The following is a 46942-nucleotide window of genomic DNA, read 5'->3' as shown; positions in this document are numbered from 1 at the left end:
GTTCCTCGATCCCGGTTGTCTTCCATGCACCACTGGCTTCATCAATCTGATTCCCATTACATCTGATGGGAATCAGATTGCCGGTGCCGCGCCCTCATGAACAGACGGTACGTGTCGAGCGCTTACGATTGTTCCACTGTCCTGCGCGTCTCTTCGCGCAAAACTTTTCCGGCTGCGGATGAAGACGTCACGCGACTGCGGCGTTCCAGCAAGTACATACCCAACAGCAAGTCGATATGTCGGATCGACGCCGTCGGTGGCGGCCGAGCCATGTTGAGTTGCTCTGCAGCACGACGGAAATTCGTCGTCTCCGCGAGGACGAGAAACTGTTCGAGCTGCCGAAAAATGAGGGTTGCCGTACGACAAGATTATCAGAACAGCTGTTCAATCGTATGAGACGTATCGTATTTCCAGTTTTAATCTGCATCCAATGCAAACGAGTGGAGCCAGAAATTGACGGAGAAAGGCGTGCAGTTGTAACCGGGGGGGCGAGCGGCATCGGCTTGGGCATCGCGCGCGCACGCATCAACGCGGGCTATCGCGTGACAATTGTCGGTCGAAACGATCAGCGGTTACGAGAAGCCGTTGCGAAGCTGGGGTCTGCAGCCACTTGCCAACTCGCCGACGCAGGCCAGCGCACGGATGTCGAGTCCACACTCACGAACGTCTGGCGCGGGGATCTGCTGGTCAATGCCGCGGGGTTCGTACGTTCAGTGAGCCTTGGTACTGCACTCGACCAGGCCGAGCTAGATTGGAACGCGGTCATCGAAATCAACCTCAAAGGCAGCTTTTTTTGATGGTGCCCTGCGTCGCTCCACTGTTGCCCCGTCCTAGGGGGCGAGTTATCAATATCAGTTTGAGTGGCGCACAAACTGGCGGCAGCAGATCGGCGGGCTGGCCTATGCCGCAGCGAAGGCAGGCTTTCACGGCCTTACCTTTGCGCTCGCGTGAGAACTAGCGCCACACGGCTGCACTGCTAACGCGATCGCACCGAGCTTCATCGCCGGGACAGGATTCACCGGCGGGCGGTCCGAGGAGCGCGTTGCCTCCATCGTTGCAGAAACGCCTTTAGGTCGCCCCGGCACTCCGGACGGCGTGGCCACTGCGGTACTCTGGCTTGCCTCGGAGACCGCGAGCTTCGTGACCGGCACCGTTATTGCAGTTAATGCGGGATGGCGAATCGGCTGAGTGGTTCTGGCTAGCTACGGCTAGCGGTTCAAAGTACTTTAGCGCACACGCCCATTTCCCACTTTTTCCGGAACGAGTCAATGATGTTTAGGCACGACGGCGCGTCACACCCCGTCGTCACGCCGCTGTCATTCCGGTGCCCATCATCTCCGAATGTCCGATCGCTCGCGCCCGCAACCTTTTGCCCATGGCGCCTCCCTAGCCGCCTTACTCGTCTGGGCCAAGGGCGTCCGCTCGCGCGAGGCAGTCGAAAGCTATTCCCCGGACCAGACCGGCAAAGGACAATCGGCCCGCGGCGTGATTGGTCGCATTCGGCGTCGACTCGTCGATTTCACCATCCGCCGTCACCGCGGAGATCTGGCGAAACTGTTTTAGTGCCCGACAGGCGTACGGGCGTTCGCTAGACGTTTCCATGAGATTTCGTCGAACTTCAAAATGAAGGCGTCAAAGCACGACATAGACGTACACCACGGCTCAATATCGAAAGCCTCCTCCACCTTGGAGTACGAGTAACATAAGTACCTCTCAGAAAACTATCAGTTGACGTTGGAAACCGAGAACAGCGCAGGCGTAGTCGATTCGGATTAAGCGCTGCGATGCACTGCCCAAGTCCGAACGTGATGCTCGAACGCGATGCTGATCGTCTCGTCCGATCGACCGTCTGGACCGTTCCGCCCGAAATCGGGCGGGGTCGCGGAACGCAATATCAGAAATTGAATTGATCGATATTGGACGCATCGAACGTCGTGGGCGGCCCGAGGATCACCTCTCCGCTCTTGCCGATCGTGCGCTTGCCGAGCTTGCCGGCCTCGAAACTCTCGCCTTCCTTGCCCGAGATCGCACCCGATGCGAGATTGGCGGCCGCATAGGCGGCGAGGTAGCCGAGTTGGCCCGGATCCCAGAGCTGGAATGCCTTGACCGTGCCGTTCTTCACGAAGGCGCGCATCTGGTTCGGCGTGCCGAGCCCCGTCACCGCCACCTTGCCCTTGCTCGACGACGTCGAGATATAGCGCGCGGCGGCGGCGATACCGACGGAGGTCGGCGACACGATCGCCTTTAGGTTCGGATAGGCCTGCAGCAGACCCTGGGTTTCGACAAACGATTTCTGGTCGTCGTCATTGCCGTATGCGATCTTGACGAGCTTCATCTTCGCGTATTCCGGCTTCTTCAGTTCCTCCTGCATCCACTTGATCCAGGTGTTCTGGTTGGTGGCATTCGGCGTTGCCGACAGAATCGCGAACTCACCCTCCCCGCCCATCAGCTTCGCGACGAGCTGGATCTGTCCGCGGCCGATGCTCTCGGCATTGGCCTGGTTCACGAAAACATTGCGGCCGTCCGCCGCCGTGTCGGAATCGAACGTGACGACCTTGATGCCCTGCGACATCGCGCGCTTCAGATACGGCACGACCGCGTTGGGATCGTTTGCCGCGATCACGATCGCATTCTGTCGCTGCGTAATCAGCGTATTGACATACTGCACCTGCGACGACGCGCCGGCGTCCGACGGGCCGACCACCTTTCCGTCGCCCTTGAACTCCTTGATGGCCGCCATCCCGCCTTCGTCGGCAATGACCTCGTACGGGTTGTTGATCTGCTTCGGCACGAACGCGATCTTCAGGCCGTCCTTCACACCGGTTGCACCGGCAGCACTCCCGATTCCGAACAACAGGCTGCAAACCGCGACGGTCGTCGCCATGCGCAGTGTCTTGATCATGCTACGTCTCCTATGAATCGCCGGGCCGCTCGGCCGGCGTTGTTGATATGCGTTGGGTTCACACTCGGTACACGGTGCCGTTCAATGCGCGATCGCGCGTCGCGCTCTGCGCGCCCGCCAGCCCGCGACAAGATTCGGGATCAGCACGGAAGACAGCAGCAACACGCCGGTGACGATCGTCAGGGTCTCGCTCGACACGTCGACGAGCGTGAGCGCGTTCTTCAGGACGCCGACGATCAGCAGCGACAGCAGCACGCCGTACAACGAACCGCGTCCGCCGAAGATGCTCACGCCGCCGAACAACACCGCGGCGATGACAGCCAACTCGAAACCCTCGCCGTTGTCGCCGCGCGCACTCGTGAAGCGAAGCGTGTAGACGATGCCCGCGATCGCGCTCATCACGCCCGACAACACGAACAGCTTCAGCTTCGTCTTCTTGACATCGATGCCCGAAAAAGCGGCCGCCTGGTTGTTGGACCCAATCGCATAGAGGCTGCGACCAAACGCCGTCGCCTGTAGCAAAACGGTAAACAGCACGGCAGCGACGATGACGATGACGAACGGCTCGGGAATGAACGTCGCACCTACCGTATTCATCCCGAACGACGTGTAAGCCGCCGGAAAATCCGCAATCGCCTGGTCGCCGAGCAGCACGTACGCGAGGCCGCGAAACAGCGCGAGCGTCCCGATGGTCACCGCCAGTGACGGCAGTTCGAAGCGAACGATCACCCAGCCATTGAAGAACCCGGCAAGCGCGCCGCCAGCGAGCACCAGAACGATGACGACCGGCATCGGTAGGCCGAGATGCCAGAGCACGCCCATCAGCGCGCTCGATGCACCGAGGATCGACGCCACCGACAGGTCGATCTCGCCCGTCACGACGATCAGCGTCATCGTCATCGCCATCAACGAGATCTCGGCGATGTCGAGCAGGATGTTGGTCAAGTTGGCCGCGTCGAGAAAGACCGGCGACAGCACGCGCGCCATCACCAGCGACGCTGCAAGGATGACGGCCAGGAGTACTTCCCAGGTCAGCGCAGCGGCGGACCGGCGGACCGGAACCGGGTTGGATCGATTAACCATGGTCGCGTTTCCTCATCATGCGTTTTGCGATGGAGCGGGCGAGCAGCGTATCGGTGGCGACGGCCGCCACGATCAGCGCGCCCTGGATTGCCTGCTCCCAGAAGGGCGAGACGTGAAGCACCGCGAGCGCGATGCTGATGACACCGAGCACGACCGCGCCAAGCGTCGCGCCCAGGATCGTGCCGACGCCGCCGTTGATGGCCACGCTGCCGACCACGGCCGCCGCGACCACCTGGAGTTCGATACCCTTGCCCGTACTCGCATCGACCGTGCCGAAGCGTGCCAGCCAAAGTGCGCCGGCGAAGCCCGCGATCGCGCCGGAGATCATGAAGCCGGTCATGACGCGCCGATCGACCCGGATGCCGGCCAGCCGCGCCGCCTCCGGATTGGAACCGATCGCGTAATGTTCGCGCCCCGCACGAAACTGCTTCAGATAGACCGACAGCCCGGCGAGAACGACAGCGGCGACCAGCGCCAGGACCGGAATGCCCAGGACCGAACCGGTCGCAAGCCGCGAGAACGCATCGGGCAGGCTCGTGGCGTTGATCTGGCCGCCGTGGACCCACGCATAGTCGGCGCCACGAAAGATGTAGAGCGTCGACAGCGTCGCGACCAACGACGGGACCCGGCCGATGGCGACCAGACTGGCATTGATCGCGCCGGCCGCCAGCCCGATGGCGAGCCCCGCCGCCAGGGCGACGGGCACCGGCATGGCCGGATACGCGACATAAAGGGCGCCGACGCCATACGCGCTGATGCCGACCACCGAGCCGATCGACAGATCGATGTGCCGCATCAGCATCACGACCGTCATGCCTGCGGTCAGCAAGCCGACGATCGACACGTTGAGCAGCACATCCCGCAGATTCTGCATGCTGAGAAACTGCGGACGGGCAAGCGCCGTGCATGCGATCAGCGCCACCAGGACGACGAACAATGTCGCCTCGCGTCGCTTCACGACGGCAGACAATCCGCCAGCCAGTGTTCCACGCGTCGGGATGCGCTCGGTTCGATTCATCGTGTTTGTTCCGCTCGTCATGCCGCCCGTCCCAGTTCGATATCGTCTTGCCCGAGCGCGGCCCGCATGATTCGCTCCTCAGTCGCGAGCGCCCGCGGAATCTCCGCGCGGATGCGGCCTTCGTGCATCACGAGCACGCGATCGGCCATGCCGAGCACTTCCGGCAGTTCGCTCGAAATCATCAGTACCGCCATGCCGTCCCTGACCAGCTCGGACAGCGCCCCATACACTTCCGCCTTCGCGCCGACATCGATGCCGCGCGTCGGCTCGTCGATGATCAGCACCTTCGGACCGGTCGCCAGCCACTTGCCGAGCACCACCTTCTGCTGATTGCCGCCAGACAATGTGCCGACCGGCAACGTCAGGTCGCTCGCTTTCAGGCGCAAGCGGGCGCCCCACTCGTGCGCAAGCACCGCTTCACGCGCTGCGGAAATCAAACCGAACCGTGTCAGGCGACCGAGCACCGTCATCGAGGCGTTGCGCGCGATGCTGAGTTCCAGTGCGAGCCCCTGCTGGCGCCGGTCTTCCGGCACCATCGCGAGCCCGGCCTTGATCGCCCGCCCGGGCTGCCCGGCCGAGAGCACCTTGCCCGCCACGCGGATCTCGCCCGAATCGAGCGGGTCGATGCCGAAGATCGCCCGCGCCACCTCGCTGCGACCGGCACCCACCAGGCCAGCCAGCGCGACGATTTCACCGGCGCGGACATCGAACGTCACGTCCTTGAATACACCGATGCGCGTGAGCCCTCGAACCGCGAGCTTCACGTCGCCCGGCTCGACCTGCGCTTTCGGATAAAACGTCTCCAGGTCACGTCCCACCATCTTCGCGACGATGTCGGCCGTGGTCATGTCCGACGTGCGCGCGTCGAAAACCTTCGCGCCGTCCCGCATGATCGTCAGGTGCTGCGTCAACGCGAACACTTCCTCCAGACGGTGCGTGATGAATAGAATCGCCGCGCCCCGCTCGCGCAGCGTCCGCACGATCGCGAACAACCGTTCGACTTCGGGCAGCGACAGCGCGGCAGTGGGCTCGTCCATGATCAGCACGTTCGCGTCGACCGACAGCGCTTTCGCGATCTCGATGACCTGCTGGTCCGCAATCGACAGGCCGCGCACCAACTGCTGCGGTTTCAGGTTCACGCCCAGCGATACGAGCAGCTCGGCCACTTCCCGATGCATCGTGTCGTAATCGATGCGCCCGAACCGGTCGACGGGCTGCCGTCCCATGTAGATGTTTTCCGCGATCGACAGATCGAAGAAAAGCGTCGGCTCCTGATAAATCACCGCGATGCCGGCATCGCGCGCATCGGCCGGCGACGAAAACCGCCGCTCGGTCCCGTCGATGGACAGCGTGCCCGTGTCGGGCGCATGGACGCCCGCGAGAATCTTCACGAGCGTCGATTTACCTGCGCCGTTTTCGCCGAGCAGCGCGTGCACTTCGCCCGGCATCATCGTGAGGTTGCCGTCGATCAGCGCGCGCACCGCGCCGAACGACTTGCTGGCGCCGCTGAGCGCCAACCGCGGCACGGTCGTGCCGCTTGAGGATGTCTGCACTGTTGTCTCCGTCGATATTGTCGTTGTGCGGCCGCCAGCCATTGCCGCGGCCGCTGGCACCGCTAGATGCGGTAGATGCGCTCGGCGTTGGCGACGAACAGCTGCCGCCGCTCGTCATCGCTCGCGCCTGCGACGATGCGCGCATACGCTTGCCACAACGCGTCGTACGAGCCGAACAGCCTGTCGACCGGAAAGTTCGACGCGAACATCGCGCGCTCGACGCCGAAGGTATCCAGCGTCTCGAGCACATACGGACGCAGGCTTTCCACGGTCCAGTGATGATCGAACATCGCCAGCCCGCTGATCTTGACCGCCACGTTCGGGCACGCGGCCAGCGTTTTCAGGCCCTCGCGCCACGCGCGATAACCGGCAGGGCTGTCGCGATCGACGAACATTCCGGCGTGGTTCAGCACGATCTGGATGTCGGGATGCACCCGCGCCAGATGCGCCGCCTCGTCCATCTGCGACGGATAGAGCTGCAAGTCGAACGACAGGCCGTATCGCGCAAGCAGTCCGAAGTTTTTCCGCCAGACCGGGTCGCGCAGGTAATGCCGCTGAACATAGCCGTACAGCGGGTTGTCATGCACGTTGAGGATCTGGCGAATGCCGCGTGCGTTTGCGAACGCAGCATGTCCGGCCAGCGTTGCCTCGACATCCGGTACGCTCAGATCCGCCGCGGCGACGATGCCGTTCGGCCATCCGGCAGCCCGTCCGTCGCCAGCATCGGCGAGCGTCTGCAGCCAGCGCGTCTCCTCGACCGGGTCGGCCGGATCGTGATTGGCTTCGACGTGCACGATCTTCACGATCTCGATCTCGCCGGCATCGCTCAACAGATCACCGGGCAGGTAGTCGTGCTTCAACAGCAGCGCATCGCCGACGAACGACGTTTTCGGATGCTCGAGCCACGGGTAGTGGTGCGTACCCAGCGACCAGAAGTGCACATGGGGATCGATGACTTGCATGCGGTGTCTCCGTGTGCGGGTCAGGGAAGATAGAACATCGGGACCAGCGGCTTCTGTGCCGGCGCGCCGTCCGAACCGGTGGCCATGATGTCGGCCATGAAGCCCCACCATTTGCGCATGACGTCGTCGGTCACGAGCTGGTCCATCCGGTGATCGCGTTCGCGCTTCAGCACGGCAAACAGATGGTTGGTCGCGTCGTCGAGAAAAATCCAGTAATCGCGAATGCCGGCCTCGTGAAGCGTCTCGACCAGCTCGGGCCAGATCTCCCGGTGCCGGCGCCTGTACTCCTCGCTCTGCCCGGGATTCAGCACCATCCGGAAGGCGATCGTCTCCATGTTTGAATCTCCGTCGTGTCATGCCGTTTTTTGTGCGCCAGTGGCGTATGGCAGCGACTATAATTCCGCCACCGATAACAAACCAATCCGTATTCGTGATTGGGCGATCCACAAACCGAATCGCATTCCTCACATGAGTCCGCACGACGTCACCGTCTCGCTCGTCAACCGCCTGAAGTTCAAGCACCTCGGGCTCCTCGTGGCGCTCGACGATACGCGCAACCTCCATCAGGCCGCGGACGAAATCAACGTCGCGCAACCGAGCGCGAGCCGCATGCTGGGCGATATCGAGGACGCGTTCGGTTTCCGGCTGTTCGAGCGCAACGCCCGCGGCATGTCTCCTACCGCGCTGGGAGAGGTCGTGCTCACCTACGCTCGCCGCGCACTGTCCGACCTGACCCGCTTCGCCGAGGATCTCGATGCGAAGCGCCGCGGCGGGCACGGCCAGCTCACGGTCGGCGCGATCATGGGCGCCGCACCCGACGTACTGGCACTCGCCGTCGCCGCACTGAAAACCGAGCGCCCACTCCTCAGCATGCGGATCCTCGGCGAGACCAGCGATCAGATCGTTCAGCTCCTCTACCGACGCGACGTCGACCTTGCACTGGGCCGACTGACCGCATCGCTCCAGCACAACGACTTCAGCTTCGAACCGCTCGCACGCGAGACGCTCGTGCTCGTCGTACGTGCCCGACACCCGCTCGCCGGCGTGTCCCGCGTGTCGCTCGACGAACTCGTCGCATGGCCCTGGATCGCGCAACCGGTCACGAGCCCCGCGCGCGCGATCCTGGAAGAGGAGTTTGCCCGCGCAAACCTGTCGACGCCCGCCAACGTCACGGAATGCGGCTCGATCTTCGCGACGCTGCAACTGGTCGGAACGTACGACGCGGTCGCGATGCTTCCCGAATCGGTCGTGCGCGACCACGTGCGTGCGAAGCTGCTCGTCGCACTTCCGATCGAAATCGGCAAGAGCCTGCCCGGCTACGGGATCCTCACGCGCAAGGAGGAACCGCTGGCCGAGCCCGCGGTTCACTTCATCGCGCTGCTTCGCCGCTTCTCGCAACCGGTCGCGAACTGATCACGCGGGCCGCGAAGGCGGCCCCTCGCTCACTGCAGGTTCACGAACATCCCGCCATCGACCAGTAGCGCGGCCCCCGTCACGTAGCGCGCCCGGTCGGACGCGAGGAACACCACGCAATCGGCCACGTCCTCGGGCTGGCCCAGCCGGCCGAGCGGGATGCGCTTCTCGAAATAGCGCCGCTTGTCTTCGTCCTCGAGATCCGCTGCGTTCAGATCGGTCGCGATCGTCCCCGGCATCACGGAATTGCAGCGAATGCCGTACGGGCCGAGCGCGATCGCGCACGACTGCATCAACGAATGCACACCGGCCTTCGTCGGCGTGTAATGCGTCTGCATGCCGCCCCCCACGAGCGCGCTGATCGAACTGGTTGCGACGATCGCGCCCCCCGTTCCCTGTTCCTTCATCTGGCGTGCGACCGCCTGCGTCACATAGAACGCACCGTTCAGGTTGACGCCGATCGTGCGCTCCAGGACCGACGGAGGCATGTCGAGAAATGCGTGAAACGGACAGATGCCGGCGTTGCTGGCCAGCACGTCGACCTTGCCGAACGCGTCTACCGCATGGCGAACCAGGTCGATGCCGGTTTGCGGCAGCGCGACATTGCCCTCGATTGCAATCGCGCGACGACCCGCGCGCTCGACTTCGGCGACGACCTCGGCAATGGCGGAGCGCCGCCCATACGACGCGTCGTTGTCGCCCCAGTAATTGACGACCACGTCCGCGCCTTCACGCGCGCTGGCGACGGCGATAGCCCGGCCGATGCCGCGCGAGCCCCCAGTGACGATGACGACCTTGTCTTCGAGCAGCACCTTGTTTCTCCTCGTTGCGTTCAATGCGTGTACGGACGAACCAGCGCGCATTCGGGATTGAGCCGCACGCCGAATCCCGGCCGGTCCGGCACCTTCATCCGCCCGTTGACCGGGACCGGCTCATCGAGCAACAGCGGCGTGAACATCGGTACGACTTCGTCCGCCTTCGGTGCCATCATCAGGAATTCCGCGAACGGCGAATTGTGGCGCGTCACGACGAAATGGTAGCTGTACACCGATGAACCGTGCGGCACCACCATCACGTTGTGCGCGTCCGCCAGCGCCGAGATCTTGATGAGCTCGGTGATCCCGCCGCACCAGCCGACGTCAGGCTGGATCAGGTCGCAACATCCCATTTCGAGCAGCATGCGGAAGCCCCAACGGGTCGCCTCGTGCTCGCCCGTCGACACCATCATGCCGCGCGGTACGTTGCGCCGCAGTTCCGCATAGCCCCAGTAGTCGTCGGGCGGCAGGCATTCTTCGATCCACTTCAGGCCGTATTCGTGGGCGGCGTTGGCGAGACGCGTCGCATAGCGCACGTCGAGGCTCATCCAGCAGTCGAACATCAGCCAGAAGTCGTCGCCGACGCGGTTGCGCATGTCGGCGAGTTTCTCCAGGTTCTTACGGAGCCCTTCCTCGTTCTCGGCCGGACCGTGCTGCAACGGCATCTTGCCGCCGATGAAGCCCATCTGCTTGGCGAGATCCGGACGCGCGCCGGTCGCGTAGAACACCAGCTCGTCGCGAACCGGGCCGCCAAGCAGCTGATAGACCGGTTCGCCACGCACCTTGCCGAGCAGATCCCACAACGCGAGATCGACGCCGGAGATCGTATTGAGCACGACGCCCTTGCGTCCGTAGTAGAGCGTCGCGTAATACATCTGGTCCCACATCGTCTCGATGTCGGTCACGCTCCGGCCTTCGAGGAAACGCGCGAGATGCTTTTCGACGATGAACGCACCGATTTCGCCGCCCGTCGTGACCGCGAAGCCCACGCTGCCGTCGCTCGCTTCGATCTCGACCACGAGCGTGCCGAGGACGTTGATGCCGAACGACCGTCGGCTCTCACGGTATTCCGGGTAACGCGACATCGGCGTGGCGATGTGGTCGTCGATCCAGTGTCCGTCGTCCTGATCGTGATAATCCGCGCCGCCGCCGCGAACGGTGAACGCACGCACATGCTTGATGGTGGGCATGGCCATGAAGAATAAGCTCCGAATGTTTTGGCTGGGTTACCGCATGCGCTGGACAGGCGGTTTGAATGGTTCGGCGGCAAGGCCGACGGATCGACGCGGCACGATGACCGCAATCAGCAACGCTGCCAGCAAGCTGGCAAGCGCGAGCACCTGCAGCCCGGCCGCGCCTGCACCGAACCAGCGGTCGGCCCATGCGCGCAGTGTCGGTGCGATGAATCCGCCCAGGCTGCCGAGTGAATTGATGAGCGCGATGCCGCCCGCGGCGGCCGCCCCGGTCAGGTCGCGCGCGGGAAACGTCCAGAACAGCGGCTGGGCGGCAATGAAACCGCTCGCGGCCGCGCACAGCCCGGCGAGCGCGACGAGCGGCGCAGGTGCAATGCCCGACAGCGCAATGCCGGCGGCGGCACACACGAGCATGACGATCGCCCACTTCCGATGTCCGCTCGAGCGTTCCGCCAGGCGCGGTATCCACCACGCGGCGCCGAGCGCGCACAGCCACGGCACTGCGGTGACCAGCCCGACTTCGAAGCCGACATGTCGGCCGAGCAATGCGCCGACTTGTTGCGGCAGGAAGAAGATCACGCCATACACGCTTATCTGGATCAACGCATAGATCGCCGCATAGGCCAGCACACGCGCATTCGTCACCGCAGCCATCACGCTGCGCGGGCCATGTTGCATCGCGACCTTCGCATCCTGTTCGATCGCGTCGACCAGCACGCGGCGAGCCGGCATACCGAGCCATTGCGCGTCGCCCGGCGCATCGTCGAGATAGCGAAGCGCCCATACGCCGACCAGCGACGCCAGCCCGCCCTCGACGATGAACATCCAGCGCCAACCGGCCAGGCCGAATGCGCCGTGCAGATCCAGCAACCACCCCGACAAGGGCGCGCCGAAGATGAACGCGAACGGCGCACCGAAATAGAACACGCCGATCGCGCGGGCCCGTGCCGATTGCGGAAACCAGTTCGTCAGGTAATAAATGATCCCCGGGAAGAACCCTGCTTCGGCAACGCCTAGCAGGAACCGCAATACGTAAAACGTGGTTGCGCTGTTCGTGAATGCCATTCCCGCCGACACGAGCCCCCACGTGACCATGATCCGGCACATCCAGATTCGTGCCCCGACCCGATGCATGATGAGGTTGCTCGGCACCTCGAGCAGCGCGTAGCCGACGAAGAACACGCCTGCGCCAAAAGCGAATGCCGCATCGGACAGGCCGGCGTCGCGTTGCAGCGCGTGCTGGGCAAAGCCGACATTCGTCCGGTCGAGAAATGCGAGGACGTACATCAGCAACAGGAACGGCAGCAACCTCCGCATGACCCTGCCGACCGCCTGCTCGACAGCGGGTTGCGTCGCGTTCATCGTGGTGTCTCCTTGTCCGGGCGGTCGATCCGCCCTGTATCGTGCGACCCGCTTGGCGCGGGTCGGCTACCGTCGATCAATAGGTGGCGCGACCGCCCGACAGGTCGAACACGGCCCCGGTGCTGAACGCGCAATCCTCGGACGCGAGCCACAGGATCAGCGACGCGGCCTCGTCCGGCATCAGGAAGCGGTTCATCGGGATCTTCGACAGCATGTAGTCGATATGCTGCTGCGACATCGAGTCGAAGATCTCGGTCTTCGCTGCCGCGGGCGTGACCGCGTTCACGAGGATCCCGCGGGTCGCCAGTTCCTTGCCGAGGGATTTCGTGAGGCCGATCAGGCCGGCCTTCGAAGCACTGTAGTGCGATGCGTTCGGATTGCCTTCCTTGCCGGCCACCGATGCGATGTTGACGATGCGGCCGTAGCCCTTCTCGAGCATGTGCGGCACCACGGCGCGGCACGTCAGATACGAGCCGATCAGGTTCACGTCGATCACGCGGCGCCAGACCTCGGGCGGCAGTTCCCACGTCAGGCCGTTGCCCCCCGTGATACCGGCACTGTTGATCAGCACGTCGATCGCACCGTGGCGCTCGAACGTGGCCGCGGCCGCGGCGTCGACGGACGCTTCGTCGGTTAGTTCAACGACGACGGTCGATACGGTGCCGAGTTCCGACAGTTCATGCTGGCTGCGCGCGAGCCGCTCCGCGTCGACGTCCCACAACGACACCGCCGCGCCCGAGCGCAGTGCCCGCTGCGCGACCGCATAGCCGATGCCGCGCGCGCCGCCCGTGATCACGACCACCCGGCCGCTCAGTTCGATCTGGTTCATCGTGCCTCCGGCATACGTGCGGCAACCGTGCGTTGCTGCTGCTCGCCAAGTCCGTCGATACCGAGCCGCATGGTCTGGCCCGCGCGCAGAAAGACCGGCTCCGGCTTCTGTCCCAACCCGACGCCGGGCGGCGTACCGGTGGAAATCACGTCCCCCGGCTGCAGGCTCATGAACTGGCTGATATAGGACACGAGCGTGGCGACGTCGAAGATCATCGTCCGCGTGCTGCCATCCTGGTAGCGCTTGCCATCGACCTCGAGCCACAGGCGCAGCGACTGGGGATCGGGGATCTCGTCGCGCGTGACGAGCCACGGGCCGAGCGGGCCGAACGTGTCGCATCCCTTGCCCTTGTCCCACTGCCCGCCACGCTCCAGCTGGTACGCACGCTCCGATACATCGTTGACGACGCAGTAGCCGGCGACGTAGTCCAGCGCACGTTCGCGCGACACATAGCGCGCCTCGCGACCGATGACGACGCCCAGTTCGACTTCCCAGTCGACCTTCTCAGCGCCCGGCGGAATCTCGACGTCGTCGTGCGCGCCGACGATCGCGCTCGTCGCCTTCATGAACAGTACCGGCTCCGTCGGGACGGCCATGTTCGATTCCGCGGCGTGATCCGAATAGTTCAGGCCGACGCAAATCATCTTGCCGACCCGGCCGACACACGGGCCGATCCGGGCGCTGTCCGGTGCGAGCGGAAGCGACGCCGCATCGAGCGCCGCGAGGCGGCGCAGGTTGTCGTCGGAGAGCGCGTCCGACGCGATGTCTTCCACGTGACCCGACAGATCGCGAATGCGACCGTCCCCGTCAATGACGCCGGGTCGCTCCTCGCCCGGCACACCAAAGCGCACCAACTTCATGCAATGTCTCCTTGTGTGGATTGAATGTCCTCTGCAGCGCCTATGTTGGAGCGCCAGCAATAGCGGAACAATCCGAAATTTGCATGAAGTGATAGCCAGATCGAATCAAGCAGGAACGACCCAGCCGCTGGCGGTGAGCCCACGAGCTTGCCCGACGTCAGGCCTTTCGAAAGAAAAGGAACGTAGTGATTGTTCCCTAAGTCCCACACTTCCTCTAGATCGCCGGGGATAGGACGCATGCGTGACTCTCGCTGGGTCTGTATCGACTGCGACGCGGAACATTTTCGGAAGATCACGGGCTAACGGCAGCGTACGGGACGCACATCCAAGTATCCTGCGATGCGCCGCTGTGAAGCGGGCGATCACCGCCTTGCGGGATCTCGCAATTTACTATCGGATACCGATTTGGGGCGCGCTCAAACAATCAATGGACGACGCGCGGCAGTACTTTCGCGGCGGGCTTTGGCAAAACGCTAATCCGAGTGTCGTGCATGGGTGCCCGAGGGCGATGCCTGCCGGTCTATACGACGACCTGCTAACCAATTGGAGATTGTTGGTACAGCCAGGAAAAGATATCAAATGGCTGCACTGGCGGCGACTCTGGACGAAACTGTGGTCCAGGTTCGCCCTACCATACGCCGCCCGATCTTGCCATTTCTCGCGCAGCCAATGGTTGAACTCGCCCTCGGAGCTAGTTTGGAAGACTTGTTCACGGGCTGTCACAACCGCCTAATCGTCCGACAAGCTGCCTTCGATTCGTCGAATTTGCCAAATCTATGGCGGACCGACAAAGGCGAGACAACACACTCAGCCTTACAAAGTCTTTACGTGCACTATGACCACATACGAGAAGTTTGTCTGGACGGATTTTGTGTAGCGGAACGAATGGTGCGCCGCGATGGTCTAGAGAAGCTACTTAAACGAGCCGCCGATGGGTTTCCTGTCGGCCTTGCCGAAATCACGCGCATCTACGCGACCGAAGCGTTTGTCCGGGGAATGTTTAGTCGGCAGAAGGTGTGCCACACTGCACACAGAGACATAGCGCGTACCGCTCCCCACCGCAATATCTAAGATCGTGGCTGTGGCACCGCAGAACCCGTTAATTGTCAGTGGTAAGCTCACCAAGCTGTCCGGCGACCCAGCAATCACCGATTCGGTCTGCGCTAGCATCCCGATAGCGCAATCCGCGCGGCCCACTCCATCAGTGACAGGCCAATCGCTATCGGGGTTGGACATTCAGAAGACCGTGCGTACACCTGCCCGCAACACTGATTGCCGCGCGCCCGACGATGCCGTGAACGTGCCGCAGATAGACGCAATGACGTCCTGGCCGCCGCTCGCCTGCTGATATACGGCGCTCATGTAGATGTCGGTCTTCTTCGACAACAGGTAATCGACCGTGATGCCAGCCTGATTCGAATGATTGCCGGTCAGTTGCCGGCTGCCCTTCGCGTACAGGTAGTTCGCATACGCGAAGAAATCCGGCGCGAACCGGTACAGCCCGCCGATCTCGTAGGTGTCGACGTGCGCGCCCGTCAGCGTGTTGCGCGTATTCACGTACAGCGCGTCGAGCGCGAAGTCGCCGAATGTATAGCGTCCGCCCGCGCCGGCATTGCGGATGCCGAGGTGCCCGTTGTCGATTCCCTCTTCTTTCGAATACGTGTACGCCGCATCCAGCCGCAACGGCCCGTTGTCGTAGGACACGCCGAAGCTCGACAGGCTGTTGCTGCCGGTCTGCCCGGCGATGTTGCTGAAGCCATACAACGCGCCGAACCGGAACCCGCCGTAATACGCGGACGTGAACTTGATCGCGTTCGGTGTTGCGCCCCCGCCCGCCGTACGCGTGTAGTCGAAGGTGCCGAGCGCCGCGCCCAGTTTCGAGAACGGGCCGCCCGGCAGCTGGTACAGGCTGACATACGAAATCTCGTGCCCCCAGCGATGCAGCGACAGGTTGTCGAACATGTAGTCGAACTGCCTGCCAAGCGTCACGGTGCCGTACGGCGTGACGATGCCGACATAGGACTCGCGTCCGGACAGTGCGCCGCCGCGCACCGTGCCGCTGTTGATATCGGGCTGCGACGCCATGAAGACGAGCGCCTGGAACCCGCCGCCGAGATCCTCGACCGTGCGGATCCCGATCAGGTTGGGCGCCTGGATGCCGGACATCGCCTGAACCAGCGCCTTGCCGCCCGAATTGCTCACGTACGAAATGCCGTTGTCGACCAGACCGAACAGCGTGACAGAACTCTGCGCGTGCACGTGGCACGACACCATCGCCAGCGCGACGGCCAATGTCTTCATTCTCACGGATGCTGTCTCCAAACCGTCAGTGTCCGACGCGCCGTTCGCATACGAGCGAACCGCACGCCGGCCTGTCATTTTTATTAGTAAAACTATCTAATCGGCGCGTGCGGGATATGTGTTCCCCGCTCGATGCGCCGCCGTGGGCCGGGTTACCCGGCGTCGACTGATGGATCGCGAGCGCCGTCGCCGGCCGAACCCGTCGATGACGGGAACGACCGGCGGCGAGTCGCGCCTGCTACAGCATCACGTTGATGACCTTCTTCTCGACGTAGCTATACATCTCCTCGATCCCCTCTTCCCGGTCGACGCCGCTGTTCTTGAAGCCGCCCCATGGCACGCCGAGGAAGTGCGTGTTGCTGCCGTTGACGAACACGCTGCCCGCACGGATGCGACGCGCGGTGTTGAGCGCCTGCCGGATGTCGTTGGTCCAGATCGCGGCCGAGAGCCCGTATTCCGTGTCGTTGGCCATCGCGACCACTTCGTCGACATCACGCCATCGTGCGACCGACAGAATCGGGCCGAAGACTTCCTCGCGCCACAGCCGCATCTCGGGCGTGACATCGGCATAGACGGTCGGCTCGACCCAGAAGCCTTTTTCGAAAGCGTGCCCGGGCGGGCGGCGGCCGCCCGTCATCAGCCGCGCGCCATGCGTCTGCGCCGGGTCGAGAAAGCTCATCACGTGTTCGTAGCTCTTGCGCGAATTGATCGGGCCCATGCCCGTGTCGGGCAACATCGGATCGCCGACGCGAATCGCGGCCACGCGCTCGACGACACGCGCGAGCACGTCGTCGTAAATGTCGTCGTGCACCAGCAGCCGCGAATTGGAGCCGCACGACTGGCCCTGCCATGAGAAATTCATCCCGCGCACCGCGCTCTCGGCCGCCGCATCCGGATCCGCGTCCGGAAACACGATCATCGGATTCTTGCCGCCCAGCTCGAGCGTCACGTGCTTGACACCCACTTCCGCCGCACTGCGCTGGATCGCCTGCCCGGTCGGCACGGACCCGATCAGCGCGAGACGCTTCACGTCCGGATGGCGCACCAGCGCATCGCCGACTTCCGCGCCCGTGCCGTTGACGATGTTGAACACGCCGGCCGGCAATGTCTCACGCGCGACCTCACCGAGCACGAGCACGGACAACGGCGACGTTTCGGGCGGCTTCACCACCACCGTGTTGCCGGTCACGAGCGCGGATGCGGTACGCGCCGCGGAGAACATCGCCGGATGATTGAACGCGGCGATCCGGCCGACGACGCCGTACGGCTCGTACACGGTCATGTGCAGATGGCGGCCGGTGGCCGGGATCGTCTCGCCGTGCAGCCCGTGCACGAGCCCCGCGTAATAGCGCAGGCTGCGCACCGTCTCGTGCATGCTCGCAAGCGTCGGCACGTAGGTGTTGCCTGAATCGAGCACCTCGATGCGTGACAACGCCTCCGCGCGTTCGAGCAAGCGCTCGCCAAACCCGCGCAACAGTTCGCCGCGCTCCTCGCCGGTGCGTTCGGCCCACGCAGGCCACGCGCGCTGCGCAGCGTCTACTGCACGCGCGACGTCCTTGCGCGAACCGGCCGGCGCGCGGCCGATCACTTCCTCGGTAGCCGGGTTGATCGACTCCGTCCACTCTCCGGTCTCGCTGCCGACCAGTTCTCCGTCGATCAGCAAATGGCCGGTTATCCACTGCTCGTCCATACTCGTCTCCTCGATGATTCGATCGCCGGTCAACGCGCGCCCGTGTGTTGCTCGAGCTGCACGCGCCGCTTCCAAAGCGCCCACGGGCGTTCCACCTGCGTTTCGATGTTCGCGCACGCGGTTGCGGCTTCCTGCTCGCTCAGATAAACCACGTCACCCAGTTGCAGCGCCTCGATCTGCATCCGCGCATTCACTTCCGCGTAGACCGCGCGATACACGGCCTGCTTGAGCGTCGGCGCGACCACGGTCGAACCGTGACCGCGCATCAGCACGAACGCCGCACTGCCGAGCCGCTGCGCCAGCGCCGCGCCGAGCGCGTTGTCGCGCACGAGCAGGTCCGTCGCATCACCGGCGGTATCGCGAATCTCGAACACCGGCGTACCCGCGCCAAGAAATCCGCTCATGTGGCACACCGGCCGCAGCGGCGTGCGTTTCGTGATACTGAACGGCAGCACGGTCGGCGAATGGCTGTGCACGATCGCGTGCACGTCCGGACGCGCCTTGTAGATCTCGCCGTGGATGAAACGCTCCAGATAGACGGCGCGCCCGCCGGCATTGACCGGCACGCCGTCCAGCGTGAATTCGACGATGTCGTCGATGCCGACGGTGCCCGGCGCCATGTTGCGCGCCAGCAGGAAACGCTGCGGATCCTTGTCGTGACGGACGCTGACGTGACCGAAGGCATCGACGATGCCCTGGTCGAACAGGATGCGGTTCGCGCAGACGAGATCCTCGACGAGCGCGGGATCCGGCGCATCGGCGGGACGCCCGGCATCGTCCGCATACGCGGCTGCGCCGCCGGATTGAAGATGAAGAGTACACATGGGTCGGCCTGTTTTCGGGTTGACTGGCAGTGCGCACGCCCGCTTCGCGTCGCGAGGCGGACCGTCAAGCACGCAGCCAGCTTAGAACCGGGTCGACCATAGGTCTATTAGCTATTGATCGCCATACAAATAGCCACCAGACTATGAATTCGCGATGCGCTCTGCCGCGCCGGCTGACGCGGAATCGACGATGAATTCCACGAGTTCGGCCTGGAACGCCGAAAAGCGTTTGTCGTCGCGGTGCACGAGATAGATCGGCACCTTGATCGCGAGATCAGGGCGATCGAGCACGACCAGTTCGCGCCGCTCGACCTCTGCGCGCACCGCTGACGCGAACATGAAGCTCACGCCGAGGTTCTCGCGCACCACTTGCTTCATCGCTTCCGGATGCCCGAGTTCCATCACGACCTTGCGATGCTCGAGGCCGCGCTCGCGCAGCAGCGCCTCTTCGAGCTCGCGGCGCGGCTGGTTGCGCGGCGTGCTCACGAACGGCACGCGGCGCAGGTCGAGCTCGCGGGCCGGCTGCGCAGCCCACGGGCTCGATGCGCCGCACACGAGCAGCAGTTCGTCCTCCCACACTGGAATGGTCGTCAGCCCTTCGAGATCCTGATTGGCCGCGATCAGGATGACCGCGAAATCGCAACCGCCGACGCGGGTCGCATCGACGGCCGCCTGCGGCGTCAGGATCTGTACGGTCACGAGCCCGTCGGGCTGTCGTCGGTGGAATTCGGCGAGCAGCGGCGGCATCGCGTAAGAGCCGATCGACATCGACGTCGCGACGGCCGCGTTGCCCATTTCGCCCTGCTCGAGACCGGCGAGTTCGCGCTCGACCTCGCGGGTGCGCGTGATGACCTCGGTCGCCCAGCGATAGATGCGCTCGCCGGCTTCCGTGAGCGCGATGTTGCGGCCGGCGCGCTTCACGAGCGCATAGCCGAGCCGCTTCTCCATGCTGCGCACATGTGCGGTTACGACCGGCTGCGCGATGCACAGGCGGTCAGCTGCGCGCGTAACGCTGCCGAGCTCCACCACGGTGCAGAACACCTCGAGCTTCTGAAAAGTGAGATACGAATCGAATCCGCGCACAGCTCCCTCATTGATAGTCATTCAAGTATTGAATGGCGACGCAATACGTATTGGAAGATATATTTTAGGTTACACACAATCGAATAAACCCACAACCGAGAGGCCTACGTTCAGGCCCAAATGGAGACATCATGGTTCATTCGACGCTTGTTCCGGCCATACGCCTGGCCCCTCCGCGTGACGAGGTGCTGCGATGAAGGCCGCCACATACGACTACGTGATCGTCGGCGCCGGCTCGGCCGGTTGCGCACTGGCCTACCGGCTCGGCGAGGACCCGAACGTTCGCATCCTCGTAATCGAGGCCGGCGAGCAGGATCGCTCGCCGTACATCAAGGTGCCGCTGACGTGGGGCCAGATCCTGAAGAACCGGCTGTTCGACTGGGGCTATTTCACCGAGCCGGAAGCCGGCATGGACGGCCGCCGGATCGAATGCGCGCGCGGCAAGGTAGTGGGCGGCTCGTCGTCGATCAACGGCATGGCCTACGCACGCGGCGCGCGGGAAGACTACGAAGGCTGGGCCGACGAATTCGGCCTGACCGACTGGTCCTACGACGCGGTGCTGCCGTACTTCAAGCGCTCCGAATCGTGGGAGCGCGGCGAATCGGCGCTGCGCGGCGGCCGCGGCCCGCTCACCGTGATCCGGCTCGACTATCGCGACCCGTTGGTGGGTGGCTTCCTCGACGCGACACGTGCCTGCGGCTATCCCGAGAACGACGACTACAACGGCGCATCCGTCGAAGGCTTCGGGCCGATGCAGGCCACGATCCGCAACGGCCTGCGCTGCAGCGCCGCGGTCGCCTACCTGCGCCCGGCGCTCGCGCGCGGCAACGTCACGCTGGTGACGGGCGCCCTCGCGAAGCGCATCGTGCTCGATACCGACAGAGGCACGCCGCGCGCCATCGCGATCGAGTATCGCCGAGGCGAATCCGACTACCGCGCCGATGCGCGCCGCGAAGTCATCCTCTGCGGCGGCGTGATCAATTCGCCGCAACTGCTGATGCTCTCCGGCATCGGCGCGGCCGACAGCCTGCGCACGCACGGCATCGCGTCGACGGTCGAATTGCCCGGCGTGGGCACGAACCTTCACGATCACATCGTGTTCGACCTGCGCTGGAGCCGCAAGGAACCCGGCCCGCTGCACCGGATGATGCGTGCCGATCGCATCGCGTTCGACGTCGTGCGCACGTTTGCCGGCGGCAACGGCTTCTCGAGCACGATCCCCGCCGCCGCGCTTGGCCTGGTCAGGAGCCAGCCTCACCTGCCGCTGCCGGACGTGCAGCTGATCCTCGCGGCCGGCGCGATGAACGCCGCGCCCTATTTCGAGCCGTTCAAGCATGCGTATGCCGATTCGTTCGCGATCAAGGGCATTTTCCTCACGCCCGAAAGTCGCGGACGCGTGTCGCTGAAGTCGGCCGATCCGGCCGAGCATGCGCGGATCGAACAAAACTTCCTCGCCACCGAGAATGATCGCATCGCTGCGCGGGAGATGTTCCGGCGCATGCGGGAAATCGGCGCGCAGGCCGGACTGCGCCCGTTCATCGACGCAGAGATCGCACCGGGCCCGCAAGTCCAGAGCGATGCAGATGTCGACGCGTTCATTCGTCGCATCGCGATCACCCTTCATCACCCGGTCGGCACGTGCCGCATGGGCCGCGACGACGATCCGGCGGCCGTGGTGGATACGCAGATGCGCGTGCGCGGCGTGGCCGGCTTGCGGGTGGTCGACGGCTCCGCGATCCCGCGCATCATCCGCGGGCCGACCAACGCGCTGATCATGATGATGGCCGAACGCGCGGCGGATTTCATGACCGGGAAAGCCGTGCCGGTGCCGCAGGCGCAGGCACGCGCCACGGCACGGATATAGACAGTCGCGCGCGGGGCAGCGCACCACGCCCCGCTTCGATTCATTCCAATTCATTCAGGAGACACCGATGACCCATTCCTGCGGGCATGCGCATTGCCATGCGCACATCACGAATGCCGAACCGCATGCTTTTTCCCTCGCGCTCGGCAACGTCGAAATCATCCGGCTGTACGACACGACGCTGCTCGGCGAAACCGCGCAGAGCTGGCTGCCGGACTTCGACCGCGCACGCGTGGCGGAACACGAGCACTGGCTCGCGCCGACACACTACGATCCCGAAAGCGGCCGCATCCCGATGCCCGTGCACAGCTGGATCGTGCGGACCGGCCGGCATACGGTGCTGATCGACAGTTGTATCGGCAACCACAAGGAGCGGCCGGGGCTGCCGGAAATGCACCGGCTGTCGACGCGCTATCTCGACCGGATGCGCGCACTCGGCATCCAGCCCGAGGAGATCGACTACGTGATGTGCAGCCACCTTCACGCCGATCACGTCGGCTGGAACACGCAGCTCGTCAATGGTGTGTGGGTGCCGACCTTCCCGAACGCGCGCTACGTGATCTCGCAGGTCGAGCACGATCACCTGGTCCGCGCGATCCGGGGCGAAGGCCCCGCCGGCCCCGCGTGGTTCAGCCCGATGTACAACGACAGCGTGCTGCCCGTGATCGAGGCCGGCCAGGCCACGATGTTCGACGACACCTACGAGCTCGACGACACGTTCCTGATCCGCCACGCGCCGGGCCATTCTCCGGGTCACGTGCGCATCGAGCTGACGTCGCAAGGCTCGCGCGGCGTGTTCAGCGGCGACATGCTGCACTCGCCGATCCAGATCCCGTTCTGGCAATGGAGCAGCAAGGTCTGCGACGATCGCACGCTCGCCGCGAAGAGCCGCTTCGAGCTGCTCGCGCATTGCGTCGAGCACGGCGCACTGCTGCTGCCCGGTCATTTCGAGGCACCGCACGCAGGGCATATCGTCGATACAGCCGGCACGTTCGGCATCGAGTTCCTGCGCTGACGCACGCACGGCCGCGGCTGCCGCGGCCACGTCTCGCCAACCGACGATTTCGTCCCGCGGATGCGCCTTCCGCGAGAAACGCGCTACGTCGCGTGTGGCTTCGTAGTCGAGCATCAGGCAGTCGCGCGAAACGCGTGGTTGCCGATCGCGGTCGTGATGCTGGGCAGCGCCGCGCCCCGACGCACCATCGCATCCGCGTTCGCCTGCGGTAACTGCGTGCCGCTGAGTTGTGGGGTGCCATGCGTGATCATGCGGAACACCGCCCCTTCAGTTCAGCGTGGATTCCATTGCCGTCTAGATACATACACAAGAATAAAGGTGGATCTAAACTGACCCTAGCCCACAAAAGGGTCCCATCTGAAAGTGGAAAATTCCGGCATGGCGTTGTCATCGAGACCAGGAGGTCATGCCGTGAAGAAGAGCAAGTTCACCGAGGAACAAATCGCCTACGCGTTGAAGCAGGCCGAGCTGGGCACGCCGGCCGCGCACCGTTCCGGCAAGATGGCTATGTGATTATCAGTTCTGTCACAAATTGTCAGGTGCTAAGTCGTGGTCAGAATGCCGTCCAATCCGCGTTCGACGCGTTGGTGCCGAGCGGCGTCGGGGTGCTTCCGCTGCGCCCAACCGTGGTCGCACGGCGCGGAGCCTTGCCGCGATTCCCAACTAACACGTGCCTCGGGGCGGAACCGGCCGCATGGGATGGTAACTTTGCCTCGCACGTCCCATCGAGCCGGAAGAACGCGATTGCCTCGGTGAGCAACCGCCCGTGGTCTTCGAGCGACTTCGATGCGGCGGCCGCCTCCTCGACCAGCGCCGCGTTCTGCTGGGTGACCTCATCCATCTGCTCGACTGCTTGGTTGACCTGCTCGATGCCGCGACTCTGCTCGCCCGAGGCTGCAGCGATCTCTCCCATAATGTCGGTCACCCGTTTGACCGCCCGCGTCACCTCGGTCATCGTACGGCCCGCTTCCCCGGCCAGTTCCGAACCGTCTTTGATCCTCTGCACGGAGGCCGTGATCAGATCCTTGATTTCCTTGGCCGCCCCGGACGAGCGCTGTGCCAAGGAACGCACTTCGCCGGCGACCACCGCGAAGCCGCGACCCTGTTCGCCTGCGCGAGCCGCTTCCACTGCTGCATTTAGCGCAAGGATGTTCGTCTGGAAGGCGATGCCTTCGATGATGCCGGTGATGTCGGCAATCTTCGACGAGCTCTCTCTGATACCGATCATCGTCGCGGCCACTTGCCCCACCACGTCATTCCCCCGGTGCGCGACCTCGGATGCAGACGCCGCCATCGCGCTGGCCTGCCGTGCGTTCTCTGCGTTCTGCTTCACGGTGGAGGTCAGTTCCTCCATGCTCGCGGCAGTTTCCTCAAGAGACGCGGCCTGCTCCTCTGTTCGCGACGACAGATCTTCGTTACCTGATGCAATCTGGCTCGACGCGGTGGCGACCGTATCCGCACTGGCGCGCACTTCTTCAACCACCCGTTTGAGGTTTTCGCTCATGTCGCGCAAAGCATGCAGTAACTTACCTGTTTCGTCCCGGGATTGCGGGTCGATGTGAGAGGTTAGATCGCCGGCCGCAACCGTCTGCGTAATGCGTACCGCCTCGTTCAGCGGACGGGTGATCGAACGCACGATAGCGTAGGCAAAGGTGATACCGATAAGGAACGCGACAGTGCCGAGCATTAACATCGACACGCGCGCCTCCGCGATGTTTTCACGAGACTGAGCTCCAGCTTCAGTTACCCGGGAATCCTGTTGTTCAACCAGTGCAGCGACAGACTGCTGGAGGTCACTCAGGATTCCTAATGTATTGCCAGTCATCAGCGCAACCGCCTTGTCGTGCTGCCCTGATGCCAGTAGCTCCGACACATTGCCGAACGATTCGACATACGCCGCGCGAGTAGTCTTGACTCTCGCGAGTAGCGCTCTGCCGTCCGCGTTGTCGACTTGCTGGTTAAGCCTATCGAGAAGGGCGGTGATGGCGGATTTGTTGATGTCGATGCTCTGGCGGATGACAGAGAGCCTGACCGGATCGGTCGTGATGAAGAGCTGCATCGTCAACGCCGCATTGGCGCGAGTCAACGTGTTGATGTTCTGTGCCGCCTTCGCTTGCGCCCACCCGCTGTTGATAATCCTGTCATTTATCCGTTCGATCCCCTCCAGACGCAACTGCACGACGGCAATCAACGTGACTAGGAGCGCAAGCACAACCAGAAACCCGGTGCCAAGGCGCATTCCAATATTCCAGTTTTTCCAGTTCATCCCCTTGCCATCCTGTCTTGATGTTACCGTAATCGGCCAAGATCGTTCGCGTATCCCCAGCCCCACCTGTCGAATTCATGTAACGTATCCCTTCATGGAAGAAGATTCGTTGCCCAGATCGTCAGATACCTGTTTCCATCGTCGAACATCCCGCGCGAGTTGCGCGATCTTGCAGACGCGCCCGTGTTAGTCTGGATTTTGCGACAGCACTGCTGTGCATATCCGCAATGCAACGACCGCGGATCCAGCATGAACCACTCTGGTATCGGCACCCGATCGCATCTGCTACAGGAAGCCTACCCGTCAACAACGAGAAACCACACCGCTAGTTAGCCTGGATAAATTGTCTGGAAGTCGGGTGTTTTTCCTGAGTCCTCCGGGCGAGCGCCGATTTCTGCGCGCCGTCGGACGTGAACAGAAACTCGTACTTGAGGAGATCCGTCGTTACGTCTCGCGTCCTGTCTTGTATGTCGGCCCAAAGGGAAGAGAGTTGACCCGTAACCTTTTACGCAAACGTTTTACTTAGGGAATGCGATTACCCACGCTAATTCCTGCATCCTGGTCAGGAACAGGTGGCGGCGAAAATTCGGACAGGGCGCAAAGTGGAACGGCTGGGGTGATCTCAGCTGCGCCACCTTGCGCGTGTGCGCCCAGGGCGGCACAAAATCCATTTACCGCCCGCCGCGCTTGTCGTCGTATTCGTCAATCTTGAGCACCCATCGCAGGCACGGGCGATCGCCGGCGTGGCCAGCGCCCCAGTCGTCGACAAACCGAAGTCCTCGCCACTGCTGCCGGTCGTAGCCGGGCCTGAGCTCGCGCACGCTGACTTCGCGAGATTCTCCAGTCTTCGTGCTCGTCTCGACGAGCATACGATCGCCGACGCGCTGCCCGCGGAGCCGATATACGGCCTCGGCGATCTCCATCAAGCGTTGCACGTCGGTTGGTGCTTGCAGGCGATAGCGCGGCGCACCCAACAAGCGCCGCTCGAATCGGTCGACCGGCGTGCTGCACCGTTGCGTAGTTCCGCTTCATACGGCAGGCCCCTAGACGTATCGACCGGGAACACCTCGCGCTCGACGAAAACCTGCTCCTGCCAGATCCTGAGCTGGGCAAGGTTGAGGATAGGCGCTAGGCGAAGACGTTTTTCATTGCTTTTTTGTAAGCGGGATTGCGGTCTAGCGCGTCCATCAACTCCGCAATCGCGACTGCACGCGCGTAGCCGCGCCGCTCATTGAATGCTACGGTGACGAGTGCTTGATCATCCAGCCTCCCGTTACTGCCCCGGCACGGCCATAATGTTGCCCAGCTTGGCGGATGCCACGTTCCCTGTCGACGTGATGTACGGCGCGGCGAACCGCCACTTTCCATCCTGCGCCACGCCCATGGCGGCATCCTGGGCCGTAGCGATTTGCGTACCCTCGCCATCCAGAATCGAAAACTGGACGACCACAGATTCCAATTTGCGGCCGGAGGTGTTCGTGAGAACCCCAGTCACACGCCCGCTTCCAGCCTGCTCTTTTACGAGAGTGACATCCGATACGGGAAGATCGTGAATTACCTGTGCCTGAGCAATTGAAGAAAAGCATGCGAGCGCGAGACTCGCGCAAGCCATCATGGACTTCATAGGTAGCACCTTTACATTTTTGTTTGCGAAGACCGCAAGAATGTAAACGGTGCTGAAAGAAAAAACTTTATGCGGACTCAGGTTCCGCGCTTATCGTCGATATCGAACCCCGTCGTCCACCAGCAATCACTTCTGGCGGCTACCCCCCGGCTTTCGTTGTCCATGGCCTCCGCGAATTGCGTACCGATCGTGACGCCTTGAGATGCACGTCCCGAAACGAAGGGGAGCATAGCCCTTGCTATGTTCCCCTCCAGCGCTCGCGATTAAGCGCCACAACGTCAACGAGATGTCACGCAGTCCCGTGAGTCTGTCCTCGCCTCAAACGAGGCCCATGTCGAGCCGCTAGTTTAGTTGCCACCTCATTACCCCATGCTCCGCCCTTCGTCTTCTGTCACCCCCGGGAGAGCGCCAACGTCAGGCCATTCAATCTGCTCGCATTGAGTGGCATTCCAACTAGAAAGTATTATGAAAGGATGTTGTCTTTCTTTGCCACATCGGCTTAGTGCGTACATTAACTTAGAAGTACAAATCACTTTTCTCGACGAAAAACTTTTTCACGTCCCTGCCGACTCTTAAGCCCCTCCAACGCAGGGGGACATAAAACATATTGAGATCAACTGGTTACGTCATTTTATCACATTGTGAAATACGAGGTGCAGGCTTTTTTGCACATTTCCACACCATTCCTCTAAGTGCGACCTTTTTTGTATGTCGACACCTCGCCATCACACCCGGACGCGTTCATCGGCCTTCGAACGCCTAGGGAAAATCCGGAGACATCCTTACAGCGATTTACCTGATGATTCATGGAAGCGTCATGTTGCGGCGATTCAGGTGTTCGCCAAGCTTTCAATTCGCGTCACGCAGCCGATGCCGCCGCGCGGCACATGCGATGACCGAAACCTGGAACGGCAGCCGCCGGCCAATCGTCAGGTGTTCAATACTTTCAACAACCCGGTCGAGAGTAATCGTGAGATTCCGTGGCCCGCTGGTGCGGTGGAGACGAGGCGATGCGCGAAACCTGCGCGCTACGATCGCGTCCCCCGACGACAGTGGCAGCGGGCAAAGCCCTCGCCTGCCGCTGTCGATCTACACCATCCTGTCCCGCCGCTCCGTCCGCCGTCACAACGCCGTTGCCGCGCGGGCGTACGTCGCGATCCATACCGACGACGTGGCATCGCTGCTGCCTTAGCGCCCCGCCACTTTCCCTGACTCCGTTCGACCCATTCGCCGTGTCACCCGACCGGTGACGGGATCGGCTCGCGCTGCGTTTCCGTGCGCCGGCGCCTAATCGAACGGACTCCTGATCGCCGTGTACCACGCTCGCTCGCCACGAGTGACGGTCGCGCACGCCCGCTTCATCCGATGAACCATCGCGCCACGACCCGCGACTCGCGGATCGACACGCGCACCGAAATGGAAGACCACGTCATGCGAATCCGCACGCTTCGCCGCGCCCTTGCAACCGCCGCCATCCTGTCGGCTGCCGCGGCCGCCGGCACGACCGCCCACGCGGCCGGCGAACTGAACATCTACAACTGGTCCGACTACATCGCGCCGGACACGATCCCGACCTTCCAGAAGCAGACGGGCCTGCACGTCCGCTACGACAACTACGACAGCGACGACACGCTGCAGGCAAAACTGATGTCGGGGAATTCCGGCTACGACGTCGTCGTGCCGACGTCGAACTACATGGCCAAGCAGATCCAGGCGAGCGTCTACCAGCCGCTCGACAAGTCGAAGCTGCCGAACCTCGCGAACCTCGATCCGCTGCTGATGAAGATGGTCGCCGATGCCGATCCGGGCAACCGGTACGGCGTGCCGTGGGCGTACGGCACCGACGGTATCGGCTACAACGTGCAGGCCGTGAAGAAGGTGCTCGGCGACAAGGCGCCGGTCGACAGCTGGGCACTGGTGTTCGATCCGGCCAACATGGCGAAGCTGAAAAGCTGCGGCGTGTCGTTCCTCGACCAGGCCGTCGACGTGTTCGCGGCCACGCTGCAGTACATGGGCAAGGATCCGAACAGCACGAACCCGGCCGACTACCGCGCCGCGTACGAGGTGTTGAAGAAGGTGCGCCCGTATATCACGCAGTTCAACTCGTCGGGCTACATCAACGATCTCGCGAACAACGACCTGTGCGTGGCGTTCGGCTATTCGGGCGACGTCGGCATCGCGCACCGTCGTGCCGCCGAAGCGAAGCGTCCGTACGAGATCGGCTTCGCGAACCCGAAGGAAGGCGGCCTGCTGTGGTTCGACATGATGGTGATCCCGAAGGACGCGCCGAACCGCGACGCCGCGCTGAAGTGGATCAACTACGTGCAGGATCCGAAGGTCAATGCCGGCATCACCAACGCGGTGTTCTATCCGACCGCGAACAAGGCCGCGCGCCAGTACGTGAAGCCCGCGATCGCGCGCGATTCGTCGGTGTATCCGCCCGACGAGGTGCTGAGCAAGATGACGCTGCTCAAGCCGATGCCGCCGGAGATTCGCCGGCTGCAGAACCGGCTGTGGGCGCAGTTGAAGACGGGGCGCTGAACCGCGCGGCGCGGTAACGAATCGTGCCGCCGGCGGCTGGCGCGCGCCGGCGCCACGCCGTCGCCTCGCAACCGGGGACATCGCATGCCTGGGCGCCGACCTGCCACGCGCGCGTCGCAACGACAGTAGTCGGACCGGCCGCGCGAACTATCGCAACGCCTGCTCCGCCGAAAACGCGTGTTCCACGAAGCGGATCACGTCGTCGAACGACGACGTGCATGTGGCCCCCGCCGCGAGCTCGCGAAACGCACCGTCCGGCCCGAAGCAGATGAGCGGCTTGCGCCAGCGCCGCGCGAGCGCGATCTCCTCGGCCGTGCCGTGGCCGCCCGGCAACGCGACGATCAGGTCGCTGCTCAGCACGTTCACGTAGTTGCGGTTGATCGTATCCGGGGCGGCGCCCGGCTCGCGGCGCGGCAGCGGCGTGAGGATCGGGATGTCGACGAACGGATGCGGATAGCCGTCGAGCGGCACGAAGCCCGCGAGCGGATCGGCCTGCGTCGGCAGGATGCCGATCGACCGGCCGGCCCGCCCCGGCACGCCGGCGAACGCGCGCGCGACCGCCAGCATCACGCCCTGCCCGCCGCCCGTCAGCAGGTTGAAACCGGCCTGCGCGAGCCAGGCGCCGAGCGGCTCCGAAAACGCGAGCCACGGCTCCTTGCCCGAGCCCATCACGCCGATCGTCTTGTTCTTCTGTTGCATCGTGGTTGTGAGTGAAGTCGTTGGGTAGTGCGCGCTGACCGCGCTCATTCGAGCTCGACGCCCTTGAGCTCGGGAATCAGGAACACCGTCGCGACCATGTCGAGCACGTAGAGGCCGGCGAGCAGCGCGATGGCCGTCTGGAACGAGTAGTGCGCGGCCAGCGCGCCGACCGCGACCGGGCCGAAGCCGCCGACCGCACGGCCGATATTCCACAGCACGTTCTGCGCGGTGGCGCGTGCGGCCGTCGGATAGCCTTCCGACATCAGCGTGCCGTAGCCGCCGACCATCCCGTTGACGAACATGCCCATCAGCGCCCCGGCCCACAGCATCGCGGTCGGGTCCGACAGCCGCGCATACGCGAGGACCGTCACGACCGCGCCGAGCTGGTACAGCAGGAACGTCGGCTTGCGCCCGATGCGGTCGGCCAGCTGCCCGAACACCCAGACGCCGATCATCATCCCGACGACCGTCGCCGCCGTCCACAGCCCCGACTTCGTCAGCGAGAAGCCCATCTGTTTCGACAGGAAGGTCGGCAGCCAGATCATGATCCCGTAGTAGCCGAAGTTCTGGACCGAACACAGGATCACGATGCCGACGCTCGTGCGCGCGGTGCGGCCGTCCGCGACGAGCAGGCGGAACGCGTTGGCGTTCGGCTGCGCTGCGCGCTGCACGAACGCTTCAGGCTCGTGCAGCCGGTTGCGCATCGCCCATGCGAGCAGCGCGGGCAGCACGCCGACCACGAACATCCCGCGCCAGCCGATGTGCTGCAGCAGGAACGGCGTCAGCAGGGCCGCCAGCAATACGCCGGCCTGCCAGCCGAGCGCGACGTAGCACGACACGCGTGCGCGCTTGCTCGCCGGCCACGCTTCCGCCGCGAGCGCCATGCCGATCCCGAACTCGCCGCCGAGCCCGATGCCCGCGATGGTGCGGTACACGAGCAGATCCTCGAAGCCTTGTGCGAACGCACACAGCCCGGTGAAGATCGCGAACAGCAGGATCGTCCAGGTCAGCACGCGCACCCGCCCGTACCGGTCGCTCAATGCCCCGAACAGGATGCCGCCCGCGACGGCGCCGATCAGCGTCCACGTGACCAGCGCGCCGCCCTGCCCGGGCGTCAGATGCAGCGCCGCCGTGATCGCCGGCAGCATGAAGCCGAGGATCAGCAGGTCGAAGCCGTCCATCGCATAGCCGATCGCCGATCCGGCCAGCGCTTTCCACGCGTACGCGCCGACCTGCTCCACACGCGGGGCCGGCGGGCCGCCGAGCGTCGAAGATTCTATGTTTGCTGCCATGGTGTCCTGCCACGATTGTCCGGCGACATTTTAAAGCCTGTGCCCGTGAGCGACGGGCCGGCAGCCCCCCGGTGACGAGGGTTCGCGCGCGCGTCGGCGCCCGCCTGCGGGACGGCGAGCGGGAATGGGCGGGGAATGAACGGGAGGAGAAAAACGGCGATCCGGTGTCGGCGGCGAAGCCGGTGATGTCGCGGTCAGGCCGGACACCGGATGAAAGACAGCATGCTGGCGGAGTGTTACCGGCCGGCCCGCTGGCGCGAACCGGACGGCGCCGGGCGGCCTCGCCGCCCGGCCGGCTTCAGCCTTGATCGTCTCCGGGCCACCAGGTCTTGGCCTCGCGGTCGACGGCGAGCGTATCGAGATCCTTGCCTTCGAGCCATTTCGGGCGCGGGCCGCGGCCCGACCACGAGCGGCCGGTCGTCGGATCGTAGTACTTGGCGGGCGCCTTGCGTTTTCGCTGGACGATGTAACCGAGCGCGCTCAGCACTTCCTGCTGCGAAATTCCCAAAAGCTCGACCTGTTCCTTGAATGCCGCGAGCGCGGCCTGCTTCTCCTTCTGCTTCGCATCCGACAGCTTGATGTTCAGGTCCCGAAGTTGTGCTTCGAGTTCCTGCAGGGCCTGGGTCATGTATTCATCCTCTTTGGGCATGTTTTCGCAAAAAGCTCCGATGGCGGAACCTACCACGAAGTTCCGCCGATGGGGGCTGTCAAATGTCCGAATCGTTTGCCGGAGCCGGCATGGCTTGCGCGATACGCACTAAACGACGTCGTGCGTCAATCAATGGCAGACAGGACCGGGCCGGCAACACGCAGCCCGCCATGGACGAAGGCACGGCGAACGGCTGCGGCAAGTAAGCGTCGCACCATGGCACTGGCGCGGCATGGCGCGAATGATAGCAGTGCTCGGCGTCGTGTTGCAGAAGTCGTCGGCCGGCGTCGATGCGGATACGTCGGATTACTGGCCGACGTCGCGCGCGTCCCACTGGATCCGGTCGAACAGCGCGCGCAGCTTCGCGCCGCGCGCCGCGTTCAGCGCGGCCGCATGCGCGACACGCCCGGCGAGATGCGCGCGGAAATCCGGATGCGCATCGCGATTCTGCGACGCGGGGCCGCTGCGGATGCAGTTGGTCAGGATCGCTTTCAGGAGATCGAACGCATCGCGCGCCAGGTTCGGATGACGATTGACGACCACGCCGGCGAGTTGCTGCCGCGTGCCGCGCCGCATCACGCGCGTCTTGCGCAGTTGCAGCGCAAAGCCTTCCTCGAGCGCGATCGCGGCGACCCGGACCTGCAGCCGTTCGACGTCGCGCGCCAGCGTGCCGCCGCCGGAGAAGGCGAGATCGTCGGCATAGCGCGTGTAGGTTGCATCGAGCGAACGCGCGAGCGCGGCGAGCCGCATGTCGAACCGGAACGCGCTCAGGTTCGCCAGCGCCGGCGACGTCGGCGCGCCCTGCGGCAGATGGCGCTCTCGATAACGCTGGCGGCCGATCCAGTCGAACCGGTCGCGCAGGTCCGGCGCGAGCAGCCGTGCGGACGGCACGCGGTTGGTGCACAGCCCGGTGAGCGTGCGCGCGACTTCGGCCGGATACCCGAGCGTGACGAACAGCGCGTGCACGCGGGCGGCGCGTATCGATACGAAGAAGTCCGCGAGATCGAAACGGACGACGACATCGCGATCCGCATGGGGCGCCGCGAACGACACGATCCCGTGCCCCTTGCGAAAGCCGTGTACCGCACCGTGCGGCGCGATGCGATCGAGCAGCCCGTGCAGGATGCGGCGCTGCGCTTCGCGCAGCCGGCCTTTCGGGATTTCGACGAGGCGGCTGCCGCCGCTGCGCTTGTCGTGCGCCACGTACGTGTAGTGATGCAACGGCGTGGCGCTGCTGCGCGCGTCGACCCGCCAGTGGTCGGACAGCCAGTCGAGCGCCGGCGCGCTCACGCCGAGCCAGCCGGCCAGATCGCCGGGCGTCGCCCATTGCGGCACGTCGCAGCCGGCGAGCGGCGCCGGCAACGGTTGCTGGACGGGAGGGCGCCGTATGACGCGGATCACGGCCGGCCGATCCTCGCGATACCAGGCGCGCACGAACGCGGCCGCATCGGCCAGCACCGCCGCAAGCACGTCGATGTCGACGTCGGCCCAGTTCGCGCCGAAGCGGGCGAGCGCGACGTCCGCGCATTCGTGCGCCCACGGCTGCGCGCCGCCGAGCACGGCAGCCATGCGCGCGATGACGCCGCCGCGCTCGGGCGACCCGGCGAGCATCGCCTCGGCAATCGTGCGGGTGGTATCGCGCAGGGATGAATGCATGGAGAAAGATGGGCGGGACGATGAGCCAACGTGACTGGTGCTGCGAGGGGAGGCGTTACGCCACGCGCAACCCGGCCCCTTGCGACGCATCGGGGTGTCAATCTCATCCACGGGGTAGCCCCGTAGTCCTGGAACATCGGCTGCCTGTTCCGGGCGTGTGCTTGACCCACCGGCCCGCGATGCGACTTTAATGGCCGCGAACGCGGCGTGTCAAACCGGGTGGCGATCCGGCGCCGCGGCGGCGCGCCGGATCGCGATGCGCAACCTACGCGTGCCGTGAAAACAGTTCGCGGTACGCGATCGGCGCGACGCCGACGCCGGCCATGTTGTTCAGCATCGTGGCCCAGGTCGCGTTGTCGACGCTGACCGGAAACGACCGCACGCGGTTGGCGAGCAGCCAGAAGGTGCGCGTCATGCCGTTGCTCATCGCGACTTCGTACCCGCTTCCTTCGAGCCAATAGCCGACCGGCGGCAGCGCCACCGGTTCGAGGCGGCCGGCCCGGAACGCGGCGGCGGCCGGATGGGATCGTGATTTGTTCGAATACGTCAGGGGACGGGCGATTACATCGTCACGTGTTTGCAATCCGCGGGCCCGGTGCCCTGACGTTCCCGGTGGGTTCGGGAACTGGCGCAGTGTAGCGTCTTTCCGGGTCGGCACGAATCAACTCGGCCGGCGCCGACTGCAGCATCGACGGATCAGCGCTGCGCAGTTCAAGCACCGGACGAACCACACGCTCGAATGCTCGAACCCTCATGAACACCCATGCGCTTCACCTGCCACGCCATCAACCAGAGAATCAATATTCGTCGTCGATTATATAAATATCGAAACAATCAAAAATAAAAACAACATCCCGCAGAATTCAATGAAATCAAATTCAAACAAAAATTATCGAATTCGATTAACGATAAATTAATACGATTGGCGCCCTCAAAATCAAATAAATAGTCTGTGTTGTGCGCCGCAACACCGTGATTCAAACATCAACGAGATACGGAGGCGCACATGAATCAGTTCATTCATGCGTTGTCGCAGAGTTTCCCCTTATCAGGCCACCGTTGATTTCCAGGCATTTGTGAATCAGCAATCCGGAAAGACATACCTGTCTTCCCGGACATGGCCGACGTCGTCAGATCGCATTAATACATTCAATATCAAAGGAAAGTCATGAAGAAGATTGCAACCGTGCTGTGTTCAGCACTGATGCTCGCCTCCACGTGCGCGTCCGCCCAGGCGCTTTGCAAGGCCGGCAAGATCGACAAGATCGAAACCGACGCCACCGGCAACCTGCTGGTGACCATCAACGACGGCGTCTACTCGTTCAGTGCGAAGGAAGTTTATTCAATTATTTACCAGGCCTATTCAGAAAACAGGAATCTGTTTATCTACGGAAACAATTGTGCGAACGGCTCGCCGGCAACCCGCTTTGCCATTCGTTAATCGACCTTAACGCTCGACGATTATCGATACGTGGAGCACGGGGCTGGATTGACATTCCGAATCCAGTGCCATCGCGGGCTGTGGGGTCGGCGCTGCGCGTCATGACACCACACCCGCGGCCCGCTCCACCCCCATTCCGGTATCCATGGAGCAGCCGTGCTTGCCGCGACGAGTCACGCGTTGACCGGTATTTTTCATCCCGACCACCTCCGGCGCCCGCAAGGACAGTGCCGACCCGCATCGCGACGGCCATCGTGCTCGATCGGCGAACGCGATGTCGCGAACGTGGGCCGAATCGAATGTCTTCACGCGCCACCCCGACGAACGCAGAGTGCCTGCGATCGCGGGACACTACCGCAGAAACGGCGCCAGCGCGTCGGAAGCTTCGGAGAACCGCTGCTCGAGGAAGTCGAGCAACGTGCGCACGCGTGGCGCCATATATGGCGTGCGTTGAAACAGCGCGTTCACCGGCACGTCCGGGCAGCGCCACTCCTGCAGAAGCAGCTTGAGCCGCCCGGCCTGAAGATCAGCGCCGATGTCCCAGATCGATTTCATGGCCACGCCGCGCCCCTCGATCGCCCATTCGCGAGCAAGCGAACCATCATTGGTCTGACGGGAACGGTCGAGCGGCGCGGTGAACGACGCGGTCTCCCCGTCGCGCGCGAAACGCCAGTTGTTCGCCGCGCCGGCCGCCGAAGAAAGGACGATGCATCGATGCTCGCGCAAATCGTCGGGATGGTTCGGCATGCCGTGCTCGGCGATGTAGTCGGGCGACGCGCAAAGCGCGCGGCGATTGTCGGCCATGCGCTTGGCGACCAGCGAGCTGTCCGCCGGCACGCCGAACCGGATCGCGAGATCGATATCGTCCTGCAGCAGGTGCGACAGTGAATCCGAGAGCACGAGCGTCAACGTGACGTTCGGATGGCGTTCGTTGAATGCGTCGAGCCATCGACGCAGCACGGTGCGCCCGAAATCGGAGGTAGCCGATACGCGCAACGCCCCGCTCACCGATGCACGTCCGGCCTGCAACGCCGCGCGCGCATCTTCCAGCGTTTGCAGCGCATGCTGGCAATGGACGAGATACAGACGGCCTTCATCCGTGAGGCGCAGCTTGCGGGTCGAACGCTCGAACAGCTGAGTGTGGAGCTCTCCCTCGAGCTTGACGAGCCGGGCGCTCGCCGCTGCGGGGGATAGTCCGAGCTTTCTTCCGGCCGCCGACAGACTGCCCTGGCTTGCTGCTTCGACGAAAAGGCGAATGTCACCGAGATTGTCCATGGTCGCGTCGCGCGAAAGGAATGTTGGGGGGTGCCGCGCGATGCGCCGCGGGGACCGGGCATGGTAACGCGATGCGGACGGACGAGGAAAAGGCCGACCGGCAGGATCGGCCCCCGGCCCGCTTACCTGGCAACCACGCCGAGCTGTTGCAGGAACGTCAGGTTGTCTTCGAGATGCCAGTTGTCGGTGATCTTGCCGTCGCGAATGCGATAGATGTCCGTGGCGATGAAGTCGACCACCTGCCCCTTGCCCTGCACGCCGTTGAAGGTGCCGGTGAAGTGGCCGGTGAAGTGCAGATGGGTGACGACGCGGTCGCCGGCGACGATCATCTGTTCGACGTCGGCGTGGACGTCCGGCACGGCGCGATGGAAGCCTTGCGATGCAGCCAGCGGCCCGGCGATACCCTGCGGCCGACCGGCGGGCAACGTGCGGTCCGTGAAATCGGCCGCCAGCGCCTCACGGGCCTGGGCCTCGTCGCCCGTGCTCCAGAAGGTATCGTAAAGGCGTGCCGCGCGGATCTGTTGCTCGGCCTGCCGCTTCGAGAGGCGCTTGTCGACGATCAGCGTTTTCGGCTGCACGAGATCGTCGCCGGTCGCGGCGACGGCAGGCAACGCGGCAGCGGCGGTGGCCGCGGCCAGCGCGATGCGGGAAACGGCGGAAAGGACGGTGCGGGTTTTCATGACGGGCTCCTTGAGTGTGTACGCGATGCGCGATGAACGGATTGAATCCGACAGTGGTGCGACTTGGGTCATTCAGGCTGGAAAGCGGGCGGTGCGATTCGCTTGTGCGGTCTCGCGTCGATCAAGCCGGGACGCGAAAGCGGTCACCGCAATCGCCATCAGCGTCATCGCGGCGGCCACGAGCGGCAGCGTGTCGAGTGCCTGCCCGTGCGAAAGCGCCATGCCGCCGAGCCACGCACCCATCGCATTCCCCACGTTGAACGCGCCGATGTTGAGCGTCGATGCGAGGTTCGGTGCGCTCGCGGCCTTGCTCAGCACGCGCATCTGCAGGCCCGGAACCGTCGCGAATGCCGCGACACCCCAGACGAAAATCGTCAGCACCGATGCCACGGGATGATGCATGGTGCGACTGAACACCACCATGATCGCGACCAGCACGACGAACACGCCCGTCAGCGCCCGCATCACGCCGCGATCGGCAAGCTTGCCGCCGAGCGCATTGCCGATGGCCAGACCGATGCCGAACAGCACGAGAATCTTCGTCACGCCGCTCGGCGCGAATCCGCTCGCCTGCTCGAGCGCGGGGGTGATATAGGTGAACACCACGAACATGCCGCCAAAGCCGAGCACCGTCATCAACAGGGCGAGCCATACCTGCGGGTGCTTGAGCACGCCTACTTCGTGCGCAAGGCTCGCGGATTGCGCTTCGTGCGTGTTCGGCACGAGCGCCACGAGGGCCAGCGCGGCGAGCACGCCTGCACCGGCGACGGACCAGAATGCGGCACGCCAGCCGAGCATCTGGCCGATGAAGGTGCCGAGCGGCACGCCGAGCACGTTGGCGAGCGCAAGACCGGTAAACATCAATGCGACGGCACTCGCGCGCTTGTCCTCCGGCACGAGCGACGCGGCAACGACCGACCCGATGCCGAAGAACGAGCCATGCGCGAACGACGTGACGACGCGGGCGATCATGAGGCTCGTGTAGCCCGGCGCGACCGCGCACAGAATATTGCCGACGATGAAGATCCCCATCAGCAGCAGAAGCGCCCACTTGCGCGGCATGCGGCTGGTGAGGATGGCGAGCAGCGGCGCGCCCACGGCGACGCCCAGCGCATAGCCGCTCACGAGCAGCCCCGCCGACGGGATGGAAACGGAAAGCGACTGCGCGACATCGGGCAGGATGCCCATGATGACGAATTCCGTGGTGCCGATCGCAAAAGCGCTCAGGGCCAGCGCGAGAATGGGAAGTGGCATGGCTGTCTCCGGGAAGGCGGCGAAGCCGCGGTGGATGTGCAGCCATTCTGCTTGCCACCGTGCAGATTGATAATTGGCCTCCGTCTTGAATCATTTTCAATCCGGACAAGAAAATCAACACACGGGCGACACTGCAGCGAGCGTGCCGCTGCGCAGGTGGGTTTTGGCGAGAAACGCGGGAATCGTGCGAGGCCCGCGCCAAGCACGGCGGCTTCGGCGAGCGCTTCACCGTGGTTGAGGCGGAAGCGGCACTCGATGGTCAGCGTGACCGTTCGCCCCTGTTCGACGCACCCGAGTGGCCCATCGCGGCCCGTGGTCGGCATGCGAAACGCAATGAGGCGATGCTTTCGCAAATCGCCAACCGCACGAATCGTCGAATTGACCGCCAGGTCATCCGGATGCCAGCGCAGGATCAGCGCCGCTTCGCCGATACGACGGGCGACAAGCGAAGCATCGTCGAGCGCCTTCGCACGATCGCACCGGTGCGAAGGCGCTCGGGCAGCCCGCTAGATCGTCTCGCTTTCGCGTACCGTCATCGGGCTTTGCAGGACGAACCGCGCGATGTCGTCCTTGCGCATGAACGCAACGCCGGGATGGCTCTTCGCATGACGCAGGAACGCATCCCATGCACGCGTCATCTGCGGCGTGCCGCTGATACGGTCATGTGCGCTGATCGACATCATGCGCCGACGTGTTCCCGCTTCTTCGTACAGCTTATCAAAATCGAACTTGATCTGTTCGAGGAACTTGTCCGGCGAGTAATTCCGCCCCTCCACCAGCAGGATGTCGTTATTGCGCAGCGTATACGGAATCACGACGAAATCCTTGCCGTTGACCTTTTCGATGAACGGCTCGTCGCGGCTCGTATCGTCGATGTGATAGACGTAGCCCAGCTCCTGCAGCAGCGACAGCGTGTTCGGCCCGCGTCGCAGCCAGTTCGCGTTGTAGCCGATCGGACGTTGGCCCGTCACCTCCTCCACCATCGATCGCGCCTGGATCAGAAACTCGCGTTCCCGCGGTCGCGACATCGCGTACTGCGAGTTCCAGGTCGGCCCATGGCCCGACGCTTCGTGGCCGCGCGCCACGATTTCGCGCGCCACCTGCGGATGCCGCTTCGCCGCCTCGCCGATCATGTGACTCGTCACCTTCACGTCATGACGATCCCACAGATCCAGCATTCGGGGAATGCCCTCGCGATACCCGTACGCAAACCATGCTTGCGCGGCAAGGTCGGCGGGCACGCTCGCCGGGAAATCGACTTTCGGAAACGGATTGTCGGCGCCCTTTGGGGGCTGTCCGCCCGCCTCGAACTGCATCGAGATCGAAATGACCAGCCGTGCACCGTTCGGCCAGAATTCACCCGGCACGGGTGCGGCGACCGCGGCCGATCGGGGGCTGCCCGTTTGCGCACCGGCCGGTGCGGATTGAAGCATCGCGCCGACGGCGAACGCGCCCGCGCCTATTCCGGCCTTGGTCAGGAACGAACGGCGCGTCGGTTGATCGGGCGCCTGCTCGGCCGGATCACGATCCACATGATCGATTTGAATTGCCATGGACAATCTCCTCATGACGCGCAAGCGCGTCGCTCGCACCGCAACGCGATGCATGATGACGAACGAAGGGGTATGGAATGTCACGCAGATTCATGCGCGTACAACCCATTTTCGGAAAGCGGTCCCGCTTTGAAAATGGGTCTTGAAATGAACAGACTTTCAATCCAGACCAAAAAATCGGTGTTCCGTCCGGATACGGCAAGCCCGCTCGGCCTGCCGCACTTCAATGCGTCGATACCCTTCGGTAAATGACGGTGAGCGTCAGCAGCAACGTCGGCGCCGTCGCATCGGGATGGTGACCCCTCAATCATCCGAACACGATCGGCCCAGCAAAAACCAATCAGGCTTCCGAATCAATTGATCGTCGCGACCCCCGCCATCTCGGCCGCGCCGGTCAATCGCATGGTCGGCCGGCGCCAAAACAGCGGCAATCGGTGCGATCGACACGTACGCACGATCGCTCGTCATGCCGACGATATCGGCCCTGCTCGCGCGACACCCGCAGTGATACGTGTCCGTTCAGGAACTTCCGGCTGCGGCGATCGACCAGGTCTTCAACCGGCCCGGCCGCTACGCGATCGCGCCGCCACCGTCGACCAGCACCGTCGAGCCGGTCGCGTACGGGGTCGACGCGAGATAGAGCACGGCGTTCGCGACGTCCTCGGGTTGACCGACACGGCCGGCCGGCAAGCGCGCCGCGGCGCCTTCGTACATCCTGTCCCGCGCCTGCGCATCGAGCTTCGACCAGAGCGGCGTCGCGATCAGGCCCGGGGATACCGTATTCACCCGCACGGGCGACAGCTCGAGCGCGAGCCCCCGCGCCAGCGATTCGAGCGCCGCGTTGATCGCGCCTTGCAGGACCGAGGTCTTGCTCGGCCGCACGCTCAGGAAGCCCGACACGAACGTCAGCGACCCGCCCTGCCGAATGCGTACGGCCCGCGCGACGCGATAGGCTCCCCAGAACTTGCTGTCCATCGCCGCGTAGGCATCGGCGAGCGCGAGACCACGCACTGGCCCGGTGGGTGTCTGCGCGGCCGACACGACGACGTGGTCGAATTCGCCCGCCGATTCGAAGAATGCACGTACGCTCGTATCGTCGGTCGTGTCCATCACACCGGTTCGCACGCCGTGACCGATCCTCGCCGCGCTCGCCGCCAGTTTGACCGCGTCGCGCGACGCGATCGTCACGCTCGCCCCGGCCGCCGCAAAGGCCCGCGCGGCCGCTTCGCCGATTCCCGAGCTTCCGCCGACCACCAGCACATCTTGTCCATCGAATTTCATCGTTCGCTTCCTCCGATCAAAAGCGTGTTCCCGAGCGTGAAGCCGTGCCCGCCGCACGCGTCAAATGTTCCGAATACCGCTTGCGGCCGAGGATCGTCGGCCGCCACGCCGAATCGCCGCTGTCGCCCGGAAAAGCCGGCAAGCGTCATGTGTCTCGCGAGACGATTCGGCGGATCCGGTCATCCGTCAGGAGTCCCGGGCTGCTCGCCGGCCGCGAGCGTCGTCACGAATTCGACGGAAACCCCCGGCGCAATGGACACGAACAACTGAAGCTCATTGGACAACGGGACTTCACTCAGCGAGTAGTCGATCCGACTGCCGGACAGCCGATCGATCAACGTCGCCCATTCGCGGTGTGTGTCGACGCGAAGCGCAATGTGATCGATGCGCGGCGTGCTACGGCCTGCGTGCGCCGGTCGCGTCGCGCGCGTGACATGAATCATCGGGCGGCTATCGAGGTACAACCAGTAGCCATCCACCCTGAACGGCGGTCGAGGCCCGGTATCGAGACCGGCGACCTCATCGAAAAAGCGGCGTGTCCCGTCAATGTCATCGGTAACGATGGTGGCGTGGTCGAAATGCATGCTTCGTGTCCATGCTGGAAAGCCTGGTACGCATTCTGTCGCACGTCGGTCGGTCTTGATAATTGGCTTCGCCATTGAATGATCTTCAATGACGACAAGAAGATGGGGCCGCCGGTTGCCCGGGGTCTCGGTTTCGTCGCATGCCAGCGGATTCGCGAGACACGATGTCACCGCGACGCCATGCATGCACGACGTCGGCAAGGTCGCGAACGGCATTCATGGCGCGGCCGCCGCACTGGACGCGTATGCGCGGGCCGCGCGGGGCGCCCGCTCCTACAGCCCCTGCGGCGCATCGCGCAGCACGGCGCGCAGCGCGGTATCGAACGGCGTCGCGTGGTCGATCCCGGCGGCGCGCACGCTCGATGCGTCCAGGTGGCAGTCATAGGGGCGCGGCGTCGCGTCGGTCGGCTGGTCGATTCGCTTGAGCGCGGCTTCGATGCCGAGCGCGGCCGCGATGCGCCGCGCGATGTCGTACTTCGTCATCGGCTCCTCGCCCGACCAGTGGCGGAGGCCCATGATCGACGCACCCGCGAGATGGCGCAGCGTCAGGTCGCGGATGACGTCCGCGACATCCGGCGTATACGTCGGGTAACGGATCGCCCATGCGTCCATGCCGACGGCTTCGGCGCCTGGCTGCGCGGACGCGACGATCGCCGGCACGAGGCTCGTGACGGCCGATTCGCTCCAGTCGACGATCGGGCCGAACAGCAGCGGCAGGCGTAACACGCACGACAGCGGCGACGCGGCGAGCAGGGCCGCCTCGCCTTCCAGCTTCGTGCGGCCGTAGATGTTCAGCGGGTTCGGTGCGGCGTCTTCGCGGTACGGAGCCGCCTTGCCGTCGAAAACGTAGTCGGTGGAGATGCCGAGCGTCCATGCGCCGTGACGCGCGGCGAGCGCGCCGATGCGGGCCGGGGCCGTGACGTTGATCGCCCGCGCGCCGGCAGGGTCGCGCTCGCAGACATCCGGGCGGCGCTCGGCCGCGCAGATGATCACGGCGGCCGGGCGACAGGCGGCGAAGAGGTGTTCGAGGGCCGGCTCGTCGAGGACGTCCAGTTCGGCGCGGTTTTCCGGGGGCAGCGCCAGGCGTCTGGCGCCGGCGCCTTGCGGGTTCCGGATGGTCGCGACGAGGTTCAGCGACGATTCGCGGGCCAGAGATGCGGCCACCGCACGGCCGAGGAGGCCGGCGGCGCCGATGAGGAGGACGGTCGGGAGGTCAGTCGACGAGGTCGGATTTGGCATGGGCGGTCATTCGGGTGACGGGGAAGTGCACGAGGTCGCGTTCGACGCTCGAGCTCGGGTCGCGGGGAGCATAGCCGAGTATGACAGCCGCTACATCGTGATGGCAGATCGCAACCCCGCGACGGGCGCGCGTCACGCGAGTCACGTGCGCCGCGGCCGACGGCCGGCGCTCGGCACGGCCCACCCGTCCACCGGGACGACGCCAGTCCTGCCGACGACGTCGACACGCCGCCCGGCCGCCCCCGCGCGCGAGCAATCCGCGGCGGCGCCACCTCACGCGCGTCGCCCGAAAGCAAAGCCCGGTGCGCTTGCACGCACCGGGCCGTCACCGCTGCGGAAAACCGCGCCCCGCGTTACTTCCGGTCGAGCGAATACCGCCCCGGCCCGGTCAGTGCGAGCAACAGCAGCCCGCCGATGATGCTCACGTTCTTGTAGAAGTTGATCATCGCCATGTATTGCTCCATCCCCTGCAGCGCCCAGTAGCGATGGCCGATCAACGCGGTCGCGAGCGTATAGGCGGCGAACACGAGTGCGAGCGGACGCGTGTAGAAGCCGACCGCGATCAGCAGGCCACCGGCCAGCTCGACCGCCACCGCGATCGCGGCCGCCAGCTCGGGCGCCGGGTTCCCCGTCGACGCCATGTACGCGACCGTGCCCGAGAAGCCGCTCAGCTTCTGCCAGCCGAACAGCACGAACAGGATCATCAACAGCACGCGAGCCGCCAGCAGCAGCTCGTCCTTCTTCGACTCCAGTGAAACGTAACGCATGACAATCACCCTTGAATTGACGGTTTGATGCGTCCGGTGCCGATACGCGCCCGATCGGCGCGCCAGGTCGGCAACGAACCACTCCTCGCACCATCGGACAGCAAGCCGGTTGGCCCGCCGCCGAAGAATCCGCCTGGTCACGCCGTTCCCGGCGCGCTCCGGATCGGTTCTGGCGAAGCACGGATGCAGTCTACTGTCTCCCAGCGAATCATCAATCCGTCAAAACAAGATTCGCTGTCACAACCAAGTGGACAATCGAGCGGAACAAGGCCGTGACGCAACAGCCATTGGTTCATCGCAAATAAAATCTGATCTGAAGCAAATAAATCTGAGCTTGCATTTTAAGACAATGAATATTGGTCCGAACACTAGTCGCGGACCCGCACAATGAGAAATAAATCTGTTCTCATACGACTAAATCATTGTAATTATTAGATATTTTTTGACAGCAAACCAACCCCCATTGACTGACTCAACCTGCTGAAGAGGTGCTTCGCCTTCATGTTTGACGCTCGGCTCACCTGCAGCCAAGAGAAGATAGTTCTGGGACCTCCAGTAAAATCAACGGCTTCCGTTGTTTTTCGCAATAAAACATGGACTACACGTTCGCGTTTGCAAACAAAAGTTGTCCCGTGACAACCTCATGCGCTGCCTGCATCCATATCTTTCACCCACTTGAACAAAGCCTTCGCACTACTGCTACTATTACGTAGCCAATATGTCGCATTGGAGTCGCAAAATGTCCGGTCGAGCTGACGCCATGCCGACGTTCAAGGCTGATTTCGGCGCCTTGATGAGCTACCTGCATGACGTCGATGGCAGCCCATTGTCGATTTCGCCGCGCCGCTACATCAGCGTGCTTCGTCTCGAACTGCAGGATCTCGCTACGCAAGCTCATGTCCATCGGAGCACGATCAGTCGTGCGCCGGATTCCGAGACAATCCAGCGCTATTTGCGCGAAGCGCTCCGCGTGCTCCGCGCAGCCACTGACGTCTCAGGCGATGTCGAGCGTGCGATTTTCTGGTTCAAGAACGAGCCGCTTCACGAGTTTGATTACAAAACGGCGCAGACTCTCGTATCTGAGGGGCGTGCAGACGCGGCGATCAAGTATCTTCAGATGGCCGAGGCAGGGTACCCAAGATGGCACGCTCGATTTTCCATGTAGTGGGTAATCTGCTCCTGGCCAGAAGCCGCATACGAGCTGGAATATCGAAAGCCGCACATCTTCAATTCGACCACTGCTGATAGTCCTCCCTCAAACTTCAAGAGTATGTCCAGACGCCCCGCCCCCGTCGCCAGCTCTTCAAAGACTGAAATTCGGTCCTGAAACCGAGCTTTCAGAAAAGTATGAAGAAAATCCTGAGCCTGCTTTTCTGGCCTTGGGATCCAATCGTAGTCAGTTCGAGCCGACTTTCGCGTCCAGAATGCCATCCGCTTGTCAGCAGCGACGAATGTCGCGTAGTCCCTCAACGCACTTTCCAGTTCGTCACGCGTGACATGTATTGTTGCCGGAACGAATTGAGCGGAGCTAACCGTGCCACCAGCTATGAGCGCACGCTCGCGCATAGCTGAGATCGTCCTGCGCATATCCTCGTTGTCGTGAGCAAGCCCCAACGCCTTGGTCAAGATCGTCACTGCGACATTGAAGTCCCCAGCTTCGACCAACGATCGTCCGTATGCATAAAGCAGCCCAACTTTCTCCCCGTACTTTTCGATTTCACTCTTGAGCAACCTTGCGGCTCCCACCCAGTCGTTCGATTTCCATAGAGAGTCGATCAACATATCGCGAGACGCCACGTCCAGTGGGTTTTCCTTGAGAATTTGGTTCAACCATGCGACTGCACGAATGTGCTGCCCTTCAGCGCGCAGAACAGTCGCAATCGCCAGCTTTACTGGACGCTCCATCAGGTCAGATCGCTGATTCTGCTGCAACTCTTTTAGTAACGCTTCCAATCGTCCAAGCTTCTCTGCGGCTGTTAGTTCTACATCATGCGTGGCCATCAAAACCCGAACGGCGGAGGTCAATTCTATATTTCCAAAATTACACGCCTCAGCGAGAAGCAATTCTGCCACGGAGGATTCAAACCGTTCAGCCAAACTGGCGACTCTCCGCGCCAAGCTGAAATACACTGAAGACATGGCTTGTTCCAACTCGCTTGCCTCATGATCAAAACGCTCCGAGTCGGCAAGCTCCCCCATGCTTGTGGCTGCTATCGATGCGAGGTGTAACGACGAAATGAGATGACTTTCCACCCCATGCACGTCACGCCTAAGCAAAATCGCTCGTTCGGCCTCATCGCGTGCACTCTTCCAGTCGTGCAACTCAATCAGACGAACTCCCCGCGCATGATGTATTGCAGCTCGAAGCTCGTTCGCGATTAATCCATTTTTATCAATAACCTCCATCATCGCGCTGAGCTGTTCCAACGCTGCGTCGGGGTTTTCGTGCTCGAGCAGCTTCGAAAGTCGCATTAAACTGCTAGCAGCCTCGCGTTTATCTCCACTCTGAAGGAATGCATCAACCGATAAGCGCGCGGCATGCTTCGCTTCCGGATCACCGTACGGTAAAACCAAGCTTATGTTTCTCCAGATCCACCCCCGTTCGCCAGCATCAAGTTTGTCTGGTCTTTCCACCAAGCGACGCCAAATGGCCAACGCAGACTCCGTTTCGCCTCTGGTTTTTGCAGCTACGGCTAGAATATTCTCGAGTGAAGTGCGCTTTGCATCACTTTGCCAATCTGGATGTCTCAGGAGAAACCGTACGTCATGATCGACCGCGTCGTACTTACCCGCTCGAGTCGCACTCGCCAAGCGAGTTTCGCAGATCATGCGCTTTGCCTCGTCATCCAGAGACATCACATCGATAAGGTACAGTGAGTCAACGAGGGCAATAGTCGGTGGCCAAAAAAAGGCCATGCCATTGATTCGCGCCTCGCGCACCACCATCGCTGCCGCCCGATGCTCTCCCGCCTGCACTAGCGGGAGAATATCGTCCGCCAGTTGATCTGTTTCCTTTTGAAAGCCCCCCTTCAACGCACCAAAGATGTCCGCGTGGAGTTCATCTGCGGCCTGATCATGACCATCAAGCCGCGAGAACGCACCCAAAGCGACCCCACGCACTGCATCAAACTGGAAAGTCAATTCAACGTCCGCAAGCGGCAGAGGTTGCACCTTGTACCCGAGTTCTATGAGAAGTTCCGTCGCGTGATTCAGTGCGATTGATAGTGTCTCGCTAGCAGACTGAGCCCTAGGGAAACACTGATTAATCAGGCTCGGCCGTCATCGCTGACGTAGCCGAGGACGTTGTAAAAGGAAGCTCACGGAACGGACCCATAGTGATGAAGCGGCAGATCAGCTTTGCAGAAGCGGAAAGT

43 protein-coding genes are annotated in these 46942 nt (G+C 63.4%); 10 read left to right on the top strand and 33 right to left on the bottom strand.

Features of this window, described 5'->3' with window-relative positions; all coding sequences use genetic code 11:
• Nucleotides 1-278 precede the first annotated feature (278 nt).
• Both G3N96_RS39240 and G3N96_RS39235 read left to right on the top strand, forming a co-directional pair.
• Nucleotides 279-797: an SDR family NAD(P)-dependent oxidoreductase gene (locus G3N96_RS39240; RefSeq protein ID WP_241022726.1), complete on the top strand. Its 519-nt coding sequence runs from the start codon at nucleotides 279-281 to the stop codon at nucleotides 795-797.
• Between the two features lie 187 nt (nucleotides 798-984).
• Entirely contained in the window at nucleotides 985-1188 is a 204-nt protein-coding gene (locus tag G3N96_RS39235) for an SDR family oxidoreductase (protein WP_346778901.1), read from the top strand.
• A gap of 706 nt (nucleotides 1189-1894) precedes the next feature.
• Here G3N96_RS39235 and rhaS read toward each other — a convergent pair.
• The 6 genes from rhaS to rhaM all read right to left on the bottom strand — a co-directional run bounded on the left by rhaS (nucleotide 1895) and on the right by rhaM (nucleotide 7853).
• Nucleotides 1895-2884: a rhamnose ABC transporter substrate-binding protein gene (gene rhaS, locus G3N96_RS19165; RefSeq protein WP_241011632.1), complete on the bottom strand. Its 990-nt coding sequence runs from the start codon at nucleotides 2882-2884 to the stop codon at nucleotides 1895-1897.
• A gap of 99 nt (nucleotides 2885-2983) precedes the next feature.
• The gene (locus G3N96_RS19160; protein WP_206138131.1) at nucleotides 2984-3985 is read right to left on the bottom strand and encodes an ABC transporter permease; all 1002 of its coding nucleotides are present in this window, start codon (nucleotides 3983-3985) and stop codon (nucleotides 2984-2986) included.
• A complete protein-coding gene (locus G3N96_RS19155) occupies nucleotides 3978-5003 on the bottom strand; it encodes an ABC transporter permease (RefSeq protein WP_241022725.1) in 1026 nt (341 codons plus the stop codon). Before G3N96_RS19155 ends, G3N96_RS19160 begins: the two co-directional genes overlap by 8 nt.
• Before the next feature lie 17 nt (nucleotides 5004-5020).
• Nucleotides 5021-6598, bottom strand: coding sequence for a sugar ABC transporter ATP-binding protein (locus tag G3N96_RS19150; RefSeq protein ID WP_241022724.1), 1578 nt, complete (start codon nucleotides 6596-6598; stop codon nucleotides 5021-5023).
• Nucleotides 6599-6618: 20 nt separating this feature from the next.
• Nucleotides 6619-7518 (bottom strand): amidohydrolase family protein, encoded by a 900-nt coding sequence (locus tag G3N96_RS19145; RefSeq protein WP_206138128.1) that lies wholly within the window; start codon nucleotides 7516-7518, stop codon nucleotides 6619-6621.
• A gap of 20 nt (nucleotides 7519-7538) precedes the next feature.
• Nucleotides 7539-7853: an L-rhamnose mutarotase gene (gene rhaM / locus G3N96_RS19140; protein ID WP_089476158.1), complete on the bottom strand. Its 315-nt coding sequence runs from the start codon at nucleotides 7851-7853 to the stop codon at nucleotides 7539-7541.
• A gap of 133 nt (nucleotides 7854-7986) precedes the next feature.
• Here rhaM and G3N96_RS19135 point away from each other — a divergent pair, with 133 nt between their 5' ends.
• A complete protein-coding gene (locus G3N96_RS19135; RefSeq protein WP_089476159.1) occupies nucleotides 7987-8931 on the top strand; it encodes a LysR family transcriptional regulator in 945 nt (314 codons plus the stop codon).
• Nucleotides 8932-8960: 29 nt separating this feature from the next.
• Here the strand turns inward: G3N96_RS19135 and G3N96_RS19130 are convergent, their stop codons facing one another.
• The 5 genes from G3N96_RS19130 to G3N96_RS19110 form a co-directional block, all read right to left on the bottom strand.
• Nucleotides 8961-9743: an SDR family NAD(P)-dependent oxidoreductase gene (locus G3N96_RS19130; protein WP_012363568.1), complete on the bottom strand. Its 783-nt coding sequence runs from the start codon at nucleotides 9741-9743 to the stop codon at nucleotides 8961-8963.
• Between the two features lie 20 nt (nucleotides 9744-9763).
• Nucleotides 9764-10942, bottom strand: a complete 1179-nt coding sequence (gene rhmD, locus G3N96_RS19125; protein WP_089476160.1) for an L-rhamnonate dehydratase — start codon at nucleotides 10940-10942, stop codon at nucleotides 9764-9766.
• A gap of 30 nt (nucleotides 10943-10972) precedes the next feature.
• On the bottom strand, nucleotides 10973-12301 hold the full coding sequence (locus G3N96_RS19120; RefSeq protein WP_089476161.1) for an MFS transporter: 1329 nt from the start codon (nucleotides 12299-12301) through the stop codon (nucleotides 10973-10975).
• A gap of 76 nt (nucleotides 12302-12377) precedes the next feature.
• Nucleotides 12378-13130: an SDR family NAD(P)-dependent oxidoreductase gene (locus tag G3N96_RS19115; protein ID WP_174985377.1), complete on the bottom strand. Its 753-nt coding sequence runs from the start codon at nucleotides 13128-13130 to the stop codon at nucleotides 12378-12380.
• Nucleotides 13127-13990, bottom strand: a complete 864-nt coding sequence (locus tag G3N96_RS19110; RefSeq protein WP_206122696.1) for a fumarylacetoacetate hydrolase family protein — start codon at nucleotides 13988-13990, stop codon at nucleotides 13127-13129. The genes G3N96_RS19115 and G3N96_RS19110 overlap by 4 nt, the downstream gene beginning before the upstream one ends.
• A 579-nt stretch (nucleotides 13991-14569) precedes the next feature.
• Between G3N96_RS19110 and G3N96_RS19105 the strand changes: the two genes are divergently transcribed.
• On the top strand, nucleotides 14570-15061 hold the full coding sequence (locus G3N96_RS19105; RefSeq protein ID WP_206138127.1) for a hypothetical protein: 492 nt from the start codon (nucleotides 14570-14572) through the stop codon (nucleotides 15059-15061).
• A gap of 165 nt (nucleotides 15062-15226) precedes the next feature.
• Here G3N96_RS19105 and G3N96_RS19100 read toward each other — a convergent pair whose 3' ends face one another.
• From G3N96_RS19100 to G3N96_RS19085, 4 genes are all read right to left on the bottom strand, one after another.
• Nucleotides 15227-16291 carry a porin gene (locus tag G3N96_RS19100; RefSeq protein ID WP_241022722.1) on the bottom strand — a complete coding sequence of 355 codons (1065 nt, stop codon included), beginning with the start codon at nucleotides 16289-16291 and terminating at the stop codon, nucleotides 15227-15229.
• A gap of 238 nt (nucleotides 16292-16529) precedes the next feature.
• A complete protein-coding gene (locus G3N96_RS19095; protein WP_206138126.1) occupies nucleotides 16530-17981 on the bottom strand; it encodes an aldehyde dehydrogenase family protein in 1452 nt (483 codons plus the stop codon).
• 29 nt (nucleotides 17982-18010) lie between these two features.
• Complete coding sequence (locus G3N96_RS19090) at nucleotides 18011-18805, bottom strand: class II aldolase/adducin family protein (RefSeq protein WP_206138125.1); 795 nt, start codon at nucleotides 18803-18805, stop codon at nucleotides 18011-18013.
• A 141-nt stretch (nucleotides 18806-18946) separates the two neighbouring features.
• A complete protein-coding gene (locus G3N96_RS19085; protein WP_206138124.1) occupies nucleotides 18947-19909 on the bottom strand; it encodes a LysR family transcriptional regulator in 963 nt (320 codons plus the stop codon).
• Between the two features lie 172 nt (nucleotides 19910-20081).
• Here G3N96_RS19085 and G3N96_RS19080 point away from each other — a divergent pair, with 172 nt between their 5' ends.
• Nucleotides 20082-21752: a GMC family oxidoreductase N-terminal domain-containing protein gene (locus G3N96_RS19080; RefSeq protein WP_206138123.1), complete on the top strand. Its 1671-nt coding sequence runs from the start codon at nucleotides 20082-20084 to the stop codon at nucleotides 21750-21752.
• A 67-nt stretch (nucleotides 21753-21819) separates the two neighbouring features.
• Nucleotides 21820-22767, top strand: coding sequence for an MBL fold metallo-hydrolase (locus tag G3N96_RS19075; RefSeq protein ID WP_089430852.1), 948 nt, complete (start codon nucleotides 21820-21822; stop codon nucleotides 22765-22767).
• Between the two features lie 113 nt (nucleotides 22768-22880).
• Here the strand turns inward: G3N96_RS19075 and G3N96_RS19070 are convergent, their stop codons facing one another.
• The 4 genes from G3N96_RS19070 to G3N96_RS19055 form a co-directional block, all read right to left on the bottom strand.
• Complete coding sequence (locus G3N96_RS19070; protein WP_206138122.1) at nucleotides 22881-23027, bottom strand: hypothetical protein; 147 nt, start codon at nucleotides 23025-23027, stop codon at nucleotides 22881-22883.
• 293 nt (nucleotides 23028-23320) lie between these two features.
• Nucleotides 23321-25033, bottom strand: coding sequence for a methyl-accepting chemotaxis protein (locus tag G3N96_RS19065; RefSeq protein ID WP_206138121.1), 1713 nt, complete (start codon nucleotides 25031-25033; stop codon nucleotides 23321-23323).
• Between the two features lie 671 nt (nucleotides 25034-25704).
• Nucleotides 25705-26010, bottom strand: a complete 306-nt coding sequence (locus G3N96_RS19060; protein WP_206122605.1) for a hypothetical protein — start codon at nucleotides 26008-26010, stop codon at nucleotides 25705-25707.
• A 296-nt stretch (nucleotides 26011-26306) separates the two neighbouring features.
• Entirely contained in the window at nucleotides 26307-26657 is a 351-nt protein-coding gene (locus G3N96_RS19055) for an FxLYD domain-containing protein (protein ID WP_206138120.1), read from the bottom strand.
• 1431 nt (nucleotides 26658-28088) lie between these two features.
• Here G3N96_RS19055 and G3N96_RS19050 point away from each other — a divergent pair.
• A complete protein-coding gene (locus tag G3N96_RS19050; protein WP_206138134.1) occupies nucleotides 28089-29198 on the top strand; it encodes a polyamine ABC transporter substrate-binding protein in 1110 nt (369 codons plus the stop codon).
• 147 nt (nucleotides 29199-29345) lie between these two features.
• Here the strand turns inward: G3N96_RS19050 and G3N96_RS19045 are convergent, their stop codons facing one another.
• The 5 genes from G3N96_RS19045 to G3N96_RS19025 all read right to left on the bottom strand — a co-directional run bounded on the left by G3N96_RS19045 (nucleotide 29346) and on the right by G3N96_RS19025 (nucleotide 34077).
• A complete protein-coding gene (locus tag G3N96_RS19045) occupies nucleotides 29346-29897 on the bottom strand; it encodes a DNA-binding protein (protein ID WP_206138119.1) in 552 nt (183 codons plus the stop codon).
• A gap of 44 nt (nucleotides 29898-29941) precedes the next feature.
• Complete coding sequence (locus G3N96_RS19040) at nucleotides 29942-31189, bottom strand: MFS transporter (RefSeq protein WP_124578794.1); 1248 nt, start codon at nucleotides 31187-31189, stop codon at nucleotides 29942-29944.
• Between the two features lie 298 nt (nucleotides 31190-31487).
• Complete coding sequence (locus tag G3N96_RS19035; RefSeq protein WP_027792132.1) at nucleotides 31488-31817, bottom strand: H-NS histone family protein; 330 nt, start codon at nucleotides 31815-31817, stop codon at nucleotides 31488-31490.
• A gap of 327 nt (nucleotides 31818-32144) precedes the next feature.
• Nucleotides 32145-33494, bottom strand: coding sequence for a reverse transcriptase family protein (locus G3N96_RS19030; protein ID WP_206138118.1), 1350 nt, complete (start codon nucleotides 33492-33494; stop codon nucleotides 32145-32147).
• A gap of 265 nt (nucleotides 33495-33759) precedes the next feature.
• Nucleotides 33760-34077, bottom strand: coding sequence for a hypothetical protein (locus G3N96_RS19025; protein WP_241022721.1), 318 nt, complete (start codon nucleotides 34075-34077; stop codon nucleotides 33760-33762).
• Between the two features lie 585 nt (nucleotides 34078-34662).
• On the opposite strand from G3N96_RS19025, the gene G3N96_RS19020 reads away from it, so the two are divergent.
• Entirely contained in the window at nucleotides 34663-34935 is a 273-nt protein-coding gene (locus G3N96_RS19020) for a hypothetical protein (RefSeq protein ID WP_206138117.1), read from the top strand.
• A gap of 351 nt (nucleotides 34936-35286) precedes the next feature.
• Here G3N96_RS19020 and G3N96_RS19015 read toward each other — a convergent pair whose 3' ends face one another.
• From G3N96_RS19015 to G3N96_RS18995, 4 genes are all read right to left on the bottom strand, one after another.
• A complete protein-coding gene (locus G3N96_RS19015; protein ID WP_206138116.1) occupies nucleotides 35287-36210 on the bottom strand; it encodes a LysR family transcriptional regulator in 924 nt (307 codons plus the stop codon).
• A gap of 122 nt (nucleotides 36211-36332) precedes the next feature.
• Entirely contained in the window at nucleotides 36333-36890 is a 558-nt protein-coding gene (locus G3N96_RS19010) for an ester cyclase (protein WP_206138115.1), read from the bottom strand.
• Nucleotides 36891-36962: 72 nt separating this feature from the next.
• The gene (locus tag G3N96_RS19005) at nucleotides 36963-38144 is read right to left on the bottom strand and encodes an MFS transporter (protein ID WP_206138114.1); all 1182 of its coding nucleotides are present in this window, start codon (nucleotides 38142-38144) and stop codon (nucleotides 36963-36965) included.
• A gap of 506 nt (nucleotides 38145-38650) precedes the next feature.
• The gene (locus G3N96_RS18995; protein WP_241022720.1) at nucleotides 38651-39697 is read right to left on the bottom strand and encodes a polysaccharide deacetylase family protein; all 1047 of its coding nucleotides are present in this window, start codon (nucleotides 39695-39697) and stop codon (nucleotides 38651-38653) included.
• Here G3N96_RS18995 and G3N96_RS18990 point away from each other — a divergent pair.
• Nucleotides 39677-39949 carry a hypothetical protein gene (locus G3N96_RS18990; protein ID WP_124578782.1) on the top strand — a complete coding sequence of 91 codons (273 nt, stop codon included), beginning with the start codon at nucleotides 39677-39679 and terminating at the stop codon, nucleotides 39947-39949. The two genes, G3N96_RS18995 and G3N96_RS18990, sit on opposite strands and share 21 nt — an antisense overlap.
• Nucleotides 39950-40267: 318 nt before the next feature.
• Here G3N96_RS18990 and G3N96_RS18985 read toward each other — a convergent pair whose 3' ends face one another.
• The 4 genes from G3N96_RS18985 to G3N96_RS18970 all read right to left on the bottom strand — a co-directional run bounded on the left by G3N96_RS18985 (nucleotide 40268) and on the right by G3N96_RS18970 (nucleotide 43568).
• A complete protein-coding gene (locus G3N96_RS18985) occupies nucleotides 40268-40978 on the bottom strand; it encodes an SDR family oxidoreductase (protein WP_124578780.1) in 711 nt (236 codons plus the stop codon).
• 179 nt (nucleotides 40979-41157) lie between these two features.
• Nucleotides 41158-41562, bottom strand: coding sequence for an extradiol dioxygenase (locus G3N96_RS18980; protein WP_206138113.1), 405 nt, complete (start codon nucleotides 41560-41562; stop codon nucleotides 41158-41160).
• 273 nt (nucleotides 41563-41835) lie between these two features.
• Nucleotides 41836-42801, bottom strand: coding sequence for an SDR family oxidoreductase (locus G3N96_RS18975; RefSeq protein WP_206138112.1), 966 nt, complete (start codon nucleotides 42799-42801; stop codon nucleotides 41836-41838).
• Between the two features lie 353 nt (nucleotides 42802-43154).
• A complete protein-coding gene (locus G3N96_RS18970) occupies nucleotides 43155-43568 on the bottom strand; it encodes a DoxX family protein (RefSeq protein WP_089444519.1) in 414 nt (137 codons plus the stop codon).
• A 760-nt stretch (nucleotides 43569-44328) separates the two neighbouring features.
• On the opposite strand from G3N96_RS18970, the gene G3N96_RS18965 reads away from it, so the two are divergent.
• Nucleotides 44329-44733, top strand: coding sequence for an MbcA/ParS/Xre antitoxin family protein (locus G3N96_RS18965; protein WP_241022719.1), 405 nt, complete (start codon nucleotides 44329-44331; stop codon nucleotides 44731-44733).
• Here G3N96_RS18965 and G3N96_RS18960 read toward each other — a convergent pair.
• Nucleotides 44682-46739, bottom strand: a complete 2058-nt coding sequence (locus G3N96_RS18960; protein WP_206138110.1) for a hypothetical protein — start codon at nucleotides 46737-46739, stop codon at nucleotides 44682-44684. The genes G3N96_RS18965 and G3N96_RS18960 overlap by 52 nt on opposite strands.
• Between the last annotated feature and the right edge of the window lie 203 nt (nucleotides 46740-46942).

It is taken from the genome of Burkholderia sp. Se-20373 (genome assembly GCF_017104705.1).
Taxonomy (GTDB): domain Bacteria; phylum Pseudomonadota; class Gammaproteobacteria; order Burkholderiales; family Burkholderiaceae; genus Burkholderia.
This window is presented reverse-complemented; position numbering and strand designations above follow the sequence as displayed.

Excerpts from the sequence above, each read along its gene's own strand:
- rhaS (WP_241011632.1), bottom strand. The coding sequence starts at position 2,884 with ATGGCGACGACCGTCGCGGTTTGCAGCCTGTTGTTCGGAATCGGGAGT.
- G3N96_RS19160 (WP_206138131.1), bottom strand. The coding sequence starts at position 3,985 with ATGGTTAATCGATCCAACCCGGTTCCGGTCCGCCGGTCCGCCGCTGCG.
- G3N96_RS19155 (WP_241022725.1), bottom strand. The coding sequence starts at position 5,003 with ATGAATCGAACCGAGCGCATCCCGACGCGTGGAACACTGGCTGGCGGA.
- G3N96_RS19150 (WP_241022724.1), bottom strand. The coding sequence starts at position 6,598 with ATGGCTGGCGGCCGCACAACGACAATATCGACGGAGACAACAGTGCAG.
- G3N96_RS19145 (WP_206138128.1), bottom strand. The coding sequence starts at position 7,518 with ATGCAAGTCATCGATCCCCATGTGCACTTCTGGTCGCTGGGTACGCAC.
- rhaM (WP_089476158.1), bottom strand. The coding sequence starts at position 7,853 with ATGGAGACGATCGCCTTCCGGATGGTGCTGAATCCCGGGCAGAGCGAG.
- G3N96_RS19135 (WP_089476159.1), top strand. The coding sequence starts at position 7,987 with ATGAGTCCGCACGACGTCACCGTCTCGCTCGTCAACCGCCTGAAGTTC.
- rhmD (WP_089476160.1), bottom strand. The coding sequence starts at position 10,942 with ATGGCCATGCCCACCATCAAGCATGTGCGTGCGTTCACCGTTCGCGGC.
- G3N96_RS19120 (WP_089476161.1), bottom strand. The coding sequence starts at position 12,301 with ATGAACGCGACGCAACCCGCTGTCGAGCAGGCGGTCGGCAGGGTCATG.
- G3N96_RS19115 (WP_174985377.1), bottom strand. The coding sequence starts at position 13,130 with ATGAACCAGATCGAACTGAGCGGCCGGGTGGTCGTGATCACGGGCGGC.
- G3N96_RS19110 (WP_206122696.1), bottom strand. The coding sequence starts at position 13,990 with ATGAAGTTGGTGCGCTTTGGTGTGCCGGGCGAGGAGCGACCCGGCGTC.
- G3N96_RS19105 (WP_206138127.1), top strand. The coding sequence starts at position 14,570 with ATGGCTGCACTGGCGGCGACTCTGGACGAAACTGTGGTCCAGGTTCGC.
- G3N96_RS19100 (WP_241022722.1), bottom strand. The coding sequence starts at position 16,291 with ATGAAGACATTGGCCGTCGCGCTGGCGATGGTGTCGTGCCACGTGCAC.
- G3N96_RS19095 (WP_206138126.1), bottom strand. The coding sequence starts at position 17,981 with ATGGACGAGCAGTGGATAACCGGCCATTTGCTGATCGACGGAGAACTG.
- G3N96_RS19090 (WP_206138125.1), bottom strand. The coding sequence starts at position 18,805 with ATGTGTACTCTTCATCTTCAATCCGGCGGCGCAGCCGCGTATGCGGAC.
- G3N96_RS19085 (WP_206138124.1), bottom strand. The coding sequence starts at position 19,909 with ATGACTATCAATGAGGGAGCTGTGCGCGGATTCGATTCGTATCTCACT.
- G3N96_RS19080 (WP_206138123.1), top strand. The coding sequence starts at position 20,082 with ATGAAGGCCGCCACATACGACTACGTGATCGTCGGCGCCGGCTCGGCC.
- G3N96_RS19075 (WP_089430852.1), top strand. The coding sequence starts at position 21,820 with ATGACCCATTCCTGCGGGCATGCGCATTGCCATGCGCACATCACGAAT.
- G3N96_RS19065 (WP_206138121.1), bottom strand. The coding sequence starts at position 25,033 with ATGAACTGGAAAAACTGGAATATTGGAATGCGCCTTGGCACCGGGTTT.
- G3N96_RS19055 (WP_206138120.1), bottom strand. The coding sequence starts at position 26,657 with ATGAAGTCCATGATGGCTTGCGCGAGTCTCGCGCTCGCATGCTTTTCT.
- G3N96_RS19050 (WP_206138134.1), top strand. The coding sequence starts at position 28,089 with ATGCGAATCCGCACGCTTCGCCGCGCCCTTGCAACCGCCGCCATCCTG.
- G3N96_RS19045 (WP_206138119.1), bottom strand. The coding sequence starts at position 29,897 with ATGCAACAGAAGAACAAGACGATCGGCGTGATGGGCTCGGGCAAGGAG.
- G3N96_RS19040 (WP_124578794.1), bottom strand. The coding sequence starts at position 31,189 with ATGGCAGCAAACATAGAATCTTCGACGCTCGGCGGCCCGCCGGCCCCG.
- G3N96_RS19035 (WP_027792132.1), bottom strand. The coding sequence starts at position 31,817 with ATGACCCAGGCCCTGCAGGAACTCGAAGCACAACTTCGGGACCTGAAC.
- G3N96_RS19030 (WP_206138118.1), bottom strand. The coding sequence starts at position 33,494 with ATGCATTCATCCCTGCGCGATACCACCCGCACGATTGCCGAGGCGATG.
- G3N96_RS19020 (WP_206138117.1), top strand. The coding sequence starts at position 34,663 with ATGAAGAAGATTGCAACCGTGCTGTGTTCAGCACTGATGCTCGCCTCC.
- G3N96_RS19015 (WP_206138116.1), bottom strand. The coding sequence starts at position 36,210 with ATGGACAATCTCGGTGACATTCGCCTTTTCGTCGAAGCAGCAAGCCAG.
- G3N96_RS19010 (WP_206138115.1), bottom strand. The coding sequence starts at position 36,890 with ATGAAAACCCGCACCGTCCTTTCCGCCGTTTCCCGCATCGCGCTGGCC.
- G3N96_RS19005 (WP_206138114.1), bottom strand. The coding sequence starts at position 38,144 with ATGCCACTTCCCATTCTCGCGCTGGCCCTGAGCGCTTTTGCGATCGGC.
- G3N96_RS18990 (WP_124578782.1), top strand. The coding sequence starts at position 39,677 with ATGATCGATTTGAATTGCCATGGACAATCTCCTCATGACGCGCAAGCG.
- G3N96_RS18995 (WP_241022720.1), bottom strand. The coding sequence starts at position 39,697 with ATGGCAATTCAAATCGATCATGTGGATCGTGATCCGGCCGAGCAGGCG.
- G3N96_RS18985 (WP_124578780.1), bottom strand. The coding sequence starts at position 40,978 with ATGAAATTCGATGGACAAGATGTGCTGGTGGTCGGCGGAAGCTCGGGA.
- G3N96_RS18980 (WP_206138113.1), bottom strand. The coding sequence starts at position 41,562 with ATGCATTTCGACCACGCCACCATCGTTACCGATGACATTGACGGGACA.
- G3N96_RS18975 (WP_206138112.1), bottom strand. The coding sequence starts at position 42,801 with ATGCCAAATCCGACCTCGTCGACTGACCTCCCGACCGTCCTCCTCATC.
- G3N96_RS18970 (WP_089444519.1), bottom strand. The coding sequence starts at position 43,568 with ATGCGTTACGTTTCACTGGAGTCGAAGAAGGACGAGCTGCTGCTGGCG.
- G3N96_RS18965 (WP_241022719.1), top strand. The coding sequence starts at position 44,329 with ATGCCGACGTTCAAGGCTGATTTCGGCGCCTTGATGAGCTACCTGCAT.